Here is a 57314-nt window from a genome sequence, read left to right as displayed (position 1 = left end):
TTATTTTAGCTCTCGTGGCTATCATTGTAACGAAATTCATGCTTTTTCTATCGCGTCTTATAAAAAAACAGTATTGCAGCGCAATAAGACCGACAAAGTAGATGCGAAGGAAATTAGTGATTACGCACACCGTTACAAAGATAAATTAGTTCGTCCCTATGTGGCTCGAACTGCTAACCTTATTGAGTTGGGTTTGCTTATCCGAACAAAAAAACAACTTGAAAAAAGAGATAGAGCCTTAAATAATATTTTAGAGGCTTATGGTTTTGTGCAGGATAAATTAGAAAATATAACCTTTGAATATGCCGACAAGGGTTTGCGTTCTCTCATTTCTAATAATCAAGCCTACAAAAAGAATTTTGATAAGGGAATTTCTCAATATTGCAAAGAAAATTTTGCAGCAACATACGAAGCCTTAAACAGTATTTCGGGTGTTGGTGAGAATACTATTCCTTATCTTATCTATTATACAAACAACTTTACAAGGTTCAATAATCCTCGTGATTTTACTTCTTATATCGGCGTTGTACCAAATTTCTATGAAAGTGGTAGCTCTGTCAAGTATAAAACAAGAATTGCACACAAATCAGTTTGTAATTCTCAATTGAGGGCAGCACTAAGCCAAGCCGCTAATATTGCCATGCGACACAATCCGCAAATTAAAGAGTTAGTTTCAAGGTTAGACCATCTAACTTTTAAACAAAGACTTATCGCAGCCACCAGAAAATTAGCAATACAAGTTTATTTCTGTGGAAAAAATAAAGTTATGTATGACAAAAATCGTCCATAGCAGACAAGCTAAAAGGCTGCAAATCAGGGGATAAATGCGTATTTACTTTGTTAGCAATCTAAGGATTTTATCCGATATGCTGTAAAAGACAGTGCAACCCCTTTTTATTTATTTGGACAATCTGATAATAAGTTCGAGCAATGGATTGAATTTAGCAAGGTTCAGACTATATGCCGCACATGACGATACGAAAGTAAGAACCAAATAACTTGCAGCCTTTTTTTATTATACCCTTTAACTTTTGTCTTATGAAAATCCTTTTTTTACTTGTTTTTGATAACCCTTTCTTTACTTTAACATTCAAAATTTATGAGCAGGAAAAAAAAACGTACCCATAAGCCTTTGACTTCTTTTATTGAAGGCTTAGTAAAATCTTCAAATAGTACAAATTTTGATATTTTACTTTCTTTTGAAGGTAAAATATACACTTTGCCTTCTGATTTGTCTGAAATTTTATTTTACCACCTTCAAAACGAACTAAAAACATGGCAAGTTTAGCAAAAGTAACAATTATCGGCTATATTGGCTCTGCCAAAGCCAAAGAAATCACAGTTAAAAGTACAGGAGAAGTTAAAAAAGTTATTAACTTTTCAGTAGCAATTAACTATAAAAAGCAAGATACAGAATTTGTCGATTGGTATTCTTGCGAACTCTACGCAAATTCTTTTGATGTTGCATGGTTTCAAAGAGGGAAACAAATATACGTTGAGGGTATTTTACGCATTGAAACCTTTGTAAATCAGGAAAATGTAGAGATGACAAAACCAAAAATCTATGTAGATAAATTGCTTTTTATGGGCAAAAAAGAAGATTGAGGCAATTATTTTCTACAAATCTCACTAAAAAAACTAGAGTTTATGAATAATTATAGCCGTATGACTTTTCTTTTTAGGGCAAAAGTTTTCCTGAAATTGTATAGTTCTACGGCTATGGTGAATACGGTTTCTTTTGTTTTGTCTATGTAAGTTCTGATTCGTTCATAAACTCTACTACACCTTTCAAGTGTGGTTTTTTTTTTCTGTTCTATCTAAATAGCTATCAGGATAGCCCCAAGCGTCGAAAATGATTTTGATTTGTGCAGGTGTAAAAAGTGATTTTCCCTTTTCATACATGCCTATTTTCTTAAGCCAAACATTTAAAGTCGGGCGTGAAATACCGTAAAGTTCTGCTAATTGTTTTTTACAAAGCATTTTACAAAAGATTTAGAGAAGTGAAAAAGTGTTTTTTTCAGTGTAGAGCCTATTGTAAAGGCAGAATGAAATAGAATGAAGTTTGTTAGAAAACATTGAAATATACAAAAAAATTAGCAAACGCACAAAAAAAATTCCTTTAATTTTGGCTTTTGAGATTTGCGCTATCTTTTTTTTTCACTCAAATTTATTACAGTTATGTCCTTTATCAATCCAGAACTCGACATTGTGGCACTTTATACCACAGTAGAAGAATGTGATGCGGGCGAAGCTGCGATTGTTGAAGCCTTAAACGAAGCAAATTTTCAATTACTTAGCCTTGCTCGACGCTCGGCTCGTGCGATTGAAATTTCTACGCAAGTAGAAGCTGACTTAGAGGCTGCCCAAACAACTGCCGATAGCTACAATAGCATCATTCCAACCCTACCCGTTGGCTCACCTGTTCGCAAGCAACTCGAAGACGAACTTGTAAAATTGAATTTTAAAGTTTTCAACCTCAACAAACGTGCGGAAAGCATTGGTAGTACTGTGTTGATGATTTTTTCAATTCGCAAGCAAGCCCTCGATACTGAAATTGCACGCTACACAGCAGTACAGGCTGCCATTGTTGCAAAAAGAGCGACCATTTAGGCTTGCTTATCTTTGATATTATTTAGCAGGGGAATGTTATTCCCTTGCTATTTAAACACTCAAATTATGATGGAAATAGTACGCTTTGAAATTGCAGTCTTGATAATGTTGTTTGTTTTGATTATGAGTATTGGTTTGTTATTGTACTTAGTTTGGATTTTTCTTTCTGAATATAAGAGAGATAACGAACATCTCATCAAACGATTAGTAAGGATTGAAACTATTGTAGATACTTTACTTTACAAAGGAGATTTACCTCATGACAGAAAAAACAACAATCGCAAAATTGATAGAGCATGAAAAGGTCGACGACTTTTCTGGTTTGCTCAAAATCAAAAAAAACGGCAATAATGTCCTAATTTTCATCAAAACAAAAGATAAAACTATTTTGATTGCAAAAAATAAAGACTTAGAGCCTTTTTATTCCTGTTTTACAAATGATGGCGAGGAATACGCCGAAGATGTAAATTTGGAATTCAATTTAATTTCCACTTTCTAAACCTTGTTTTATGTTCGGTATTACAATCATCAAACACCGTTACGAACACGACTATTTCGTTTTTGGCATCTATTTGAATGGCTTTCTCTTGTTCGAGGTTAGTTGGGAAGCTGGCGGAGATGCAGTCTTGTATCAAAAAGTAGTAACAAAAGGAAATGTAAAATATCTTGTTCTTTCTTTGGACAAAGAGCCGTTAGTTCCCGAAACTGTTACGCCAAACGAAAAAGCCCCAAGAATTGAACTCACAAAAGAAACTGCACTTTTGTACGAGTTGCCCGCTGATATGGTCGTTGGAAAACAGCAGCAGCCCACTGACGCAGAAAACAAACCTCAAACAATAAAATAGTATGAGGGTTTTAGTTTTAAAAGTTTTGGACGGCGACACTTTCGTCGTCCAATACCATAATTTGCCGATTACGATTCGACTTGCTAATATTGATGTACCTGAACTAAGAACCGATTTCGGTAAAAAAGTGCAGCGTTATCTTTCTGACTTGATACTTTCGCAAGAAGTTGAAATACAAGTATTTAAGAAAGATACTTACGGACGTTATTTAGCAGAAGTACATTTTAAAAATGAAAGTTTAGATGAAAAATTAGTTAGTGAAGGTTTGGCATGGCATTGGGAAAAGTACAGTTTGAAACCAGAACTAACAAATTTAGAACGCTTCGCACAAGACCAAAAAATGGGTATCTGGAGTGAAGAATTTAAAGAAGTCCATTATACCTTACGACACCCACAATCAAAAGAACATTTAGACTTATGAACGAATACAAAAAACCAAATTTTGAACTATCATACGATAAGCTCATGCGAAAAATTATCGTATTTAGTTTATTATTTACAGCTTCTACGCTTTGCATCTCTTTTCTCTTGGTCTTGCTTTATGGCATCAAAATTGCATTCTTCCAATAATCGCACCTTGTCAAAAAAAGCCCAAAATCTTACATCAGAAAATGGGCTTTTTAGTAATAAGTGTCTTTTTTCATGTCATAGATAATTTCCAAGCCCTCTATGGGCTTGTTTTTCTTATCGCCTGTGCATTTTTCGCAAAGCGGATTGGGTTTGTCGGGGTCAATGACTTTGATAATTTTACCAACAATTTTACCATTTTTTTCATAAATTTCTACAATAGAACGCGCCTTGCCTGTATTGTCGTCTATTGTTTTCCATTTTCCAATAGGGCTAAGGCTTTCATTTTGAGCCAAAAGAGGGGCAGAAAAAGCAAAGGTAGAGAGCAGCACAAAGCCAAGTTGAAGGCAGAAGTGCCTCATAGCAGAAGGCAAAGGCAGGATAAAAAGACAAGATAAGTTCATAAGTTTGAATGAAATAGTGAAAATATTTTTCATAAAATAAAAACCTACCTTCTTTTTTCTGATAGGCTTTCTCTACTCAAAACGCTTATCACGTGCGAATATTTTTTTCTTTGTCGGTAGAAAATTGCCTAACTTTGAAAGCGCAAAAATAGCCTTCTCTTTTTCTACCCTGCAAAATACCAAGTCTATGTCTTTTTTTATGCCCCGTTTTTACGATATACTATTCGTTTTTTTTGCTTTTTTGTTTTTACAATCTGAAATTTTGCTTGCACAAAAAAAAGAAAATATCAAACAAGATACCCTTTCTTTGGTCTTTGTAGGCGATTTGATGGGACACTCCTCCCAATTTTTATACGCACGCCAAGCAGAAGGGGGGTACAATTTTGAACCCTACTTCGAAATGGTCAAGCCCTACCTTTCCGAAGCCGACTTTGCCATCGGCAATCTCGAAACGGTTTTGGCGGGCAAAACGCAAAACTATTCAGGCTACCCCCAATTCAACACGCCCAACGCCTATGCAGACGCGCTAAAAACGGCAGGTTTTGATTTGATAGTTACGACGAATAACCATTCCTACGACCAACTCGAAGCGGGCATTTTGCGCACCTTAGACGAATTAGAAAAGCGAAACCTTACCCCCATAGGCACATATCGCAATGAAAAGGCACAAGACTCGCTCGTTATTTGTACCAAAAAAGGAATTAGCTTTGCACTTTTAGCCTATACACAATTTTCTAATTTGCCTGTGCCTACCTCAAAAAAATATTTGGTCAATCATATAGAAATTGAAAAAATAGAACAAGATATAAAAAAAGCAAGAAAAAAAGGGGCTGAAATTGTTATCATACACCTACATTGGGGGCAAGAGTATCAGACCCTACCCAATGACTACCAAAAAGAAACCACACAGGCAATAATTGCCGCAGGTGCAGATATTATCATTGGCGGACACCCTCACGTTTTACAGCCGATAGAAAAATTTAAGACACAAAATGGCGCAACGCTCGATTCGGGACTTGTGGCGTACTCTTTGGGCAATTTTATTTCGGCGCAATATTGGCGTTATTCTACGGCAGGGGTAATGTTACGACTCGAACTAAGCAAAAAAGAGGGTAAAATTTCACTTTCACGCCTTGCCTGCGTGCCTACTTGGGTTTTGGGTGGGCAAAAGTACGCACCCTTAAAAACTTACAAAGTCTATCCTGCGGGTCTGGAAGCGCGTTTTTCTCAAAATCGTCCGTTGGCACATTGGCTCACTGTTCCTTTTTCTGCAAATTTAGACCTGCTCACGCCTGCGCTTGTGCGCGATATGAAGGAGGCTTATCAGGACAGTCAGCAGATTTTGGCTTTGTATCTAAAAAATCAGGTGCAATGGGATAATTGGCTTGTCAATCCTTTTTTCCAACTCGAACCCAGAAAGCCTACTTTTAATCGCCTTACCACCAAACAAAGTTTGACCTTCACAGAAATAAAACCTCAAAAACAGCCTGTTTTTCAGGCTTTTGCAGGAAAGAAGGCTTCTAAAAAATCTAAAAAAGAAAAAGGAAAGCAATAAAAATTTTTACTATACAAATTAAAAAAAATCGCTTATTTTCCAATCATTACTTTTAGTGTTGCATAAAATTGTCTATGCAATACGCTGCTATTTTGGGGCGAAAGATTCAGAAAACCTTGCTCATACCCAAACGAAGGCTCGAAAGTACCCATCGAAGCACTAAATCCCAAGCGTGCGCCTGCGTCCCATTTTTGCAACGCTTCAAGAGAAAAAGGGGCATTTTCGGCATTTTGCAACTTATCGGCAAAAGAATAACCACCATAAAGGGCAAAATTAAACCAAAAAGGCGACTTACAAGCACCACCATAAACAAAAAGTGGGTGATTGTATTGTACATCAAGCGTTGCAAAATTTCTATTTAAAATATAATTTTCATCAAATTTTAAATTTCTTCGTTGGTATAAAAAGTGAATAGAAAATGTCTTGTTCGCTCGCCAATGATAATTGAGCAACAAACCTGCCTGAAAAGAGGAAGTCCATTGCGGCTGCCAATGGCTTGGCGTTTGCGCCTGCGTTAGTGCATAACCCACTAAAACGCCCTTAAACCACTGATAATCAAGCACATTTTTATAGATGCGTACAGTTTCTTGCTCCTTGTGGTAGTCTTTTTCTAAAAACGAAACCGCCTGCGAAGGGGTGAGATAGCCATTGTGCAGAGCCAATATTTTGTCTTCTTCATAAATCAGCAAAACGGGAATGCCGCCTCCTTTTAAATTGAAGTGTCTGATGAGTTTGTCTCCAAAGGGCGTGTCGATGTCGGCTTCTATCCAAAGGTAACGCGCCTCGACGATTGCTTCTACTGCTGGCTCTTCGAAAGTGCCTTTTTTAAGTTTGAGGCAGGGCGCACACCATTTGGCAGTAAAAAAGATAAGCAATTTTTTGTTTTCTTCTTTTGCTTTTTTTTGATAGACTTCCAAACTATCCTTAACCGCAGGGAAAGCCTCCTGTGCCAAAAGTGGCTTAAAAAATCCTATTAGCAAGAAAACTAACAAGAGAAGTAGCTTTTTTTGCATCTTACTATATTTTTGATACGAAACAAAGATAAACAGAAAAAGACAAAAAAGCGCATTTTGCCTAAAAATAATTCAAAATATCATCTCCTTTTTGCACCTGCAACCAAAAAGCCTGCAAGCCTGCCTGCTGCGCACCTGCTATGTGTTGAGGCGAATCGTCTATAAAAAGGGTTTTGGCAGGGTCAAGTTGGTGTAAATCTATTAGGTGTTGAAAGGTTGCGACTTCGGGTTTTCGCTTCCCCAAAAGGTGGGAATAGTGCGCCTGCACAAAAAAATGGTCTAAATTAGGATACAGTGAGCCGTATTGCGCTTGAAAAATTTTATCGAAACGTGCCTTATGAATGGCATTTGTGTTGCTAAGTAAATAAATCTTTTTCTTTTTGCTTATTTCTTTTAAAAGTTCTATTCTTTGAACGGGAAAAGTTTGTAACATGGCGTTCCAAGCGTCATCGATGCGCTCATCTGTGATGGGTTCTTTCTGAATAGCCTGCGTTTGTGCCATTTGGCGGATATGCTCGCGAAAAGTTTGCGGCGAAATAGCCCCAATTTCGAAGGCATCAAAAAGGGTAGTTTGTTTGGTTTGGGTATAAAAATAATCAAAGTCGAGATGCAGCAGTTGTTCGAAGGCACGATTGGTAGCTTTGTAATCCAAATCGAGCAAGACACCACCTAAGTCGAAGATAATTACTTCGAGCCTGTCAAGAGAAGGGAAAGAAGTCATAGCGTTATTTTTGTATAAAATCTTGCCTTTTGGCTAAATAATATTCCAAGCGACGGTAGTCAAAAATGACTAATTCAGGCGAAACGCTCTCTTGTTTTCGCTCGATGATGCCATAGATGTTGCCTTTTTCAGGTACATAGATGCTCACCTTTCCTGAATAGGTAGGATTTAGGTCGGCAAGGGTAAAGCTAACAAAGGGGGTAAGTTGGGACACCGAATCCCTTAGTAAATCGTTGTAAAGGTACTCTTCGGCTTCAAAATTTCCAAAAAGAGGCAAATATTGAAACAAAAAAGCCGTATCGAGCATTGCCACGCCTTCTACCTGATAGCCAAAATCGGTATAATTGATTTTAAAACTCTCCTCGGGTTTCTGAAAATACTGCACCTCTAAGGATTGAAAGGTGTTGGCAGAGGTTTTGAGCAGGCTTCGGTCGCGCCATTCGTAATCTTTGCGCTTGAAGATGTCGTGCAAAGGCACGTAGTAGCCGGGCAGATGGACGATATACATGTCGCCCCCCTCAAACATGGCATAGGCTTCACCTTCATACTCCCAAATAGCAAAACTTTTGAGAAGTTTGTCTTGGGTAAAATAGCGCACCGTAACGCCATTTTTGAGATACGCATTGGCGGCAGCATCACTGACCGAAGCCGAAACGCCCCGCTTGATTTCCATCTTTTGCAATACCTTCAAAAGCGATTGAAACATCTCCTCGTCTGCCCAATAGTGGTTATTGACCTGCCAAAGCCCCTCCGCCTTTTTGTCAAAAAAAAGCTCTTCTCCGAAAGCGATTCGCGTCAGCGCGGTAGTGTCCGATAGGGCAAAAGCATCAGGGGTGAGGCTCTGTTCGTCTTTTGAAGCCGAAGAGGAATCGGTTTGCCAAAGCAATACTATCGCAACCAAAAGCAAGACCGCCACCAGCGAGAGAAGTTTAATTTTTGTCATGGGTAGGATAAAAGATTATTGAGCAGGGCTTTTTTTATAGAGTGGCACAGAGCTGCACGCCTCTCCAAACATCAATAGTTTGGCAATCGGGGCAAGGCGGCGCATTGCCTCCACATAAACCGCCGTCGGAACTTGTTTTTCAGAACAACCCTTGATAACGACTTTTTTATCTCTAAAATCTTCCCAGACCACTGTTTCAAGTTTTTTGAGGTACAAATGCGTTTCTAAGGCTTGCATATCGCCAAAGATAACCGTTTGCGCCACCTTTTGCAAGTGTGCTGTCAGGATAAGATATGCCCAAGTGGGAATAATGGCATCTGCACTACAAAAAAGGGCAACGTGCTTGCCGCGATAGGCTTCCCAATCGTGTGTCTTGACAAATTCGCGAAGGTCTTTTTCTCTCAAAATCAAACCCTGAAAGAGATTTTGCGCCAAATCGTAAGTCGTGCGCTCGCCTATTGGATAATACTGTTCTAAATCAAAGGTAATAATAGAACTTTCTTGCAAACGATTTTGTAAAGGAGTAGGAGTTTCCATGTTTGATTCGGAAAAAGGTTTAGAATAGAGCCAAGCCCTTTGTAGAAGAAATATTACTTTTTTCGCTCCACCACTGCCATGGTTAGGCGGCTGATGCAAATTAGATTTTGCTGTTCGTCCGTAATTCTAATTTCCCAGACCTGTGTAGTGCGTCCAACATGAATGGGCGTAGCCTTTCCATAGACCCAATTTCCTTCGCCTACCCCGCGCAAATGGTTTGCATTGATATCCAGACCTACACAGGCGAACCGTTCCAAATCCACTTTGAGCTGTGCGCCCAAACTGCCCAGCGTTTCTGCCAAAACCACTGAAGCCCCTCCATGCAAAATGCGCATGGGCTGCACAGTACGCGCATCTACGGGCATTTTGCCTACGATATAATCCTCCCCCAATTCCACAATTTCGATACCCAGATGCGAAACCATCGTATTTTGCCCTACTTTATTGAGCAGGTCGGGCGTATAAACAATTTCTGACATAGCTTGCTACTTTTTTTGAGTTGAAATCAAAACCCTATCAGTGTTTTTAACGGCTAATAGGGCTTCTTTTGTTTCTTAAAAGGTCATTTTCAGACCATAAAAACCGTCTGTTGTGTCTTTTTGGGAAGTAAAACCGCCTTTTCAGGCTTCTTTCCCAAAGCTGCCAAAAAGATGGGCTTACGCTCGATGCGCTCGCGTTTGGCTATCAAATCTTCTAAACAGACCGTTCCGATAACATATCCATACGAACGCCCTTCGTATCTTTCGCGAATTTCTATAAAATCAAACACTTCTAAGTCTGATTTATGCACATAACGCACATAGACCTCTAAAAAAACCTCCTGCGTAACCTGCAAGGCTTTTTCTCTGCGACTCTTGCGATACTCATAGCGATAATTATAGCGGCAGGCAGAAATGTCGGACAACACTGCCGAACCTGTTGGATGTCCGCCTGCTCCTTTGCCCACAAAAAGTTGCTTGTCGGAAAAGGCAGCCTCTACAATCACACCATTGTACTCGTAATTGACATCATAGAGATAGTGCTTTTCATCTACGAATTGCGGCATTACAAAGATGCAAATTTCATCTTCGCTCACCTTTCCTACATAGTTGATGAGTTTGATTTTTAAGCCTTTTTCTTTTGCAAACTGCATATCTTCCGCTCCCAAAGCCGTAATGCCATATCGAAAAACGCTAGCAGGCTCGATTGCCACGCCATAGGCTTGCATCGCGATAAGACACAACTTGTAAAGGGCATCAAAACCTGCCACATCAAGCGTCGGGTCGGTTTCGGCAAAGCCCAAATCTTGTGCCTCCTTCAAGGCTACTTCATAGCTCAATTTTTCGTCTATGACTTTGGTCAGGATATAATTTGAAGAACCATTAAAGATACCCGATACAGAATAAAGCAATTCATTATCGTAATATTCGGCTAAATTTCTAATGATAGGAATACTACCACAGGCAGCCGCCTCATACAGCAAAGCCGTACCTGTTTGCTCTTGTAAGGCGATAAGTTCGGGTAAGTGCAAAGCCAACATCTTTTTATTTGCCGTAACAACGTCTTTGCCTGCCAACATTGCGCGTTTGACAATCTGATAAGCCGCCTCTGCGTCGTCGATTAGCTCGACAATCAAATTGATGTCTGTATTTTCGAGCAGTTCTTGCCCCTCGAAGGTAAAATAAGAAGCAGGTAGGCTGCGCTTTTTGTCGGGATTCTTGACACAAATCTTGACAATTTCGGCAGAAAGGTCAGTTTTAGTGAAAATATCGTACAAGCCTTGTCCGACACAGCCAAAGCCAAAAAGCCCGATTTTGAGGTGCTTCTGCCACGTAGAGTGGAGTGTCAAAGACTTTTCTTGTGTAGGGGAGGAAGCTGATGGTGTCATCAGAAGAGGGGTTGGGGTGAAAAAAAGAGAATCGCCCTTTAAAAAGTTGCAGCTTTTTAAAAGGCAGGGCAATTTATGAAAAAAAACGCATTTTTAAGCCCTTCTCCGAAAGAAAGCGCATAAAAAAAGGTTTTCAGACTTGCATCTGAAAACCTTTTCTTGTTCAATTTATACCAGCAATAAACTGCTTGGTCTTTCCGATTACGACAATACTTCTGTAACCTGACCTGCACCGATAGTACGACCACCTTCACGGATAGCGAAGCGCAAGCCTTTTTCCATTGCGATAGGCTTCTGTAATTGTACTTCGAAAGTAAGGTTATCACCAGGCATAACCATTTCTACGCCTTCAGGAAGCGAAATAGTACCTGTTACGTCAGTAGTACGGAAGAAGAATTGTGGGTTGTAACCTTTGAAGAATGGCGTGTGACGACCACCTTCTTCTTTCTTCAATACGTAAACTTCGGCTTTGAAGTGTGTGTGCGTTGTAACAGTACCGGGTTTTGCGATAACCATACCACGACGGATGTCTTCTTTGGCAATACCACGCAAAAGGATACCTGCATTGTCACCAGCTTCCGCTTGGTCTAAAAGTTTGCGGAACATTTCTACACCTGTAACGGTAGATTTCAAAGGCTCGTCGCCAAGACCTAAGATTTCAACAGGGTCACCTACTTTAATCATACCACGCTCTACACGACCCGTAGCAACTGTACCACGACCAGTGATAGAGAATACGTCCTCGATAGGCATCAAGAAAGGCTTGTCGGTGATACGAGGAGGAAGTGGAATGTAGCTATCTACTGAAGCCATCAAATCCATAACGGTTTTTACCCAAGTAGGCTCGCCGTTCAAAGCACCAAGAGCAGAACCACGTGTGATTGGAATGTTATCGCCATCAAATTCGTAGAAGCTCAAAAGGTCGCGGATTTCCATTTCAACGAGGTCGAGAAGTTCAGGGTCATCTACCAAGTCTACTTTGTTCATAAATACGACAAGAGCAGGAACACCTACCTGACGTGCTAAAAGGATATGCTCGCGCGTTTGAGGCATAGGACCGTCCGTAGCCGCAACCACTAAGATAGCACCGTCCATTTGCGCTGCACCCGTAACCATGTTCTTTACATAGTCAGCGTGTCCAGGGCAATCCACGTGTGCGTAGTGACGGTTTTGCGTTTCGTATTCTACGTGAGCGGTATTGATGGTGATACCACGCTCTTTTTCTTCAGGCGCGTTATCGATAGAATCAAAGCTTCTCGCTTGTGAAAGACCTGCGTCTGCCAAAACTTTGGTGATAGCAGCCGTCAAGGTAGTTTTACCGTGGTCTACGTGACCGATAGTACCGATATTAACGTGTGGTTTGGAGCGGTTAAAGGTTTCCTTAGCCATCTTTTTGCAGATTATTTAACGAGTGTGAAAATTGAAAGATTGTAAGTTGCGCTATTGATAAAAAAAGATATGATTAACAGCACCTGTCCGTAGAGCCAACGATGGGAATTGAACCCACGACCTCTTCCTTACCAAGGAAACGCTCTACCCCTGAGCTACGTCGGCTTTTTCTCAAATTTAGGTGGTTAATCATACATCATTGGAGCGGAAGACGAGGCTCGAACCCGCGACCTACAGCTTGGAAGGCTGTCGCTCTACCAACTGAGCTACTTCCGCAGTAAAATAATAAGATTGTGGGGAGAGAAGGATTCGAACCTTCGAAGTCGTAAGACAACGGATTTACAGTCCGTCCCATTTGGCCGCTCTGGAATCTCCCCAAATGGTTTGAAATTGGTTGGCAAAGTTCTGTTTATTAAACCGCAAGGATTTAGCAATCGTTCCTTTACTATGTCGTAATTTCGTGCTGTGCTATATTTTCAGACCTTGCAAGCAATTAAAGTATCAGGGCTTTAAGTGTTGCGAAGGGACACGCGCCTGCTTTTAGGTTTGTGTTTGAAAGATGACTTGCATCTTTACTATTTTCTTGCTTTTTCTGTTTCTTATCTTTTGTTTTGAATTGGCGTTTAGTACGTCCTTCAAAGCGAGTGCAAAGTTATAGCATCTTTTTCAAACCTCCAAACTTTTGCCCAACTTTTTTCAAACTTTTTTGCATCTTTTTCGACAAAAGCCTGAAAACAAGCCATTTAACAAAGAAAAAAGATAGACGGGCAGCCGCCCTTTTAGACAAAGGTGCGAAAATATCGCCCTTCTTGTTTAAGTTTGAAAAGCCCTGCGCCCTTAGAAATAAGCGGCAACAAGGCTTTTTGAAGTGTCTATTCCAATAGGTTTGTCAAGGATTAGCGCGGCATTTGTCCGATAGTGAAATGGAATTGGGGTCCTCGCGAAGTGGGGAAGCCGTCAATTCTATCAAAACCATACGCCCAGTCGATGCCCAAAAGTCCGAAGGCAGGCATAAAGATACGCGCCCCTACCCCTGCGGAACGCTTCAAGTCGAAGGGCTGAAAGGTGCGCGGACTGCTCCAATTGTTACCCGCCTCTACAAAAGCCTGCAAGTAAATGGAAGCGGTTTGGTTGAGTGTTACGGGGTGTCGCAATTCTAATACAAACTTTTCATAAATTACGCCGCCTTCGTCGCGCAAATCATACGGCACAACGGTATTATCTTCATATCCGCGCAAAGCGACAATATCAGACCCTAAAAGGAAGTTGCCGAAGGTTAGCCCTGCGCCACCCAAAATAAACCTATCAAAGGGGCTAATAGAGCGATTTTTATTGTATGAGCCAATGTAACCGAAGTGGGTACGCGCACTCAATACAAAATTGCCTGCTAAGGTAAAATACCAACTGTTATCAAACATCCACTTGTGGTATTCTATGAATTTGTACTGCTGCTCTGCCGTTAGCTCGGAGATATTGCGCTTATCGAAGAGCGAATAGGGTGGGGTAAGTCCAATATTGAGCGAAAGCGTAGAGCCAGAGCGCGGATAAATGGGGCTATCTACACTGCTTCGCGAAATGGTGGTGCTAAAAAGGATTTTATTGAAAACGCCATTGCTGATATTGCGAAAACGCGCATTGTAGTCATCTAAAAGGTAGCGCGTGTAGCTAATGGAGTTTAGCATCTGAAAATAGTTGTCGGGAAATTTGAGCCTACGCCCTATACTAAGTGTAACGCCCGAAAGTAGGAGCGTGCCTTGTGTGTCGCGCGTAAGCGGATTCAAGATGCGATTAACCGAGTGTTGGAGGCTAAAACTAAGGGTATTTGGCTTTTTACCCCCAAACCAAGGCTCTGTAAAAGAGAAAGAGTAGGTTTGAAACTGCCTGCCGTTGGCTTGAATCCGAAGAGAAAGTTGCTGTCCGTCGCCTTGTGGCAAGGGTTTCCACGACTTTATATTGGGGACTTTTCGCAAAGAGAAGTTATTAAACTGCAAACCTACCGTTCCGACGAAGCCTAAGAAGCCCCCCCAACCACCAGAAAGCTCGATTTGGTCGCTTGGCTTTTCTGCCACAGAGTAGTGGATATCCACAGTGCCTTCGTTGATGTTGGGATTGTAGTCGATGCCGATTTGTTCGGGGTCAAAATAGCCCATTTGCGCCAACTGCTGTTGGGTACGGATAAGATTTGTACGGCTAAATTTCTGACCCGGAACGGTGTAAAGCTCACGCAAAATTACATGGTCGGAAGTTCGGGTATTTCCCTTGATAGTTACGCGGTTGATAATCGCCTGTTCGCCTTCAAAGACGCGCATTTCTATATCGATGGAGTCGTTTTCAATCTTAACCTCTACGGGTTGTATGTTGAAGAACAAATAGCCGTCGTCCATATAAAGGGCGGTGATGTCCAGCCCTGCGGGGTTGAAGTTGAGGCGTTTTTGTAGGTCTTCGGGGTTGTAAATATCGCCCTTCGAGATGCCCAAAACCGAACTAAGAAGCGTGTCGGAATAAATTGTATTACCAAGCCACTTGATATTGCGATAATAATGCGGCTTGCCTTCGCGTATGGTAAGTTTGATGCCTACATTTTCAGCATCTATGTCATAGAGGCTATCAGAAACGATTTGTGCGTCGCGGTAGCCGTTTTTATTGTAAAAAGCGATAATGTTATCTTTATCGTTTTTGTATTCTTTTGCGATAAATTTAGACGGTGTAAAAATATTAAAGCCGCCTTTTTGTTTGGTCTTTTTCATTTTGCGGCGCAATTTTTTCTCTTCCATTTGAGAAACGCCTTCAAATACAATTTCGCCAATACGCACCTTTTCACCTTTCTCCACCTTAATATTCAACATTACGCTATTGGAAAGCAGGGTGTCTTTTTGTTGTACGATACGCACCTTTACATTTTTGTAGGCTTTTTCTTGATAAAACTGTCGGACGGCATTTTCGGTATTTTTCAGTGTTACGTCTGTTACGATTTTGCCACGTATCAGGCTAATTTTATCGGTAAGGGTCTGTTTATGGCTTTTAGAAATGCCCTCGAAGTCGAAGCGCGAGAGGCGCGGGCGTTCGGTCAGTGCCACGACAAGGGACACATTTTCGCCTTCTATTTTTTCGATACGAATGGCGACATCGCCCATCAGTCCTTGTTTCCAGAGTTTTCTGATGGCAAAGCCTATATCTTCACCGGGTAGTTGGATTTTGTCGCCTACCTTCAAACCGCTCATTGCAATAAGAGCTTGGTGGTCTAAATAATTTGCCCCTTCTACGCGAATGGCGGCAATGACGTAATCTCGCGGACTTGCATAATCTAAGGTAGGGGCGGCAGAGGTACTACTTTTTCCGCCCTGATAGCCAATCTTTATCTGTGCGTGAGCGGGCAGGTATAAAAGGCAGCCTAAAATCATTTGCAGGCACAATAGCACTATTTTTTTTTGCATCTCTTTGTTCATCTTTCTAATAAAAAAACGTCTGGAAGACTTTTAGGAGGGTTTCTGCTAAGAGGAAATCTGTTCGCTTGTCTTTCCGAATCGTCGCTCTCTGTCTTGAAAAGAGCGAATGGCATCAAAAAGATGCGCCTTTCGGAAATCAGGCCAAAGGACAGGGGTGAAATAAAATTCGGCATACGCCATTTGCCAAAGCAAGAAGTTGCTCAATCGCATCTCACCGCTGGTACGGATAAGCAATTCAGGGTCGGGCAGTTGTGAGGTGAAAAGGTGGCGTTCTATCATGTCGGCATGAATATCGGTAGGCTCTAATTTGCCTTCTTTCACCTGCTGCGCCAAATTTTGTACGGCATTGACAATTTCGGCACGTCCGCTATAACTAAGTGCTAAGGTTACGGTCAGGCGTGTATTGCCTTGCGTCTTTTCTATCGACTCCTTTAATTGGGCTTGGCACTTCGAAGGCAGGGCAGCCAAATCTCCAATAGCACGCAAACGCACGCCTTTCTGCTGCAAATCCTGCAATTCATCGCGCAAAGTTTTGACTAAAAGCTCCATCAGCGCATTGATTTCATATTGAGGACGACTCCAATTTTCGGTAGAAAAGGCGTATAAAGTCAGATAAGGAACTCCTGCTTCGGCGCAACCTTCGAGCGTATCGCGCACAGCTTGTATAGCATTTCGATGCCCCCAGATGCGCTCCAGCCCCTTTCCTTTCGCCCACCTACCATTTCCGTCCATGATGACAGCAATATGACGCGGCAGACGTGTAGGGTCGAGAGGGGGTATGATAGCACTTGAGGCTTGTTCTTCTTTCATGCGAAGTAGGCAAATAAAGACCGATAAACTTAAAAATAGAAGTGTAAATATCTTGCCCTTAGCACAAGGGAAGGACTGAAGGGCAAAATTACACTTTTTTAGCACCAAACTGAAATTTTGGCTTTTTTGTAGTAAAATTAAACCCTACTCCAACGCCTCATAAAAATAAAGGCTATCCTTTTGGGGCAAAAGTTGAGGCTGCAAAATATGGATTAGGTCTTCTAAAATAAGGTCGGGACGCAAAACGCCTTGCTCAAATATGTCATTGCCACTATTGGCGTGCTGACGGCGTGTGGCATTGAAAACGCGCCCTTTTGCAAAGGCAGGAAGCTGCGTAAAACGCTTATCCGCTTGCGCCAAAGCCACCAAACTGCGTAAATTAGACGGATTAAGCCACAAATCGGCTTGTAAGCCCCTTGCATAGACTTTTTCTATCGAAAGCGGTATGCTGCCACTACCTTCTAAATCGGAAAAAAGATAATCGCCTCCAGCGTCGGCAATAAATTGCGCCGAAAAATGCGCCCCAGCAGGCATATACCAAACCTCCTGATATGGCACATTAAGCAACACTTTTGGGCGATACTGTACTGTTTTTACTTTCTCTTTCAAAGCACTATATTTTTTTTCAATTTGTTGGAAAATGCTATCCGCTTGTTTTTCTTTTCCCAGAAAATAGGCAAAAAATTTGAGCCATTCTGCCTGCCCCAAAGGGTGTGCCTCTGTGGTTTCTTGTGCCAAGATGACCCTCTGCCCAAGTTGTACCAATTTTTGATGGGTATCGTTGGCTTGTCCTTCGAGTGTGGCGTATGAAAAAATGACTTCACTTTGTAGGGCTACTACCTTTTCAAGGTCGAGCATCAAGCCGTCGGGCGAACCAATTTCGCTTATTTTTTGGTTCTGAATCGCATTTTGGGCATTTTGGCTATGCACAAACTGCGTTCCTGCCAAACCTACCACATTTTCTAACGCGCCTAAGGCTTCGAAGAACGCCAAATATTTGGTAGTGCGCAAAATGGCGCGTTCTATCGGAATAGCCACACAAATTGCTTGGGGTTGTAATTTTTGTAGGCTATCCAAAAGGGCAGGTTTTCTTTTATCATACAAAAGATAAGTAGTCGTTTCTCTTTCAGAAACAAGTCTAATTTGTGTGTGAGTGGCAAAACGGCTCACCTCAAAGCCCCTTGCCCAGTAGAGCGGTATAGAATCGCCTAAGGGAAGGGCGGCAATTTGTGCAGCCTCCACACGATTGGCTGCCTCATTTTCTTTTTTTTGGCAGCAAAAAAATACGGCGCAGCAAGAAAGAAATAAAAGAAAGATGCTACCTTTGCAAATTGACTTGTAATCAAACATACGGAATGGGAAAAGAATCGTGAATATGTCGCGAATATCGTACAATCTCAACCGTTTGCCAAAAAAATCACTACTCAAAACCGTATTATGGACTTATTGCGCGGACTCGTCGGCATCGCACTCCTAATAGGCGTGGCATTTCTTTTCTCACGCGATAGAAGCAAAATCGATTGGCAATTAGTAGGCATCGGGATTGTTCTACAAATCATCTTTGGCATTTTAGTAACCCAAGTAGAAGCGGTCAAGATGGGCTTCCAAGCCGTTAGCGAAGGTTTTGTACGCTTCCTTAGCTTTGCAGACAAGGGCGCGGAGTTTGTCTTTGGCGGACTGATAGATAATAGCAAGTTTGGCTTTATCTTCGCCTTCAAAGTATTGCCTACGGTGGTGTTCTTTTCTACTGTTTCCGCAGGACTCTACTATTTGGGCATCTTACAAAAAATCGTCTATGGCATTGCTTGGGTCATGGCAAAAACAATGCGCCTTTCGGGAGCAGAAAGCCTTTCAGCAGCAGGCAACATTTTTTTAGGGCAGACCGAAGCCCCCCTTTTAGTGCGCCCTTTCATACCCAAGATGACCGAATCGGAACTTATGTGCCTGATGACGGGCGGCATGGCGACGATTGCAGGGGGCGTGATGGCGGCGTATGTCGCTTTTTTGGGAGGTGATAGTGATGCCGAGCGTGCGCGTTTTGCGGCGCATTTGCTTAGTGCCTCTATTATGAACGCGCCTGCGGGTATTGTGATGGCGAAAATATTGCTGCCCGAAGCGAACAAGGAACTAACTGATAGCGAATTGAAAGTAAATAAAGAAAGTTTGGGCGCAAACTTGATAGATGCGATGTCGAATGGAGCGGCAGATGGGCTAAAATTAGCCCTCAATATAGGGGGCATGTTGTTGGCTTTTATCGGGGTGATTGCCCTTCTAAACTATCTTTTTCAGATGATAGGCGATTGGTTTAGCCTCAACGCGCTTATCGCCGAAAGCACCAACGGCATTTTTCAAAATCTTTCGTTTGAGTACATTTTAGGACAACTTTTCCGCCCTGCCGCCTTTGCCATGGGCGTAGAGTGGCAAGATACCCTGCAAGTAGGCAGCCTTTTGGGGCAAAAAACTGCCATCAACGAATTTATCGCCTATAATAGCTTAGGTGAAATGAAAACCGCCAGCACCATCTCACCCAAATCGATTATCATTGCCACATACGCCCTTTGTGGTTTTTCTAATTTTAGCTCGATTGCTATTCAAATTGGGGGCATTGGCGGCATGGCACCCAACCAGCAAGCAACTCTCTCGCGTTTGGGATTCAAAGCCCTTTTAGCCGCTACCTTAGCCTGTATGATGACAGCCACGATTGCAGGCGCAATTTTGTCTTTCAGTTTGTAGAAAAAGGCATTTTTGTTTGTGTCTTGTAAGCATTTTTTCATAAAAACAGCCTTGTCTGTGTATTTTTCGGATTCTCTTTCTTATCTTTGCCTTGACCCTTTTTGTGGCAGGCTGCATTTCTGATAAGAAAACCTTTTTACTATGATTTTTTCTACCCCTTTCTTTTGGCGCGTTTTCTATGTTTCGATTTTTTTTCTCTGTCTGAAAGGCAGTGTTTCTCTTTTTGCCCAGCCGCAGTTTTTTACCGCTGACGGGCAAAAACTAACCGTAGAGATGTGTTTGGAAGCTGCCGCCAAAAGACAACAAGAAGGCGATTTTAGAGGAGCAAGCGATTTTCTCAATAAAGCCGCCCTGATTCATTGGGAAAAAAAGGAATATGCCCCTGCCATTCAGCACTTCAAAAAATCGCTCGATTTAAACCAAAAAGTAGATAACCAAACAGGCATTGCAGGCATTTATAGCAACATGGGAACTATCTACGCCGATTTGGAAAAATACGACTCTGCCCATTTTTATTTCGATAAAAGCCTCAAAATCAGACGAAAAGGAGCTGCCAAGCAAACCCTTATTTCCTCGCTTATCAATTCTTCGGTCGTTTTGAACAACCTCAAACGCCACAATGAAGCTGCCGCCCTTCTAACCGAAGCCTTAGATTTGGCAAAGGAAACCAATGATGTAGAGCAAATGAAAAGCTGTTATGGCATGCTTGCCGAAACCTACGAAAAGGCGGGCGATTCGGAAAAAACACGCTACTACTTCGATATGTATCGCGGTTTTCACGAACTTTCACAGCGCAAAAAAATAGAAAGCGTAAAAGAACAAGCCGAACAAGAACGCCTACGAGCCGCCCTTTTAGAAGCCGAAAAAGAGAAAGCCGATTTGATGGTAATTTTAAAAGAAGCCGAAATCAAGAAGGAAAAACAAAAAGTAGCCGCCAAAGATGATGCCCTTTCGCGTTTAGAGGCAAATTATTCGAAACAAGAGCTTGCCATGCGCGTTTTAGAACAAGAAACCGAACTCAAAGATGCCAAATTTGCAAAACAGCAGGCTGAAAATGAGCAACAAATTGCCCGACAAAGGCTATGGATTTTGGGAACAAGTGCCGTTTTGATTTTGGTAGTGATAGCCTCCTTTTTTGTCTATCGCAGCAAACAGCAAAAGAAAGCCGCCAACTTCGTTTTGAAACAAAAGAATCAAGAAATTAGCCTTCAACAGCGTGAAATTCTCTCCCAAAATCGCAAATTGGCGATAGCCTTAGATGAAATTGAGCATAAAAATCGCGACATTACCGCCAGCATCACCTATGCCAAGCGCATACAAGAAGCCATGCTACCGACGGTAGCCGACATTCGCGCCGTTCTGCCCGAAAGTTTTGTGTTTTTCCGCCCACGCGACCTTGTTTCGGGCGATTTCTATTTTTTCCACCATTTACAGGACAAGGAAGGAAACGAAAAGACCATCTTAGCCGCCGTCGACTGCACAGGGCATGGCGTGCCGGGGGCGTTTATGTCTATGATAGGAAATGAAATTTTGAGTAGGGTTGTAAAGGAGCGCAAGATTGTAGAGCCTGCCAAAATCCTGACTCAACTCAATAAGGGGATTCAAAATGCTTTGCACCAGAATCAGACCCAAAATAGAGATGGCATGGACTTGGCGTTGGTCGTCCTCGACAAAAAAGCCCAAACCCTAACCTTTGCAGGTGCGAAAAATCCGCTCTACTACTTTCAAAACGGCAACTTAGAAGTCTTGAAGGGCGATAAAATGCCTATCGGGGGCGACGCACGTGAGCATCAAAGCGAATTTAGCCAGACCCAAATTTCTATCGCAAGCCCCACTACTTTTTACCTCTTTTCAGATGGTTTTCAAGACCAATTTGGTGGCGAATTGGGCAAAAAATATATGACAGGCAATTTTAAAAAGCTCCTCACCAAAATTCACACCGAAGATTTTGACACCCAAGCCCGTATTTTAGAAACCGAACTCCAAAATTGGCGCGGTCTGAAACACAACCAAGTTGATGATATTTTAGTTATGGGAGTAAAAGTTTAGCTCTGTGAAAAAGGAAGATTTGGACACTACTACCGAAAAAAAAGCGCGATGGACTGCGCTCGCCCCCCTTTTTAGTGCGTATTTGCAAAGTTGGTTTGCAAAAAATAAGCGCGATTTGCCTTGGCGCAAGACGCAAGACCCCTATAAAATTTGGCTTTCCGAAATCATTTTACAGCAGACGCGCGTAGTGCAGGGGCTGCCTTATTATGAAAAATTTGTCGCCGCCTTTCCCACTGTTTCCGATTTAGCCGCCGCCGAAGAGCAGCAAGTTTTGCGCCTTTGGCAGGGTTTGGGCTATTACTCGCGTGCGCGAAATTTACACCAAACGGCAAAGTTTATCGCCCAAGAACTTGGTGGCATTTTCCCCCAAAACTACGAATCGCTTTTGGCACTCAAAGGTGTGGGTACTTATACGGCGGCTGCCATTGCTTCCTTTGCCTTCGATGAAAAAGTAGCCGTCTTAGATGGGAATGTTTTTCGTGTGGTGTCGCGTTTTTTGGGAATTGAGGAGGATATTGCCAGCCCCAAAGCGAAAAAAATCTTTACCCTTGCCGCCCAAACGCTACTCGAAGGAGCGGTTTTTGAAAAAAAAGGGAGCTATTCGGTTCATAATCAGGCGATTATGGAGTTTGGCGCACTGCACTGCACGCCGCTTTCGCCCGCTTGTCAAAATTGCGGCTTGCAGACAAATTGTTATGCCTTTCAAGAAAAAAAACAGCACTTGCTACCCCTAAAAATCAAGAAAACAAAAATCAAGACACAGTATTTCCACTATTTGGTGTTTAAATGTCAGAGCCAAATGCTTTGCAAATTGCGCCAAGAAAACGACATTTGGCAGGGCTTACACGATTTTGTGCTAATTGAAAGCCAAGACGATTTCATCAATTCGGATAATTTTACCGCGCAAATCGTACAAAGACTACCCGAATCTCTACAAACTGCCTGCTCTGCCCTTTTGAATACGGCGCAAATACGCTATCCTACCCAAACTTACAAGCATCAACTTACACATCGTACCCTTTGGGTTCGCTTTTACGAAATAGAAATTGAGGCAGAAATAAATACAGAAGCTCCTTATTTTTGGGCTTCGCTCGAAGTGTTGGAAAGATTGCCCAAACCAATTTTGATAGAAAACTATTTAAAAACGCGAAGTCATAAACTTTTCTAATCCGTTCTCACACAAAAAGCTGCCCTTTGGGGGCAGCCTTTCCTTTATATCGTGAAAAAGAGGTAAAGGACAAACTTTTCTTTCTACCTACTTTTAGGATACTTTTTTCGCGCTTATCTGCGGAAGCCTAAGACGGCTGCTCCACAGTAGCTCTGCGAATCTTGGAAAGTGAAGCTAAGGTAGTAGATACCTGTTGCGTTGCACTTGTAAGTCCAGCCATCATAAAATTTGTTGTTGTAATAGCTTGACGTAAGTTGAGCGCGTTTCGCATCATAAAGGGTTGCGACTAAGCCACGTGCGCCGCCATCTTTGCCCGCCATGCGGAGCATATAGTTGGTATCCTTGCTAAACACGCAAGTATATTCAATTTTCTTGCGCTGCCCATCTTTTCCGTCTATGCGGTAGCTTTTGACGAAAGTATAGCCGGGCGCGAGCTGGCGGAGGGCTAAGTTGGTATACAACTCGGCATTACATTGGGCTTGCGCATTTTGCGAAGCAAAAGCTACCAAAAAGAGGGCGCAGAATAAGACAAACAAATGTTTCATATAACGAATATTTTTCTGACGATTAGAAAAGAAATAGGAATTAGGATTTTATAGAAAAGTCTGTTGAAATCAACAAAAGAAAAGCTCTATTCAACCGTTCGTTACTTAATGAGCTTATCGCGGATAGATTGTACCAAGCTGGCAATTTTATCTACATCTTGGTCTGTAATCGTAACCACCGTTTCATTCGTATCAGTCATTACAATTTCATTGCCAATTAGTTCCATTTTGGGCTGTCCCACCTTAATATTGATGGTAACATTATCGTAGGCACGTTTCAATTCTTCCATATCGGCGATAAAACCGCTGAAATTTTGTTTGCTACGATACACTTTCAATACCTGCAAAATCTTGTCCAAAACGATTTTTTGCTCTCCAATTTTTTCTTTGAGCTTCTCATTTTTGCTTTCCTTATAGACCAAAGTGGTGAGGTAGTTAGCTTCCAACCAGCCACCTGTCAGGATAAGAATACTCAAATACTCGCGTTTCTGACGGTTTAGTTCGTTGTTAATTTTCTCGAAATTGCTTGTAGTTTGTTGTAGGAGCGAATCTAAGTTGCCGTTGTTTTGCATCAATTTTCTGATGGTGCTATAATCAAAAAATTCACCGATACGCAAGCCATCTGCCAATTTTTTAACAGCATTGAGGTAGTTGAGTGCATCTTGGTTTTTGTCGTAGATGTTGGCATAGCCCAAATCTGTACTATAAATGCCCAAGTTCAACGCCATTTTATAGTTGTTGGTGTATTGGTCTACCGATTCGGAATTGTTCAAAGCGTCGCGGTGGTAGCTGGTGCCAATTTCTTTGATAAGATAAGAAACCTCCAAAGGCGAAGGAATAGACTGAATGATGTCGGTGATAACTTCGGGACGCATCTCTGCACCTGCCATATCGGTAGAATCACCTGTTTGCGTTTCGGCATTGGCATCAGGATTTGTATTTTCGCTGCCCTGATTGTTGTTGGGGCTTGAGCCGTCGCACGCCCATAAACCCAAAGCGAGTAACAATACAAGCCCGTGCTTGTATAACTTTGCACTTAGTTGGTAAAATTTCATACAATTCATAGTATAGTTAGGATATAAAATTAGGAAGCGGTTGAGGAAAAGCCCCGTAAAGGCAAAAAGAAAGAAGCACAAACTTACACTTTTTTTATGAGGTTTGAAAAAAGTTTTGCCCCCCTTAGCATATCGAGAGGCAGGGCATTACTTCTTTTTCTTTTTGAAAAAGGAAGGCAGCGCACCTAATAGGGAAAAAGCTTTCTTCAAGACTTCAAAATAGAGCGTAAGATACAACAAAAACGACATAAGCCAAATCACCGAAAGATTGAACGCTAAGGTATTGTATAAGTTGCCTGCAAAATGCTTTCTGGGTGCAAAGAAATGGGTACGGTAGTCCCACCAACCGCGCACGTGAGCGGGCAGGTAGAAAATAGGGTCTGTTTGTTGTACTAAGGCATCTACCCCTTCAACATAACGGTCTTTAATCATCTCATTTTTCACCTGTGAAGCCAATGCGTCGTTGTGGAAACTATTTTGCATGGCATTGACATCGAGCTTATTATCGGGATTTTGCTCCAAAACATTGACGATACTATCCTTCGTTTCGGTAGCACGCACAAAAGCCGAATTGTAGTCTTGTTTTCGGATTTGCTCCAAAACGGCTTTGAAAAGTTCGCCTGTTTTTTCATCAATATCCACTTCCGACAAGGCTTTTTCGAGGTCTAATTTGCCTTCGGAATATTCTTTAATCAGGTTAGAAACGCCCTCACTCTTGACTTCATACGCAATCAGAGCTAAATCCTTTTGGATAAGTGCCGTAATAGAGTCGTTCTGCGGATTTTTCTTGTGCGTAATCACGCGGTCGATGATTTCTTGTAACTTGGGTATCCAAAAATTCATACGGTGGCTATTCCTACTAATTTCCATCTCTACTTCAAAGAAATGTTTTTCGTAAGGATTGCTCTTAAATTGTTCTACCGCAATGGCTTCATACGCCCAGCGCGAAGCCATGATATCAGCAATAACGGGGACGCGCCCTTTTTCTACGATAGAATTATTGAGCTGGTCGAAACGGAAAATTGCACCGCTTAAAATCATCTGTGGAATAAGCAAGAGCGGAATGATGATATAAACCGTAACGGCAGAATTGAAGGAAGCCGAAATATTAAGCCCCAACATATTGGCAAAGCAAGAAACCGTAAATAAGACGACCCAATAGACAAAATACATACCCTGCACTTCCAAGATAAAATTGCCGATAAGGGCAAAAGAAAGCGTTTGGATAGCAGAAAGCGAAAAAAGTATCGTGATTTTAGAAAAAAGATAACTGCCCCTACTCAAATTGAGGAAAGACTCTCTTTTCTGAATCTTTCTATCGCGTATAATTTCTTCGGCACTGACGGTAAGCCCCATAAAGAGCGCGACAATGATAGCGATAAGAATGTAGGCAGGCACGTTGTCATTGTAGCGGAAAATGTATTCGTCTATGCCTTTTGCATTTTTGAAGCGCACCACTAAGGCAAGCAAAAGTGCCAAAAGCGGAGCTTCCAATAAGTTGATTGCCAAATATTGCCTATTGCTGATTTTAGACAAGAAATCGCGAATCGTAAAAATAACCGTCTGCTGTAGCTTTGAAGGAATATTCAAGCTATTAGGTGGCGTTTCTTTTACCGTTTCTATGGGTTCGATTTTATGCGTTTGCTTGTATAAATCGTTCCATTCGGGCGGCGTAATTTTGCGTTTGTTGGTGTATTCGCCATATTCATTCACTACTCGCGCCTCTATGATATTGAAAAGCAGTTCTGGCTGCACCGTACCACAGGTAGGACACTGCCCCTCGTCGCTTCCCACTTGGTTGGTGGCGCGTTTGAAATAAGTGATTGCATCTACAGGGTTGCCGTAAAAAATGGGGTAGCCTCCCGTATCGAGCAAAATCATTTTGTCAAACATCTTATAGATGTCGGAAGAAGGCTGATGTATGACAACAAAGATGAGTTTGCCTTTCAAAGACAATTCTTTTAGCAAGTCGATGACATTTTCCGAGTCGCGCGAAGAAAGCCCCGAAGTAGGCTCATCTACAAACATAATCGCAGGCTCACGAATTAGTTCGAGGGCAATATTGAGGCGTTTGCGCTGCCCCCCACTAATCATCTTATTGAGAACGTTGCCTACCTGAATGTGTGAAATTCTATCCAGACCCAAACTCGCTAATACGTCCATGACGCGCTCATGCAGTTCCTTTTCGGGCATGTCTTTGAAGCAGAGTTTGGCATTGTAATAGAGGTTTTGATAAACTGTTAGTTCTTCTATAAGTAAGTCGTCTTGGGCAATATAGCCGATAACGCCTTCTATTTTATCTTTTTCTTTGTGAATATTGAAGCCATTGATAAGCACTTCGCCCTTGTAGGGTTCTTCCAAACCCGCCAAGACGTTGAGCAGGGTAGTCTTTCCTGCCCCACTTGCCCCCATGATGCTGATGAGCTTGCCCGGTCCTTCGGCAAAGTTGATATCGCGCAGACCGATTGTGCCGTCTGGAAAGCGAAATTCTAAGTGATTGACCGCAAAAGAGATGCGATTTTTAATTTCGGTATCATTGAAGCGCGTAACCAAATCGCTGTAATAAAGGGGCGCACCCTTTGGCGTTTTGATGACACTGCCATGCGAAAAAAGTAAGATGCCGTTGCGCTTAACAAGCTGCCCATTGAGATAAATATCATCATTGCCCAAGTAGCGCATGAAATAAAGTTCCACACTCTTGACGCGAATAAAGATAATCTCTCCATCTAAATACCCTGAATCGAGGTAGCGTTTTTTGCTCCCTTCGGGCGGACGCTCTTCGTCAAAGACGAGGTAGAGTTCGGAATCCTCCATTTCTGCCGAAGTCTTGCTCTTGACAAAACTCTCTATCAGGGGATACTCTTCTTTGGGAATGTTGAAGACTTTGGAAACAGTATCGATTATCTCCATGCGCTGCTTGCTGAAATTGCCGTCAGTAACAAGCATTTCAAGCAACTTGAAAAGGATAATGACCTTTTGTTTCTGGTCTAAAGTCTTATTGATTTCTTTACAAATCTTGAGCGTCTTGACCGACTCTAAGACATTGACATTCCGACTCTTTTTCTCTTTTTCGCCCTCCTTATCTTTTTTAGAAGCGACCTCGACCCCATACTTAGCATAATGGTCATAGAGTTGCACGTATTCGGAAACGGTCTGCTTATCGAGTTCTTTTTCAAAAAAACCGATTACAAATTCACGTTCTGCTTCCGATACGCCCACATCTTGTTTCGAAATAATGGCAAATAGCTGGGTAAGGGCTTTGAGTATGTCTTCACTCATAGTTTAGGGCAGCTTAAAAAGATGTTGATTGAGCAAACAAAAGAAAAAGAATAGGCGGGGCTTAGGCAAGCCCACACCCCATTGCTGGTACAAATGATTTGATAGACCGTTTTCTATAAAAACTATCACAGAAAGCCGTACAAGGTTTGGAAAGCGAAAAGCCAAAAAAAGCAATCTTTCTTTGTGCCTACGACTTTCATATCCAAAACAAGCAAGGGTAAAGATAAGAGTTGAGGCTTTACTTTTCGGATTTTTTCGATAAAAAACCGCTATTGGCGCATCAAACCCTTTCTATGTACTATCAAAAAACTTAGACCTACCGACCTATTTGTTCGAAACGGGCTTAATAAGTTTCAAACTTGAAAGGGATTTCTACAAGTTCGGAAAACTCCTCCCCTGCTTCTTCCATATCCTCGTCGTCTTCGTGGAAGTACCAAATCACCGACGTACCCTCGATGCTTTCGAGCTTGGAGAGAATGTCCAAAATCAGTTTAGAAGAAGCCGTATTGAAGTACTCGAGCTTGAACATAAAAGGTGTTTCAGGCTTAGGGTCTTTTTCATACTCGGCTAACCATTCCAAAAGTGGTGCGTAAAACTCAGCTGCATCTTCGGGCAGCGAGCGTCCCGACACTTCAAAGAGGCTGCGTTCTTTGTCTAATACTACTTTTGGGGTATCTTCAGTGCCGTCGATAGTAAGTGGCTGCATATCAGTTTGGAGTTAGAGTTGTTGTATGTTATGATAAAACAAACGATACGAAGTAAATCGTGATGCTGCAAAAGGCAAAGATAGGGCAAAGATACGGCAAAGCGCGTAAGTAAGGGTAGTTTTTCGCGCTTTTTTGCCTTCTTCGAGTCTTAAAACTTGAAAAGAGGGCGTTCTTTACTTATTAACCGTAATGCGTAGGGAAAAGAAAGAGAGTTCTTGGTTGATGGTTTCAAAATCGAAGCGCAATTTGTTGCCCGACTTTCGCGCCATATCCACAAAGCCCAACCCTGCGCCGCCTTTTTCGGTTAGCTCACCCGGATTGGTCTTGATGATGCGCTTGTATTCTTCTTTGAGTTGCCCTTCGTCCATGGCATTGATGCGCTCGATGCGGTCTTGCAAGTTTGCGACCTCACGTGTAAAGAGCGGATTGCCCGAAGTGATGTAGTAGGCATGTTCGGCTTTCCCAAGCATGAAAATCGCGCTATTCTTACCATAGATTTCCTCTTGGTAACTTTGTGAGTGCTTGCAAATATTTTGCAGTGCCTCTACCATAATATTAAAAACTTTGCGCTTAATGCTTGAACTTTCTCCGTAAGAATCCATGTTTCGCTCCGCCATTGCCAAGATAGATTTGGTAATCTCTTGGTTGAACTCCCCTTCATAGACCAGAAGGATATTCTGCTTGAGCATGATTCTATGGAGGTCATAGATGTACTTCATACGCTTAGGAATTTATCGTGCTTACTGTTTTGGGCAATTTGAAAGAGTGGCATCAGGGTTTGAAATTAAGTTTTTTTTTGGAAAGTCCCAACTTTTAGACTTAAAATTTGATACCGATGAGCAAAATATCGTCTATTTGTTTCCTACTACCACGCCACTGCTGGAATTTAAGGTCTATCAGACGCTCCATTTCGGGCATTTCTACGTGATAATTTTGGCGCAAGACCTCTCGCAGACGACTGGGCGAAAACTTGCGTCCGTCTGTGCCGCCAAATTGGTCGGTGAGTCCGTCGGAAAAGAGGTATATAGAATCGCCCTCTTCGATGCGGAAGCGGTGATTGGCAAAGTAGGTGCGCGTTTTGTATAAACTGCCGCCACCGATTGGGAACTTATCGCCTTTGATTTCATTTAGCTCGCCTGTGGCTTGCAAGTGGAAAAGTGGGCGGTGCGCTCCTGCATATTCTACAAAACGGTTTTCGGTATTGATGCGACAAAGGGCGATGTCCATACCATCTTTGGTATTGCCTTCTACGTCTTGTCGCAATGTTTTGGTTACGCCGTCATTTAGCAAATCTAATACCTTACCTGCCTCCAAATGATTTTCCTTAGCGGCATTAAGAATCCCATTGAGGATAAAATATCCGACCAAAGAAATTAAGGCACCGGGTACGCCATGCCCTGTACAATCGACGGCGGCGATATAAATATCGTTGCCCTTTTGTAGATACCAAGGGAAGTCGCCACTGACGACATCGCGCGGTTTGTAATAAATGAACGAATTGGGGAAGATGCTCTGAATATGGCGGCTTTCGGGCAAAATTGCACCCTGAATACGACGCGCATAGTTGATACTTTCCGAAATTTTCTTGTTGGTATCCCGAATTTCAAGTTCGGCTTTTTTGCGTTCTGTGATGTCGTGCGCCACTAAAAGCACCGATTCGAGTTCTTTTTGGTCGTTAAATTCGGGAATGGCGTTCATTTGCATAATCCTATCGCCTACCGAAGAAGATAGCTCTATTTCGCGGCTGATTTTGGTGCGACGTTTGGTTACGCTAATCATAATTTCGCGCCATTTTTCTACAATATCTTCCTGAATATCAAGCTCTTGTAGCGGCTGATTGATAATACCTTCGGGTTCTAAACCTGTGAGCATCTTGATGGTAGGATTGACGTAAAAAACCGTACCTTCGGGCGTGAGGCGCATAATTAAGTCAGGCGAATTTTCAGATAACGACTGCATCTGACCACGCATACGGGCTTCTTTTTCGGCACGCCTGCGCTCGGTGATGTCGCGCGTATTGACGACAAGCCCACGCACAGCTTGGTCGCTCAAACGGTTTGTGCCTGTGGCTTCGAGCCAAACAGTTTCGCCGTCCTTTTTGCGATATTCGAGCTGTATAGTAGCCGTTTCGTCTGGATTTTCCAACAATTTTTCAAACATATCCGAAAATACCTCGCGGCTTTCAGGCAATACGTTTTCTATGTCGCTGATACCGATAATTTCCGACTGCTCGTATCCTAAGATGGTTTCTACCGAAGGACTGATGTAGCGAACTTTGCCGTTCTTTTCGTAGATGGTAATAACCTCCGAAGCGTTTTCGAGCAAGACCTGCATACGCTTTTGTGTGCGATTTACCTCCTGAATCTGCTCTTCCAAACGGGTATTGGTGCGTTTTAGCTCCTCTTGGGTCGCCTCCATTTCTTCCGCATTTTGTCGCAATACCTCTTGTTGTAATTGCAACTCCTCGCCCATCTGCTGGGATTCTTGCAGCAAAAGGCGCGTTCTTTCGTTAATTTTGATATTGAAAATGGTGCGGGCAATGATAAGACTTGTTTCCTCTACAAAGCGCACTTGGGTAGGCGAAAAAGGCTCGAAGGCGGCAAATTCTAACACGCCATAGACTTTGTCTTCGGTAATCAGTGGCACAAGCAAAAGGCACTTGGGTTTTTTGTCGCCTAAAAGCCCTGATGTAATAGAAAAATAATCGTCTGGAATTTCGGTGCGAAGTATGGTGTCCTGCTCTATGGCTGCCTGCCCTACCAGCCCCTGCCCAAACCTAAATTTTTTCTGCAAATACTTGCGCTTGTGATAGGCGTAGCTCGCCATAAGGACGATTTCTTTGTCAAATTCGTCTTCTTCCACGACATAAAACGCGCCTTGTATCGCATTGATTTTTTCGCAAATAAAAGCGACCACCTTTTCACTCAAAAGCTCAATAGACTGCGAATCGCGCAAAACCTGTCCAATTTCGGCGATACCTGACACAATCCAAGTGCGCTCTTTTTCGCGCTTGTCGGATTCTTGAATGTTGTCGCGCATCGAAATAAGGGCAGTCCCTAAGATGTCGTTTTGGCTCATGGGGGTAAATTGCGCATCATATTTTCCCTCCCCAATGGTATAGGCAAATTCGGCGGTACGTTTGAGTGCTTGCACCAAATTATTCACTGCCACAGCCATTTCGCCAATTTCGTCGTTCGTAACCTTTTCTACCCTACGCGGAAGCTCTCCTTTGGCAATGATATTGAGGATATTTTTTAGCTTATTGAGCGGTTCGGTGAGGTAATAGGAAAAAATACGCGCCAAGCCGCCTGCAATCAGTACGATAATCGCACCAATGATAGAGAAATTGACAAGTAAGCCGCCTAAATCAGCATTAAGTTCGTCTTCGTCTATTTTCGTTTCTACCGCCCATTCGAGCGCGTCTAAATACGTCCAAGCGGAAAGAACCGACTTCCCTTTGTAGTCTAAGACCAAATCCAAGCCTTCTTGTTTGGTTTGAATAGCTCGCTGCACCCCTTCGGAATTAGCAGAACCCAAGACTCGCGCCGCCACCAAAGGCTGCACTGCCCCTTTGCTATGACGGGGTTCGTTGAGAAAGACAAAGGACTGTCCTGTCGCTACACGCCTTGCCAAAACAATCTCACCTGTCTGCCCTAAGCCAATGTTTTCATTCGTTAGGGCGTAGATATTTTGCATATCATATTCTATCAAAAGATAGCCTATCAAGCGGTGTTCGGCATTTTTGATGGGCATTAGTACATCGAGGAGTGCCACTTCATTGCGTTTGAAGGGTTCGCCGTAAGCAATTTTTTCGTTGGCATTTTGAATCAGGATTTGATAAGGGTCATGATTTTTGCCAAAGGAAAGCAAATCGTTGGTAGGATTCGATTGGTATAAAAACTTGCCTGCATTGTCTAAAAGTACAATATTGGGGTAGCCGTAGGAGCGTGCAAAAAGTGGGAGCGATTCGCCTAAAAGGTCTTGCATCTGCCCTTTGAGGGAGTCTAAGGTGGTATTTTGTTGTGTCAGCAGGAGTGCCTTTGTGATGGCGGGCGATTGGCTAATAAGCCCTAAGTTGGTTTCTACCTGCCTGAAAAGGTCTTGAATTTGGTCGGCTTTCAGGCGATTGATAATCTGCAAATTTTCACGATAGCGTTCTTCTACGGCATATTTTCCGCTATTATAAGAAACCAAACTCATGGCAATAGCAGCCAAGACCACAACTAAGAGCAGCAGCGTCGTGATTTTTGTACTAATCCCTATTTTGAAATCATTTTCTATCATAATCGCTTCGATTCAGGCGTACCTAAAAAAGAAAGAGGTACTTGTAGGAAGTAGGGTAAGCAGTAGAGCAGCGCAAGTGAAAAGACGAAGCCCAAATTACGAAAAACTTTTGAATGCACAATTTTTTTTGTGAAGGAATGTAAAAAAAAGCGGATTCGAAAAGACCAAAGCCACTTCTCTGCCGATTTAAGGCTCATTTCCTTCTATAAGCATCGCACAGACCGACTGCACCAAGCTAAGTTGGGTAGGCGAAAAGGCATTGAAAGCTGCAATTTCTACTACCCCTTTAAGGGCATTTTGTCTGTTTTTAAAAGGCACTAAGAGCAACTGCGAAGGCGTGCTTGCGCCTAAACCCGATACAATTTGGATATAGCCCTGCGGAATATCCTTGATTTGCCAAATCTTGCCCTCTTTGGCTGCCTGCCCTGCCAAACCTTCGCCGTATTCATAGACAAGAGTCTGACTATCAGGAAGATGATAGGCGTAGCTGGCGACCATTTCTATAAACCTACGTTCTTGCTCCTGCCGTGCTAAAAACAAAGCCCCTGCGGAGGCTTGCAGGTAACTGCAAATGCGCCCTAAGGCTAATTCGTATTTTTCCGTCTGCGTTTCTATTTGGGCAAGCATCTCTTGGGTTTGTTTGAGAAAACGCTCGTCGCGCTCCTCTTCCTGACTTTGTACTACTTGCGCTTCATTTTTTTTAGCATCAATGTACCTATCTACATAGATGACTTCGGCTTTCTGTTCGCGCTTCTGCCATTGTAGAAAAAGCACAATCATCACAATCAGACCCAAAAAAAGGGTAGCCAAGATGATAAGCACCAGACGGAAGACACTTTCGGTAGGAAGATTGCCTTCTACCAACTTAAAGAGTGGGAAGGCGATAAAAAGTGTGGCTGCTACATAGAGCAACATTGCCAGACCAGACCAAATGCGGAGTTGTAGGAGTTGTTTTATCATGAGCGGTAGGCTTTATCTAATTGAAGTATAAAGTCTATGATTTCGTCGGAGGTAAGCACGTAGTCGATTTTTGTGGCGGCTAAGGCAGAAGTGGGCATTGCATTAATCATGCTATCTTCGGGGTCTTGTACGATAGTGAGTCCGTTGCGCTCTTTGATTTTGCGCATACCCAAAGCACCGTCTTTGTTTGCACCTGAATAGAGAATCCCGATAAGTTTGTCGCGATAAGTATAGGCGGCAGAATCGAAGGTAATATCAATGGAGGGGCGTGAATTATTGACCAAATCTTCGGTACTAAGCGAGATGGAGTTGCCGAGTTCTATTGCCATGTGGTAGTTGGCAGGTGCCAGATAAACTGCGCCACGCTTGATACTTTCCTTATCGTGCGGCTCTGAAATTTCTTTCTGACTCTTAATCGCTAAGGCTTCTACAAAGCCATGACGGACGTGTTTGAGGCGATGCAGAGCTAAAAAAATCGGCAGGGGAAAGTCTTTCGGAATAGCTGCCAAGAGCTGCGTGATAGGTTGGAAACTACCCGCAGAGCCGCCAATGACGATTGCTCGATACTGTTTGCCTATGTCATATTTTTTGGTCATGGGTAGGAAATTAGTTTGCTTTGAGGAGAAAAGAGAAAGAAAAAAATGGTAGCAATCGTCTGATTTCTAATCTTTAATCTTTTTGTAGATTTTCTCTTCATTATTGACCACGATGAATTTATGCGCAATATCACACCAAATCAAAGACTCCTTCGAGCCAATGGCTAAGTAGCCATATTTGAACAAAGACTCGTGAATTTTGTGTAGCACCTGATTTTGTAGGGTCTGATTGAAATAAATCATGACGTTGCGGCACAAGACCAAATCAAATTTGGAGAAGACACTACCCAAGACTAAGTCGTGCTTGCGGAAGGATACATTTTGCAACAAACGGCTGTGCATGACGGCTTCGCCACCGATTTCGTCGTAGTAGTTTTCTAAGGCGTGTTTGCCCTGATAGCGTTGGTAGTTTTTGCGATGCACTTCTATATTTTTCATAGAATAACGCGCCTCTTTTGCCTTAGCGATGATGCTTCTATCGATGTCGGTCGCGACGATTTTAGCCTTATCCAGAATCCCCATTTCGTCTAACACTATCGCCATCGAAACGACTTCTTCGCCCGAAGAGCAGCCCGCATGCCAGATGCTAATCTTGTCGTGATTGAGCATGATGTTGGGTATGATGTGTTCTTTGAGGACGCGCCAAAAGGTGGGGTCGCGAAACATCTCGGTTACATTGACGGTGAGTTCAGATACAAACTCTTCGTAGAAGCCCTCGCGCGAATCGAGCAGGGCAATAAGTTCATCTACCGATTTGAGCTTGTAGAGGTCTAAGATACGCTTAATACGACGGCGAAAAGACGACATGGCGTAGTCTTTGAAATCGTAGCTAAAACGCTCGCTGATAAATTGGGTCAGTTTCCGAAGTTCGGCAATTTCTATATCCGACATATAACTATCTGGAAGAAGCAAGATGAGCAAAAGATTTTAAAGCAAAGAAAGCACAAAAGAGAGGCAGAGCCGCAAAAGTGTTCCCAAAATAAGGCGAAGTTTTCAATTCTGCAAATCCTTTTCGCACTCGAAGGCGATTTGGGACAAGAATTAGCCCAAAAGTAAGATAAAAATTTCGTTTTTCGATAAAAACCAAAGGTAGGGGGGTGAATAAAACCAACGATTGAAGCCCCTACCCCACCATAATATGCGCATTGGGGTAGCGATAGGAATTGCTCACTACCGAATTGCTAAGGGCAAAGGCTAAGGTCAGCGTCCCGACGCGCCCCAGATACATCGAGCAAATGATAATTACTTTCCCCATAGCAGAGAGTTCGCCCGTCAGGTTCATGCTCAAACCCACTGTGGCAAAGGCAGAAACCTGCTCGAAGAAAATTTTGAGCATAAACTTCGTATCCTGCGGATTCGAGGGCGTTTCGGTGAGCATCAGCAGCAAAATAGAAACGAAATTGTAGGCTACCGCAAAGATAAAAATGGCAAAGGCTTTTCTGACCAGTTCCTCCGAAATGGTGCGCTTGCCAATGACTAAGTTTTCTTGGCGGCGGATAGTAGAAATAGCGGCGACAAACAAAATCACGCCTGTTGCTAATTTAATGCCCCCAGCGGTAGAGCCTGACGCGCCTCCCACAAACATTAGAAAGATAAAAATGAGCAAGGTAGAAGGTTCTAAGACTTCAAAATCTACGGAATTGAAACCCGCAGTACGGGTAACTGCCGACTGAAACAGTGCCGTTACAAAGGCTTCAATCACTGTCCTATCCGTTAGTTTATCAAATTCTAAAAGCATAAATGCTACTGTCCCGATGGCTAATAGCCCCATTTGGGAATATAGGTTTATTTTAGAACTAATCCCCAATTTTTTCCAAGGGTTCTTCAAGCGGTCTTTGATGTTTTTGATAGAAAAAATCTCCTCGATGGAAGTATAGCCCAGTCCGCCAAAAAGAATTATCACAACCAAGACAAAGTGCAGCAAATACATGCGATGGGTCTGAAAAACAGTGTCATTCATACCCCCTGAAAAAAGGCTAAAACCAGCATTACAAAAGGCAGAAATGGAGTGAAAAATAGAAAAATAGACCTTTTCGCCCCAAGTTTTGAAGGCGTACTCTGCCATTAACTCTTCGTCCCAACTAAAATAAATCAGCACCGCCCCGATAGCCTCTATGCCCAAAGTGATAAAGATAATTTTGCGCAAAAGCGAAGTAGTAGAAACCAGTGTTTCGCTATTGAGGTAGTCTTGTATGATAAGTTGGTGCTTCAAACCTACCCCCTTAGAAAGAAAAGTGGCGAAGAAAGTGGCAAAAGAAACCAAGCCAATACCGCCTAATTGTATCAAAAAAAGTATCACTAATTGCCCTTTGAAGGTGAAATCTGTGGGCGTATCTAACACAATAAGCCCCGTAACGCAGGAAGCACTCGTAGAGGTAAAGAGCGCGTCTAAAAAGCTAATGCCCCCCTCTACATTCGTCATGGTAGGCAGCATAAGCAAGCCCGCTCCCCCCAGAATTAGAAAGATAAAACTAAGTAAAAAAGTAGTAGAAGGCTTGAAATTGATTTCCGAAAGGCGCGTCGTTCCCTTTGTAATGACTGTTCCGATAAGCAGCAGGGCAACCAAACTAACGGCATGTTGGTAGGATAGCGCAGGGCGTTTTACCGCCAGCCATTCCAAAAATAAGAACAAGAGTTTGGTATCAAAGAGCAAATTTATGATGCCATGCCCCAAGATACCTCCCATCAGTAGCCCTTCTAAGGGAGTACGTCGCAAATAAGCCCGCCAATTACGGTCGTAAAAGACGTTGATGCCATAGATGACCACAAAAAGGGCGAAAATGGCATCAAAAGCGCGAAAAATAAACGCCTCTTCACTCACCGAAAGGTGAAACCCATAGCGAAAAAAAAGCAAAACCGTAGCCAAACCTGCACCCAAAATCGCCACCATTTCGGTTAGGAATTGTACTCGATGGCGGCTATTGAAGATATAATTTTTGAGGCGTTCGCGCCCAAGGTAAAAGCGTTTTGGTAGCATGGGAAGGGAATAGCAGGGTGAAGCAGCCCGAACAGAGGTAAAAAACGCAAATATATGGTTTGCTTTCTCTAAAAGGCAAACTTAGTAAGATTTTTTTAGAAATGCAGCCAAAATTGGCTTTCCCAACCAAAAAATCATACAATCGCCCTGCCTTAGCGCGTGGCAAGGTGCAGTTCTAAAAATTAGATGCCAATGTAGGGATAGGGCATTGCCTTGTCAGCCGTAAGATTGACATAAAAAGCTAATACTTCATCACAATTTCAATCAAATCTTGTTCCCTTTGCAGGCACATCTTTTTGCGCAGGCGATAACGCGCCTTATGCGCACTTTCGTTCGAGACACTAAGCATTTGGGCAATCTCTTTTGTAGAAAAATTCAGGCGCAGGAAGGCGCACATGCGCAGGTCGGCGGAAGAAAGGGCAGGAAAGTCCGCTTTGAGGCGTTTGAAAAAATCGGGGTTTAGCTGTTGGAAGTATTGGTCGAAACTTTCTTGTTGCTCTTGGTGGCGTTGCAAGGCAATTTCTTTTTTGAGCAACAAAATCTGTTCCTGCAAAACGCGCACATTTGGCTCTTGGGTATCGATGGCTTGTATCAGTTGCTTGATGCGCTCACAGTTGCGGTGTTCTTGTTGCGCCCTGATGTGTTGCGCCACAAGTTGTTGATTGCTTTTTTTGAGTGCCTCATTTTGCTGCTTCAAAAGCAATTCGAAGTCTTTTTGCTTCGACATATCTATCACCTGCCCCAAAAGAAAAAGCGGCTCGCCCTTCTTATCGTCTTTGATAAGTGAAATTTGCACCAAACAGTAGAAGTTGCGTCCCGTTTTGTGCAGACAAAGCAATTCCTGACGGTACTTCTTGCGAAAACCTCCTCCCTGTGCAATGTGCGCTTTTAGCTCACACTCCAACTCTTGTGGCGACATCAAATCTAAAAAATTCCGCTCCAAGAGTTCGGCTGCTTGGTAGCCAAAGGTCGTTGCCATAGCCTCATTGACCGCCAAGAACCGCCCACTTAGGTCGATCTTTGCCAGCCCAATGGGTGCTTGCTCGAAGATGGCTTGCCAGATATTGCCTTGCTCCAACACTTCGCGATTGTTCATTTTCATAATAAAATTTGGGGCTTTTCACCCAAGACGCAATAAGTGTGCAATTTGTAGCTTTTTTTCAAAAAAAAAGCAAAGATAACGCGCTAATTCTTAGCTACATACAAGAAAAACCAGAATAAAACAATTTTGCTCTTTTTTAGGCTTTTTATGATTTTTTCTTACATCAGCGCAAAGCAGCCTACGCCTTTTATTTTTTGTCTGAAAAGGCGGCGAAGTGGCGTTTTGTTAAGTTTTATGAAAAATGCTACTTTTCAAATTTTCTTTCAATCTCACCCTGCAAAAGTAATGCGAAGCTCCAGCTTCGCAAGGCTAACTTACCACGAATAAAGTTAGTATTTCGTGCTACTTTTCAAATTTTCTTTCAATCTCACCCTGCAAAAGGCAGTGTCCCTACAAAAAACCTCAATCAGATTCGAACCCTACCCAAATCGATTTGAATTTCGTACTTTTGCGTTTTCTTTTTTCCCTGCTATCCCCCTCTTTTTGGTATGAAGTATAATATCAAGTTGTTTTTTGTTTTGTTGTTAGGATTTGCGCTGCTTCTCAAAGGACAAGTATATGCGCAAAATGGGGTATATTTTGCCGAACCCCAAAAAGATTGGGGCGAAGTCTTGTGGCAAGATACCCTTGTGCATACTTTTGTCGGCGTTTATGCCAAAGATGCCGCCGCTACTTCGTTGCACATTAGCCAAATAGAAACCGACTGCGCCTGCACGTTGGCACAATTTGAAAATCGCCCATACGCGGCAGGCGATTCTATCAAAATCACCGTTTTGTTTTTGCCTTACCAGCTACAACCTTTCATCAAGGTCTTTGAAGTAAAATTTAGCAATGGCACAAGCCAAAAACTCCTACTCAAAGGCAATCTTACACAAGAAAAAGCCACCGCCGACTACTTCCCCTACACAAAAGGCTTGCTCAAAAGCCGCACCAAGCTCTTCAATTTTGGACTTATCAATACCAAACAGCCCCTAACCAAGCGTTTCGAACTCTACAATCCTACCGACCAAGACCTCATCTTTACCGACCAAATAGACGCGCCTAAACATATTCAGGTTCAATTCGATTCTACCCACATCATCAAAGCAGGGCAAGTAGGGGGCATTTACCTGACATACGACGCTGCCGCCAAAAACGACTTTGCATACGTAGAAGATTACATCACTTTGCAAATTATCAAGAAAGACCCCAACGCAAGCCCCCTGATTTTACCCAAAAATAAAAAAGAACTGCCCAACGCCGAAAGCCTCAAACTTCTTATCGTCGCGACCATAGAAGAATATTTCCCTCCTATCATAGAAGAAATGCAACTTTCCTATCCACAGCTCGAAATCAAGGAAGGAGAAAAAGTAAATATCGGCTCTTTTTCATACAGAAAAGCCCTCAATGATACCCTTATCGCTACCTTCACCCTCAAAAATATAGGACAAAAACCGCTGCTTATTCGCAAAATCCTACCTGCATACGGCGCGGAAATCCTGACCCCAGCCGCCCAACTTAAAAAAATTGCACCCCAAAAAGAAGTGCTACTCCAAATCAGATTCCTGCCTTTGGAGGGAACAGGCAAACAGACGCGCACCCTCACGCTCATTTGTAACGACCCCAGACAGCCTAAGATAATTCTAAAAGTAGAGGCGAATTTTTATTAAATCATTTGTAAGATAGAAACAACAAAAAACTTTTATTCATTCACCACCAAACGCAAACAAGCAGGGATAATTTCGGCTTCTACCTCCTCTACCTTTCCAATAAGTTCGCCATCAATTTGCAACCAAATCGGCTTTTTGAGACGCACACGCGCTTTTTTGCAGCGGATAATGGTGATATAACGCGAGCGATTGAGCGTGCCACTAAAACCGCGAATCACAGTGGAAAGGAAGGCATAAAGCGGAATCGGGCGCACGATACAAAGCTCGAAAGCCCCATCATAAAAACTACCTTCGGGGTTGAGATTTGCCCCTGTGCCATAGCGCGAGCCATTGGCAAAGGCTACCATAATGGCGCGTTGGTGTAGCTCTACGCGCGATTGGTCGGTGGTGATAAGAAACTTGCGTCCGCGTCCGCGCTTGGAAAAATATTGTCGGAAAAACTGTTTGGCATAACTGCGCATGCCGCGTTTTTTTTCCTCTAAATAACCTTTGATAATTTTAGCATTAAAACCCAAATCGGAAAGGTGCAGGCAGTAGTAAGTGCCATTGATACGCACTAAATCGGCATCCACTACTTTGGAAGTCAGAGAAATTTCCAAAGCAGCCGCTACTTCTACGGGCAGGTTTAAATCCCTTGCCATGCCATTTGCCGAACCCAACGGCACTACTCCCACTACCAAAGGCGTGTGTCGCGCTAATTCGGCAACCAAATAAAGTGTGCCGTCGCCTCCTGCGGAAAGCAGCCTTTCGGGGGCAAAACTTTCGATTCGCGCCTTAATCTGACTAAGGTCGTCGTCGCCTGTGGTCTGATAAAGTTCGTATTCAAAATTATATTTCTGTGCCATTTTTTCTAATAAAGGCAAGAAAAAACGGTTGTCGCGCCCCCCTGCAATGGGATTGAAGACGACTAAGGTACGCGCCGAAGGCGAAAGAGAAGCAGCATTTTGCATCACATGCGTCATGGTAGTGCCGAGTTGAGGTCGAAGATGAGGAGTTGAGATTCAGAATCTGGAAAAGTAGGCAAAAAAGCAAAGCAAGGCAGCTTCTATTTTGCAATTCTTTCCCTAAGACGTATTTTTTTTGGCAAAATACATTTTTTTCAGGTCAAAAATTTGGAAAATCCGTTTTTTTTCAGTAACTTTTGCCTTACACCTATAAACACACAAAAGCCATGGTCAATAAACACGTACAAAACTATCTCAAAGGGTTAGCCGAAGAAATCAACGGCAAATATACCGAGTATTCGGGCGATACCGTTATCGTAACCCTGCCCTTAGAAGACGGACGCTATCAAAACGTCAAGGGCTATATCACGCCGCGTGGTGATGGTATTATGTTGGAATTCAGGTCAAAAATCTGCAAACTAAGCGAAATTCCCGATGTCAATCCGCTGGAATTTTTAGAGATGAATCGCGAATTTTGCTATGCCAAGATTATGTGCGAAGAAGGCTATTTGGAAGTGGCAGCCTCTACCAAATACGAACTTTGCACCTACGACCAAGTGCGTTATATGATTTTTGAAGTCGCGCAAACTGCGGACAATTTAGAGAAAAAACTTACAGGTGTAGATGTCTATTAGTTTTTTCACCGTTTTGAGCGGTTTTATCTGTTGTTGGTTCTAAATGTTACGTCGAGATATGTTCCTTTCTTGTTTCCCCTGTGTTATTTTTTTTCCCAAAGCCCGCCTGTGTGCAGCAAAACGATAGTAGAATGGCGCGGAAATGGATTTTGCCCCCCAACGATTTGGTCATAGAAGGCAAAAAAGAGTTTCCCCGAATAAGTAGGCTCAAGCGATAAGCCCATTTGCGTTTCCATTTTTGCTATAAACTGCATCAAGGCAGGCTTTTTTTGTGCATAACCGCCAAAGTGGTAGTCCAACCAAAGGCTAAAATCGCGCTCAAAAGAGGCTTCTTCGAATTGGAAAGTCGCATATTTTTTCTCAAAGGCTTCTAAGAGTTGTCGCGCATCTTGGTACAAAAACGCCCCTCCTTTCAGAGCAGATACGCCAATAATTTTGGTCTGCGGCTCTTTTCCTACAAAAAGCCCTGCCGCCGTTCCTGCCGTTCCGACAGGTGTTAGGATAAAATCGGGCGCAGTTATTTGAAAGTCGGCTTGCAATTTTTCTTTAATAAGATTCGGTATCTGCGCACAACCTTTGAGTGCAGCGGCATTCGAACCACCTTCGGGCAGAAGAAAAAAATCGGAAAAAGATTGCCCCCACTGTTCTGCAACCTCTTTTTTCAGGTTTGCTATCCAATCTTCCTGCTTTTTTTGGCGATAAGCCTGCCTTTCTACAAAGTGTAATTTCATACCTGCCTGCACACAAAAATCCAAGACGCTATTAAGTGGCTTTTCGGCTAACTCTCTGCCACGCACTACGCCAACGGTCTGAAAATCAAAGACTTGACCTGCCGCTGCCGTTGCCCGCAAATGGTTTGAATACGCCCCCCCAAAGGTTAGGAGCGTTTTTTTTCCTGCCTGTTTTGCTTCTTCAAGATTGTATAAAAGTTTGAAATACTTGTTCCCCCCAAGGTGAGGGTCTATTAAATCGAGCCGAAAAATAAAAACTTTGAGCCTGTGCGCCTCAAAAAGGGAATCCTGCCAAGCAACGAGCATCAGAATTATAGCTAAGGTAAATTTTTAAAATAATTAAAACTAATTAAAAAAAATTAAAACTAATTTTCTAGCAACTCCTCCATCTTCCAATCCGAAACCTCTTTGGTTTGCGCCGAAAAGCCGATACCGAGCAGGTAGATTTTTTTGTCCTGATTTTGATAGCGTTTGTAATAGCCCTTTTGATGAATCTGTTTCAACGCATTTTCGGCTGAATCATTCAACTTAAATTCAAAAATATAAACCCGATTTTGATGGCTCAAAACCGCATCAAGACGACCCGTAGACACGCTTACTTCCGATTCGATATGAAAACCGCAGAGTTTGAGTGCCAAAAACAAAACGGCATGAAAATATTTCTCCTGATGCTGATTGAAAAGTTGATAGGGGATAGTGGCATAAAGCGCGTTCACTGTTTCTATCAATAGTTCAATATTATGCTCTAATATCGCAATCGTAATATCCAAAGCAATAGACGATTTAGGCGTATGTGCAAAACCTTGTAGGATATGCTCGGTCATTGATTGTTCTACTTCTTTATTGGGATAGTCTAATATCAATCGCTGAACTACATCATATCCTTTAATGGTGAGATAACCTGTTTGGAAAAGTAACGTTTCGATGTTCAAATTATCGAGGTTGAAATTTTCCGTTTCCGATTGCGAAGCCGTAGTACGACCTACTTTATATATCATTCTTTCAGTCAATATTTTTACCAAAAATTTAGGCGTGCCACTTTCAAACCAAAAATTTTGAAACACACGCGCATCTAAAAAACGAAGTATCGAATAAGGATTATACACGCGCGACCTGCCATTCCAAGAGTAACCATTATACCATTCTTTCACCTGCAAAAGCAAATCTTCCTTGCTTATGCCCTGTTCGTCGCTAATTGCTTGCAAATGAGACGCAAAATAGGTTTCCAATTCCTGCTGTGTATAGCCCAACAGGTTGTGAAAATCATTGTGCAACGTTAAATCTGTTAGATTGTTCAAATCTGAAAAAATAGATACACGCGAAAAACGGCTTATTCCTGTCATAAAAAATAGGCGAATATGCTCCGAATTGCCTTTCACTACGCTATACAGTTGGCGCAAAGTTTCCCTATGTTCGTGTGCTTTTTCATTTTTGCCCACCTCCAAAACGTCCGTTATCGGTTTGTCATATTCATCTATTAAAATTACAACTTGTCTACCTGTTTTTTGATGTAGTTTTTCCATCAACTCACTAAATTTTAACCCAATGCCTGCATTTTTCAGTTCCAAACCATTTGATTCAGCCACTTCAAGCAAACCTTTTTCGATAGATGCAAACAGACCTATGTCTTTAAAACCCATCTTGCTAAAATCCAAATGAATTATCGGATAGGGCTGCCACTCTATTTTATCGTGAATATACAAACCCTCGAAAAGCTCCTGCCTGCCCTCAAACAAAGACTTTAATGTACTGATAAGCAACGACTTACCAAAACGGCGCGGGCGGGAAAGAAAAAAGAAAGAGGTTTTAGTCTGCAAAATATTGTATAAAAATTCCGTCTTATCAACGTAAAGCATATCATGACGGCGCAATTCCTCAAAATTTTGAAGACCCAAGGGAAGTAAAGGTAGATTTTGCATAAACTTATCTTTTAAGGTATGATACGCAAAAATAGACTGTAAAAGTTTTTTATCACATCAAGACTTCAACAAAAATGACAAAGTGCGCCATTTTTGTTGAAGTATTTGTACTATGCTTTTTTTCTCAAACTTGCAAACTCTTTGGCAAAGTAACTCAAAATGACCTTCGCACCTGCTCTTTTGATAGAAAGCAAAATTTCGAGCATGACCTTTTCGCCATCAATCCAACCCTTCTGTGCCGCCGCCTTTACCATTGCATACTCACCGCTGACGTTGTAGGCAGCAATAGGAAGGTTAAAATTTTGATTAAGGTCGGAAATGATGTCTAAATAAGAAAGCGCAGGTTTTACCATAAGCATATCGGCACTTTCTTCGAAGTCTAATTGCGCCTCTAAAAGTGCTTCCTTTCTATTGGCGGGGTTCATTTGGTAGGTTTTCTTGTCGCCAAAACGGGGTGCAGAATCGAGCGCATCACGAAAGGGACCATAAAAGGCACTTGCATACTTGGCGGTATAGGCTAAAATGCCTGTTTGGGTGTATCCTGCGGCATCTAAGGCTTGTCGTAGGTAGCCCACTCTGCCGTCCATCATATCCGAAGGCGCGACAAAATCAGCACCAGCCTGCGCCTGTGCTACTGCCATCTTGCCCAAAATAGGCAGCGTTTCGTCGTTTAAAATGATGCCATTTTCCACAACGCCGTCATGCCCGTCGCTACTGTATGGGTCTAAGGCTACATCTGTGAAAAGTACAATGTCGGGAAAATTTTTTTTCAGCGCAGCAATGGCTTCCAAATATAGGCTTCCCTTGCGATAACTTTCTGTGCCGTACTTGTCTTTTTTGTCGTCGGAAAGGCTTGGGAAAGGGGCAAAGGCTTTGATACCCAACTCTACACATTGTGCCACTTCTTCTAAGAGTTTGTCTAAGGAGAGGCGATAGATATTAGGCATAGAATTTATTTCAATCGCCTTATTTTGTCCTTCTATCAAAAAGAGCGGATAGATAAAATCGGCGGTTTGTAGGCTTGTTTCGGCAAGCATCTGACGGAGGGTTTCCGCCTGACGGTTGCGGCGTGGGCGATGTAAAAGCATCATAAGGTATTGTTTTTTTAAATATGTTGCGTATCTTAGTGTAAAATTTGAGTGGTGCAGTTTTGAAACGATAAGATAGGTCATCTTTTTCAGAAACGCGCCCTCGTTTTGGCTACTTGTGCCGCCTCTAAGCGCGAAGGCTTGGGCAGAAGAAAAGGAAAGGATTTGCCAAAAGGATTTGTAAAGATAACCCAAATTGTGTGAAATTCGTTTTCTTATTCGAGTGATGCCTTGCCGCGCCTCTCACGCTGGTCTTTGCCGTAGGGTAAAGTTTTTAGTTGCTTTTATTTCAAAAACATAAAATATGCTTTCAGAAAATCAAGCCTTCCTCACGCCCCTGCAAATTGTGGCGGAATTAGATAAATACATCATCGGACAACACGACGCAAAGCGCAATGTCGCCATTGCGCTACGCAACCGCTGGCGGCGCATGCATGCACGCGAGGATATGAAGCGCGAAATCATGCCCAACAATATTTTGATGATAGGCGCGACAGGGGTAGGCAAGACCGAAATTGCACGTCGTTTGGCAAAGATTGCAGCCGCGCCCTTTGTGAAAGTAGAAGCCTCGAAATTCACCGAAGTAGGGTATGTGGGTAGAGATGTAGAGAGCATGGTGCGCGATTTGGTGGAGCAATCGGTTAAGTTGGTAAAATTAGAGCGCAAAGAAGCCGCCAAGGAAAAAATCGAGCAGTTGGTAGAAGACCAAATTTTAGATGCCCTGATTCCGCCCCTACGCGCTGGCTCTGATTCAGACGTGCAGCTCAATCAAGAAACAAGGGAAAGATTCCGACAAAAACTAAAAGCAGGCGAACTCGAAGAGCGCAAAATTGACATCACCGTAGAAAGCAGCAACATGTCGGGCGTGGGTATGATTAGCAATGCGATGGACGACGTACCCGTCAATTTCCAAGAAATGTTGAGCGATATGCTACCCAAACGCTCGAAGAAGCGCAAAGTCAGTATCACAGACGCGCGTCGGATTCTTTTCGAAGAGGAGGCAAATCGCGTTATTGATATGGACGAAGTAAAAGAAGAAGCCATTGCACGCGCCGAAAATGCAGGGATTATTTTCATAGATGAAATTGATAAAATCGCTTCCAGCAGCAGAGGCGGCGGCGGCAGCCCCGATGTCAGCAGGGAGGGTGTGCAGCGCGATTTATTGCCTATCGTAGAAGGCTCGGCGGTGAGTACCAAATATGGCATTATCAATACCGACCACGTGCTTTTTATCGCCGCAGGTGCTTTTCACGTATCGAAACCTTCCGACCTAATTCCCGAATTGCAGGGGCGTTTTCCTATCCGCGTAGAACTCAATTCGCTTACCAAAGACGACTTCTATCGCATCTTGAAAGACCCCAAAAATGCCCTTACCAAGCAGTACGAAGCCCTTTTAGAGGCAGAACAAGTAGAATTGCGCTTCAATGATGACGCGCTTTCCGAAATTGCCGATATTGCTTTTTATATCAATAGCGAAGTAGAAAACATTGGGGCAAGGCGTTTGCATACCGTCATGAGTCAGCTTCTCAATGAGTTCCTTTTTGATGTTCCCGATAAGATAGGCTCGAATGCTAAAATATTGATAACCAAAGATTTAGTATTAGAAAAATTGCAAAAACTCGTCAAGAACCGCGATTTGAGCAAGTATATCTTGTAAATTTAAATATTTTTAGGGATAAAATAAAATTAGGCAACAAAAGTTGCCTAATTTTATTTTACAATTTATTTTTCTGACTTTAATAAATTTATTATTTCTTTTTGATATAAAATTTCTTTTTCTAAAAATTCAATTTTTTGGTCTTTACTTTGAATAGCCAAACGTAGTTTTTCTATTTCTTCTGAATGTTCTGATGGATTATTTACAAAATAATTGTTGTTGTTATTGTTGCCAGATAAAAAGAAAAAGCGATACTCTCCATTATTGACAAGTTCCAAAAAAGTAAGATTAAATAATTTAGCAATTTGTTCTATGCGCGAAAGCGTCAAATCTGTTTCTCCACGCTCAATATTTGCATAGCCATTAACGGACATATTGAGCATTTCCGCCATGTTCTCTTGTGTATACCCATGCAAGGTTCGCAAATGTCGAATTTTTTCTGTTATTTTCATGATGAGATAAAGGTTACTGTGTAAAAAACAAAGTTCTAATAGGTGGACAAAGCTAATATATTTTTAGTTCTTTGCAAAATCAATTCAACATTTTTGTCTTGATTGTCGAAGCCGAAAAACATGAGAGTAGGCATCTTTTAACACTTATTAAAATGTTAAAAAAAATAAATTATCTATTACTAATCATCACGCTATTAGTGGGAATATCTTCTTGTGCAAAAGAAGAAACTGACCCGAATGGCACTTTAGTAGTCTTAGTTCGTTTAGCTGGGCAAAGCGGCAACTATGCGGGTGCAGAAGTTGGGATTGCTACTTCCATAGAAAATTTGCAAAATCAAGTTTTCTTAGACATAAAAGAAACAACTGCCTCTGGTGCAAGATTCACTTTGCTTCCTGGAACTTATTATTTTGCTGCCGCTGCTGATGTGGCAGGAAGTATATTTTACGGAGAAGGGCAAGTACAAGTCACTGCGGGAAAAACAACAGAATTACCTTTAATTATACAATAAAATGAAAAAAATAGTTTTTACTTTTTTAGCAATAACTACAATGCTTTCTTTTGGTTCTTGCACAGTGGCAAGAATTAGTGGAAAGGGTGCAGTCCCAATATTGCTTAATCAGCCCGCCGAAAAAATGGAGTTGGTCGAACACATCAAAATCAAGAAAAATAGTAACTTCGATTACACCTCATCCTTTGATGCTTCACAGCTCTTGGCAACAGAAATAGCCGCAAAAAAGCCTGATGCTGTAGCCAATGTAACAGTGGTGGTAAAGTCTGGATTTGACAATTTTTTAATAAATCTTTTTACCCTAACCTTAGCTCAATCGAGAAAGGTAGTGATTGAAGCTGATTTATTAAAAGAAAAAGAAAAATAAAAAAGTAAGCCGTTTTATAAAATCTATAAAACGGCTTATATAAAATATTTTACATTTATTTTTTACGCAAATCATTTGAAACAAGAGAGAAGCGGTAAAGGAACTTATTAGGAAAAAATAAACTTTTAGACAACAAGGCGCAGCCTTTTTTATCTTCTCTTTCACTTTTTTGTCTTTCAAATGAAAAAAAATACACGCATTGCCCTCGCAGAGGAAACCCTCGACATCATTGCAAAAGGTTATTACTACAATTCCCAACAAAAGCGCGTAGAAATGCGCTCGGCAATCGCAGAGGCGATTGAAAAAAGCAGTTTTTTTTCGGAAAATAGCCTTTCGCCAGCGGCTCTCGATGCGCTTCAAAAGCCAAGCGAAGTGTTGCAAATCAGCCTTTCACACGAAAGCACCCTACAAGCAGCCCAACGCCTTTATCAGGAAAGAGAAAATCCGCAGGAAGCTATCTTTGTGCTTAATTTTGCCTCTGCCAAAAATGCAGGTGGCGGATTTCTCAAAGGCGCACAGGCGCAGGAGGAAAGTTTGGCACGCGCTTCGGCACTCTATCCTTGTCAGATGAAGTTTGAAAACGACTATTATCAGGCGCACCGTCAGATAAAAACCTGCCTCTATTCCGACAAAATGATTTATTCGCCCAATGTACCCATCTTTCGCGATGACGAGGGCAACCTACTCGACGATTTTTACACTGCCACAATCCTGACCTCGCCCGCTGTCAATGCTGGCGTTGTAAGGCGGCAGGAGCAGGAAAAAGCCGACCTTATCGTACCGACCCTTCGCAAGCGCATGGAAAAGTTCTTGCTTTTGGCAAAGCGCAAAGGGCATCGCGACTTGGTCTTGGGGGCTTGGGGCTGTGGCGTTTTCCAAAATTCGCCTACCCAAGTGGCGGCACTCTTTTATGAGGCTCTTTTAGAAACTCCTCGCTTTGAAGGTGCTTTCCGCAAAGTAGTCTTTGCTTTTTACAACCCCGACCCCACTTCTGCCAACTTTGCCGCCTTTGCCGAGCGTTTTGGCAGTAATGTTAAGTTCTATAAAAAGCCTTGTTTTGTCAAATTAGAAACGAAATAAAATTTGGGCAGAAGCCTTTTTTTAGGTCTGAAAATCCCTTTTTATTTCAATCTCACTGCGGACAAGGCAATGCCTTGTCCCTACTATTGGTAAATTTTTTTAGGGCTTAAAGGGCTGACTTAGAAGGCACTTCAAATCCATTTTTTAGCCTTTTCCATTTCTCTTCCAATTTAGAGGCTTATTTTTCCCATTTGCTCTTCTTTTATCTACCAGAGTTTTGTAATATAGACAAGCGAGTTGTAATTTTATAGCAGGTTCAAGATAAAGAAAATCTTTTGAGGAATCTAAGTTAGTTTTCACCTATAATCCACTTAAAACTATGAAAAAAATCATACTGCTATTGTTTGTATTTGTGTATTCTTTTGCTTTTGTTCAGGCTCAAAAAATAGAAGGCACTATTACGGAGTTTGAATACAACTACGACACAGAAAAACTTTCCTCTACTCAAGAAAAATTTTCTTACAACAAAATTTCTGTTGAAAAGGTAAAGGACAACACCGTTACCAAAATCAAGACAGAGGGAAAGATGGTCGAATATGAAGAGGTAGAGGGATTGTCTCTGATGCTTAGTTCAACAAAAGTAGGCAAATACGCTCTCTATTCACCCTACTATCTTTTAGATGACCCAGAATTTACTGAACCATCTGCTGCGGCAGCACAATTCTCTTATTTCGTTTCTACGCAGATAAATGTAGAAGATGAAGATACCAAGAAGCAATGTATTGAAAACAAAATTCCTCTGACATCTTTCATCGAAATTACCAAATCTGAAAACAACACAATTTCTGGAAATTTCACGATTGTCTTACAAGGAATGGACTGTAGTGGCTTTATGCTAGAATGCCTGATAATTTTTAGAGGCTCTTTTACTGATTTGAAAATTGACTAATTCCCTTCCTATCTAAATAATCAAATATAGCTTTTTGTCTTTAAAAAAGCTATATACAACTTTCTTTTATTATGAAAAAAAGACTCTTCTTAGCTTATATTTTTTGTTTGATAGTATATTCGTTTTCCTTTACAAAGTCAGACGAACGAGAGCCTTTCTTAGGCTTGTGGAAAGCAAAGTGCCTAAACCCTCAAGTTCAATCATTCAATATTACCAAACATCCAAAAAATAAAAAGATGTTGGTCATTACTTTTGGTTGGTATGGCAATTTTACAGCAAAAGTAAATGGAGAAAAGTTCACAATAGAGGAACAAAGTTTTTCTGCTGCATCTCATATCAGAATATCAGGTAATGGAAAACTTAAAGGTAAAGAACTTACTGTTTACTATGAATCTCACAGCACACAATCTGGAGGTGGTGGTTCTAATCTCTGTGACTTGAAACGTTATTAAACAACCTTTTCAATCTTACAAAATTAATCTCATGAAAACCAAATTCTTTTTAGTGCTATGCTGGATATGTTGGGCAACTGCTTCTGCATTGGCTCAAGAAGACCCAGCAAGTTTAGATGGAAAATACATAAACCTAATTCAAGAAGTGGAAATAGGGGGTAAAACTTTTAAAGATTTTCGCGCCAAGTTTGGAGAACAGTCGGATTGGGGACTACAAGAAGAGCAAACAGTTAATGGTATTGTGATTCCCAAAGGGTATTGGGTTTATATGAAGCACGCTCTTCCTAAGGTAGCCGAAGAAACTCAAAACGGTGTGCGTGTGCGTATAGGTTTGAAAACTATTACTCAGACGGCAAAAGCCATTGTAGGTACACCTAAACTCTATGTTTGGAAGGAGGAAAATCCAAATCCTCCTCAGATGAATGTTATTGCTCAAAACTCTTCAAATCGCTCTTCTTCAAACTCCTCTTCTCCGTTTTTTAAATATGAAATTTGGTTTCCTTCTAATGGCTATTACGACGTATCAAAAATAGCAGGGACTAGTCCTAAAATAGATGGAACTGTTAAAATTTCAACAAACGCTTATCTGTTCCAAGAGGTAAAAATTACTATCAACTATCCTAGCTTACAAAGAGATGTAACCATTGAAATAGACGGGTTAAATAGAAATGACATGCCCATGCGATTTCCGTTAGGCGCGAGTGCTAGAGCCGATATAGGGGCTTTTAGCGTGAAAGAAGGCAATACACAAATTATTCCTATTTCTTCCGTTCCTTCTTATGCAGGTACAGAATCCACAGGTATGCTAGTAATAGATGCTTACAACAAAGAGAAAAAAATCATTTCTGGATATTTCGAATTCTCTTGTGTTACCCATAGTGGAACGCATAAAGTCAGAGGAGTATTCAAAAATATACCATTGAAACACGTGCAATGGTAGTTTCAACTTAATTGCGGTTGCCGAAAAGCATATAGAGTAGGCTCAAATAAACTAAATTCTAAACATTATGAAATCTATATCATTTGTTATTATTAGTTCTTTATTATTTTGCTTTTTGGTAGGTTTTTCTACTAAAAAAGCATTACAAAATATACCAAAACTACAAATGACTTTCAGCAATGGAAAAAAGGTGGTTTTAGCTAATGATTTTCCTCTTATTGCCAAAGCAAGCAATGGATACGCGCCTACGATGAAAATTGAAACGCATAGATATCCCTATAACTTCGTACTTCAATTTAAACCTAGTTCGGTAAATGTTTCAGGAGACACTTACCGTGGAACAAATGTAGTAGTAACTCCCAAAATAGGGACTTTTGAGGGAAGTTTGCAGTACTATGGTTCTTCTATAGAGAATACGATGAGCTTTGACCCTCCTTCGGGCTGGCCTTGCACAATAGAAATCATCAAATACGAAGCTCCTTATATTTGGTTCAAGTTTTCTTCTTCCAATAGACATGGCACTTTCCAAGGGGTTGGAGAAAAAATTGAATTTGTGGGTAAATACTAACCTTAGCAATTCTATCTGTGTTCTGCATCATCACAGAACACAGATGAATTTATGAAAAGTAGCAGTATCACAACTTTTATCATCAAAAAACAATATTTTATGAAAAAAATACTACTAATGCTGCTATTTTGCATTGTCTTGTTTAAAGCAAAAGCACAGCAACACGATTATAGTTCGTACTCAAGCGAATTCTATGTGGGGTATTCACTTGTACACTTTCTAAATCCTACTTTTTCAGAAAGCCGTAATAATGACAATCTAAATTATGGTTCTTTGAATATAGAAGCTGGAATGAAGTTTACAAATCGTTTTGCACAATTTAACTTGTCTTACATTCGGAATGAATACATACTAAGTAGTGGAAATCCTCTATTGACAGAAAATGATGTTGCTTTCAATGGATTTGAAGCTGGTTTTTCGTTGTTCCTTTCTCCTATAACATCTAAAAATTTCTCGCCTTATTTGGGCGTAGGTTATTTGGGAGGAAGTTTGAGCGTAACAGAACCTGACGATACCTCTACCACAAATACCAATGGTCAAAATAATAATGGAAGTAATGCAGCACTTGCTTCTGCACGTATCAGTACGCCTTTATGGAAGTTTGGGATTATGGCTGCCTACAAAAGAGTAAGCCTAAATCTTGAATATCGTCAGACTTTCCTTACTCCAGAAAGGGCATTTCACCAAGCCTCACTCTCTTTGGGTTATCGTTTTATTAGAGAAGACTAACCTTCAAAAAACTAAAAATATGAATAAGATTATGACCGCCTTACTGTTTGTCTTGTTAGGTTTTAGTTCCTGCATGACACAAAAGCCTAACCACATGGGCTTAAAAGATTACAACAAAAACAATGTAAAGATTGTCCAAAGCCCTCATTACAAGAAAAAACTTACCCTTGTTGGAAAAGGAACACAAGCTGGTGCAGCAGCAGGTGGCATATTAGGAGCTATGACCATCAAGCCCACCATTGCTTATGATGGAAGCAATGAAAAAACAACCAATGGTACAGCAAACGTAATCATTGGTGCATCCGTAGGATATGGTATTACTAGTTTGTATTACACACTGAAAGGACAAGGTAAGAAAACCTTTATCCATTCAGAAAGCGAGTTTCAAACGTGGTTAGCAAAATACAACAAACAGAAGATAGGTGCTGAATACGTTTATACAGGTTTTACGGCTGATTATGGTTATTTAGTTTTGCCTAATAATTATATAACTGAACAAAATTATGTAGTAAATTCCGTTCAAGATGCAATTATGTTCAAGAATGCTTTTCCCTACAGTAAAAGAATGTCAGAAGTTGAATACCAAGCATATATATCTATTAAAAGTTATGATGAAGCAATATTATTTATCAATAGCTTTCCTAAAAGTGTATATGCGATTAATTTAAAAAAGCGTATAGAAGATGCAAAGGCTGCTTGTGCAAGAAATAAAACAGACCCTTCATCTATTAGTGTAGATAAACTCATTTTAGGTGGAGCTGCTCTTTGTATGTTTATCAAAGATGAATACCCCAATCTTTGCAAGGTTGTTAGCTGTCTTGCACAATATAGAATTGCTAAGGCAGATGAGAAATCTATTTTTAATAATCCTATTGTAGCTGCAGCAGCTATAGAGTTCGTTGTTATTCCGTATGTAGAGAAGAAAAAAAATAATGAAAAAGCTGAATTTGATACTTTTTATGGTAAACTAAAAAAATTTAGTACCGAACAAACTGCATCTGCTTTTAAAGATTTAGCTCAAGAAAAGGTACTAAAAGAGCTAAGAAGTGAGCTAGATGAAAAAGGATATACCAAAGTATCTAAAGCTTTATCTGACAATAATGTATCAGATTTTAAAGCATTTTTTTCTTTAATTACTTGTATTATTTCAGACTAATAAATATGAAAAAACTACTATTGATTCTTTTCTTGGCAACTACTCTTTTTTCTTGTGGCACAGACCAAGACGAAGATGTCTTTAATGGGACTTTCTTTGGGAATATTGGTAGTAGCAATGCCGCCCCTGATATAGAGCGTGGCTTGATGCTAAACCTATCTTTCGATGAAGGAAGCACAAAGGATTTTAGCGGTAACGATAATTCTGCTAATGTTCGTGGCACAGTCAAGCTCACAACAGACCGAAAAGGACGTGGTGATAGAGCTGCTTATTTTGAAGGAAATGGCTCGCTTGAAGTTCCGCACACTAATACTTTGGTGTTGGGTAATAACTTTAGTGTATCATTTTTTTTCAAAACGCAAACTTTTGCAGAAGGTTATCTCCTGATAAAAGGCGATGATAGGGATATAAATGTAGATAAGTCTACATTTCGTATTATGACACTGCAAAGTTTTAACAACATCTTTGCAGACGCTTTCTATCCAGAAAGAGTAGGTTATTTTGTCCCTTTTCAAAATAATACAAATTGGCAACATTTTGTACTTACATCTAATAATCAGAGATTAGATGCTTACATCAATGGTGTCTTAGTAGCAACCTCTCCTGTAAGCGGTTCGCTTCGGCGTAATACAGACCCTATAAGAATAGGCTGTAGAATGTTCAATGGGCAATTACAAAATTATTACATAGGAGCATTAGACGAAGTTCGCATCTACAACCGAACGCTGAATCAAGCAGAAATACTCTTGTTGTATCAACAAGACTAAAACAATGTAATATTATAGCGAGGTATTTCTATATTAAAATGGCGCATACCGAAAAGCCAAAATAGAGTAGGTATAACTTTTTATTCAGTATAACAATGGGAAAAGGAAAAACTTGTCCTGATTGCGGACACTACATGGTCGCTATCAAACACGAAGACCAACCCAAAGGCACTTGGGTAACCTATGATTGTAGAAACACCAAAACCAAGTGTGGGAAAGTCAGAGTGTTTGAGGAAAAATAGCCCTTTCTAACTAAGTAATCATCCAAAATAATTCAGAGGGAGTGGGCAACTATCTCGATAGCTCGCCTGTCCACTCTGATTTTCCCTTTCCAAACAAAAAATAAAAGTGCGATTTTGGCGTTCTTTCCAAAAAATCGTATCTTTGTAGCTAACTAAACTTAAAAAAAGGAGGTTCAAATCGCAAGACCAGACAGAACTCAGCAGGGCAGAGGTGCCCAAAATACCGACGAGCATAAAATCAACAGACGCATTCGCGCCAAAGAGGTGCGTCTGGTAGGTGATAACATAGAAAATCCGGGGGTCTATTCCACCCAAAAAGCCTTAGAAATGGCAGAGGCGCAGGGGCTTGACTTAGTCGAGATTGCGCCTAACGGTGTGCCGCCCGTGTGTAAGATTATAGACTATTCCAAATTCAAGTACGAACAGAAGAAAAAGCAAAAAGAGCTAAAAGCCAATGCCCATAAAGTAATCGTCAAAGAAGTGCGCTTTAGCCCCAATACCGACGAGCATGATTTTGAGTTCAAGGTGCGTCACGCCCAAAAATTCTTAGAAGAAGGCAATAAGGTCAAGGCGTATGTGCATTTCGTAGGACGCGCGATAGTCTTTAAAGAGCGTGGTGCAGAAATTTTAAGCCGTTTTGCAGAAATCTTACAAGAGTATGGCAAAATAGACCAGCCCCCCAAAATGGAAGGCAAACGTATGATAGTAATGTTCTCACCTATCAAAAGCGCGAGCGCAGCTCCGAAAAAAGGCAAATCTGACCAAGAAATAGAGAAAGAAAATGCCAAAAATCCGACTGCCTCAACGCCCGTAGCAGCTCCGAAAAAAGCCAAAAAGCGCAAAAACGAAGCTGCCGCCGAAGAAGAAGAATAAAAAGCGCGAAAACGCCCTACCCTTTACAGCTACTTTTCAACGATGCACCTCAAAAGTGGGCATCGTTTTTTTGTGCCACAAGTTTTGTTTTTGCCAAAAAAGACGTACCTTTGCAGTTCCCTACACAGCAGTAGGGCTTTGTACTCTCTAAAACCTTATCATTATGCCCAAGCAAAAAACCAATTCGGGGGCGAAAAAGCGTTTCAAAATCACAGGTACAGGGAAAATTAAGCGCAAATCTGCGTTTAAAAACCACATCCTTACCAAGAAAGAAACCAAACGCAAACGCCATTTGAGCAAAATGAGCATCGTTCATACTACAGACGAAAAGCGCATCAAAGAATTGCTTTTGGTATAAAGTACGCTTGCTTTTTGCTTTTTTGTTTTATTCGGTTCTTTAATTTATTCACCCGAGGCTCTGGCTCTACAAGTGTGGGCGCGTAGCTCGCCGCCGCTCCTCAAAAATTGATTTCTATGCCACGTTCAGTCAATCACGTCGCTTCGAGAGAACGCCGTCGTAAAGTCCTCAAACACGCAAAAGGATATTTCGGCGCAAGAAAAAATGTTTGGACAGTTGCTAAAAATGCTGTCGAAAAAGCCCTGAAATATGCCTACACAGGCAGAAAACTCAAAAAGCGCGACTTCCGCAGCCTTTGGATTCAGCGTATCAACGCAGGCGCACGTCAGCACGGGCTTTCTTACTCACAACTCATGGGCAAGCTCACAGCCGCCGACATCACCATCAACCGCAAGGTATTGGCTGATTTGGCACTCAATCACCCCGAAGCCTTCAAAGCAATCGTAGAGAAGGTGAAATAAAAAGACCCTAATTCTTCTACTCCTGATATATAAGCCCATAAAGTGAAAACTTTATGGGTTTTTTAATTCATTCTTCAAAAATTTCAGACAAATCAATTTGCAAGTTGGGAAAAATATGAGCGTTGAAAATTTCATCTTCTACAAAACTACTTTTTAGCTCATATTTTTCGTTTTCATTCAAAACATATTGCTGCAAAACGTGTTCAGAAGGAAACACTACCCAATATTCTTTTACCCCACTTTCTTCATAAAGGGCGTATTTGGTTCGCATTTCCTTTTTCGAATTGCCGGGCGAAAGGATTTCGATAATCAAATCGGGCGCACCGATACAACCGCGCTCATCTAATTTACTTTTATCGCAAATTATACAAATATCAGGTTGCACAACGGTATAAATGTCTTTGTTTGCTTTCAAAGATTTTTTCTTATCCCAAAGACGCACATCGAAAGGGGCAGAAAAGAGGTCGCAAGCATGTTTTTTAAAAAAATAACCTATTTCAGTATGCAATCTACTTGATATACGTTGATGTCTTACGCTCGGCGCAGGCGACATTTTAAAAATCTTCCCTTTGATAAGCTCCACACTTTGCTCGAAACGCCATGTAAGATAATCGGCATAAGTGTAAGTGCCATTTAGGTCTAATTCGTTGATGTCGGTGATATATTTCATGATTTTACAGTTTTTT

58 protein-coding genes and 3 tRNA genes (1 of these 61 running past the window's edge) are annotated in these 57314 nt (G+C 41.7%); 29 read left to right on the top strand and 32 right to left on the bottom strand.

Features of this window, described 5'->3' with window-relative positions:
- A protein-coding gene (locus G500_RS0120645; RefSeq protein ID WP_027003918.1) for an IS110 family transposase crosses the window boundary here: on the top strand, positions 1-790 show its 3' portion. 206 nt of this gene lie to the left of the window's left edge; 790 of the gene's 996 nt are visible here — the last part of the coding sequence; its start codon lies off the left edge, out of view; the stop codon is at positions 788-790.
- Positions 791-1275: 485 nt separating this feature from the next.
- Positions 1276-1605, top strand: a complete 330-nt coding sequence (locus G500_RS0120635; protein WP_027003916.1) for a single-stranded DNA-binding protein — start codon at positions 1276-1278, stop codon at positions 1603-1605.
- A gap of 183 nt (positions 1606-1788) precedes the next feature.
- On the opposite strand, the gene G500_RS0120630 is transcribed toward G500_RS0120635, so the two are convergent.
- Complete coding sequence (locus G500_RS0120630) at positions 1789-1980, bottom strand: hypothetical protein (protein WP_027003915.1); 192 nt, start codon at positions 1978-1980, stop codon at positions 1789-1791.
- Positions 1981-2178: 198 nt separating this feature from the next.
- On the opposite strand from G500_RS0120630, the gene G500_RS0120625 reads away from it, so the two are divergent.
- The 6 genes from G500_RS0120625 (at position 2179) to G500_RS25845 (ending at position 4025) form a co-directional block, all read left to right on the top strand.
- Entirely contained in the window at positions 2179-2610 is a 432-nt protein-coding gene (locus tag G500_RS0120625; protein ID WP_154657261.1) for a hypothetical protein, read from the top strand.
- 66 nt (positions 2611-2676) lie between these two features.
- Positions 2677-2910, top strand: a complete 234-nt coding sequence (locus G500_RS26110) for a hypothetical protein (RefSeq protein ID WP_027003913.1) — start codon at positions 2677-2679, stop codon at positions 2908-2910.
- Positions 2870-3109: a hypothetical protein gene (locus G500_RS0120615; RefSeq protein ID WP_154657260.1), complete on the top strand. Its 240-nt coding sequence runs from the start codon at positions 2870-2872 to the stop codon at positions 3107-3109. The genes G500_RS26110 and G500_RS0120615 overlap by 41 nt, the downstream gene beginning before the upstream one ends.
- Positions 3110-3119: 10 nt before the next feature.
- A complete protein-coding gene (locus G500_RS0120610; protein ID WP_027003911.1) occupies positions 3120-3455 on the top strand; it encodes a hypothetical protein in 336 nt (111 codons plus the stop codon).
- A gap of 1 nt (position 3456) precedes the next feature.
- Positions 3457-3876 (top strand): thermonuclease family protein, encoded by a 420-nt coding sequence (locus G500_RS24480; RefSeq protein WP_051203981.1) that lies wholly within the window; start codon positions 3457-3459, stop codon positions 3874-3876.
- Entirely contained in the window at positions 3873-4025 is a 153-nt protein-coding gene (locus tag G500_RS25845) for a hypothetical protein (protein ID WP_154657259.1), read from the top strand. The genes G500_RS24480 and G500_RS25845 overlap by 4 nt, the downstream gene beginning before the upstream one ends.
- A gap of 50 nt (positions 4026-4075) precedes the next feature.
- Here G500_RS25845 and G500_RS24475 read toward each other — a convergent pair whose 3' ends face one another.
- Entirely contained in the window at positions 4076-4426 is a 351-nt protein-coding gene (locus G500_RS24475) for a DUF2147 domain-containing protein (RefSeq protein WP_211220185.1), read from the bottom strand.
- Positions 4427-4688: 262 nt separating this feature from the next.
- Here G500_RS24475 and G500_RS24470 point away from each other — a divergent pair, with 262 nt between their 5' ends.
- Positions 4689-5981: a CapA family protein gene (locus G500_RS24470; RefSeq protein WP_161626174.1), complete on the top strand. Its 1293-nt coding sequence runs from the start codon at positions 4689-4691 to the stop codon at positions 5979-5981.
- Between the two features lie 32 nt (positions 5982-6013).
- Here G500_RS24470 and G500_RS25380 read toward each other — a convergent pair whose 3' ends face one another.
- The 13 genes from G500_RS25380 to G500_RS24455 form a co-directional block, all read right to left on the bottom strand.
- Complete coding sequence (locus tag G500_RS25380; protein ID WP_051203976.1) at positions 6014-6994, bottom strand: thioredoxin family protein; 981 nt, start codon at positions 6992-6994, stop codon at positions 6014-6016.
- 61 nt (positions 6995-7055) lie between these two features.
- A complete protein-coding gene (locus tag G500_RS0120575; RefSeq protein WP_027003910.1) occupies positions 7056-7715 on the bottom strand; it encodes an HAD family hydrolase in 660 nt (219 codons plus the stop codon).
- A 4-nt stretch (positions 7716-7719) separates the two neighbouring features.
- Positions 7720-8658 carry a DUF4340 domain-containing protein gene (locus tag G500_RS0120570; protein ID WP_027003909.1) on the bottom strand — a complete coding sequence of 313 codons (939 nt, stop codon included), beginning with the start codon at positions 8656-8658 and terminating at the stop codon, positions 7720-7722.
- Positions 8659-8673: 15 nt separating this feature from the next.
- On the bottom strand, positions 8674-9195 hold the full coding sequence (locus tag G500_RS0120565) for a DUF2480 family protein (RefSeq protein WP_027003908.1): 522 nt from the start codon (positions 9193-9195) through the stop codon (positions 8674-8676).
- A 53-nt stretch (positions 9196-9248) separates the two neighbouring features.
- Positions 9249-9674, bottom strand: a complete 426-nt coding sequence (locus G500_RS0120560; RefSeq protein WP_027003907.1) for a PaaI family thioesterase — start codon at positions 9672-9674, stop codon at positions 9249-9251.
- Between the two features lie 89 nt (positions 9675-9763).
- Positions 9764-11062: a homoserine dehydrogenase gene (locus G500_RS24460; protein ID WP_086047992.1), complete on the bottom strand. Its 1299-nt coding sequence runs from the start codon at positions 11060-11062 to the stop codon at positions 9764-9766.
- Positions 11063-11263: 201 nt separating this feature from the next.
- Positions 11264-12451: an elongation factor Tu gene (gene tuf, locus G500_RS0120550; protein ID WP_027003906.1), complete on the bottom strand. Its 1188-nt coding sequence runs from the start codon at positions 12449-12451 to the stop codon at positions 11264-11266.
- Between the two features lie 93 nt (positions 12452-12544).
- Positions 12545-12616: transfer RNA gene (locus G500_RS0120545), tRNA-Thr, on the bottom strand.
- A 35-nt stretch (positions 12617-12651) separates the two neighbouring features.
- Positions 12652-12727: transfer RNA gene (locus G500_RS0120540), tRNA-Gly, on the bottom strand.
- Positions 12728-12745: 18 nt separating this feature from the next.
- Positions 12746-12828: transfer RNA gene (locus tag G500_RS0120535), tRNA-Tyr, on the bottom strand.
- 519 nt (positions 12829-13347) lie between these two features.
- Positions 13348-15885 (bottom strand): outer membrane protein assembly factor BamA, encoded by a 2538-nt coding sequence (bamA, locus tag G500_RS0120525; RefSeq protein ID WP_035758332.1) that lies wholly within the window; start codon positions 15883-15885, stop codon positions 13348-13350.
- 57 nt (positions 15886-15942) lie between these two features.
- Positions 15943-16707, bottom strand: coding sequence for an undecaprenyl pyrophosphate synthase (locus G500_RS0120520; RefSeq protein WP_051203983.1), 765 nt, complete (start codon positions 16705-16707; stop codon positions 15943-15945).
- A 144-nt stretch (positions 16708-16851) separates the two neighbouring features.
- Entirely contained in the window at positions 16852-18057 is a 1206-nt protein-coding gene (locus G500_RS24455; RefSeq protein ID WP_051203974.1) for an ABC transporter substrate-binding protein, read from the bottom strand.
- Between the two features lie 87 nt (positions 18058-18144).
- On the opposite strand from G500_RS24455, the gene G500_RS0120510 reads away from it, so the two are divergent.
- The 3 genes from G500_RS0120510 to mutY all read left to right on the top strand — a co-directional run bounded on the left by G500_RS0120510 (position 18145) and on the right by mutY (position 22657).
- Complete coding sequence (locus G500_RS0120510; protein ID WP_027003903.1) at positions 18145-19440, top strand: NupC/NupG family nucleoside CNT transporter; 1296 nt, start codon at positions 18145-18147, stop codon at positions 19438-19440.
- 141 nt (positions 19441-19581) lie between these two features.
- Positions 19582-21489: a tetratricopeptide repeat protein gene (locus tag G500_RS0120505; RefSeq protein WP_027003902.1), complete on the top strand. Its 1908-nt coding sequence runs from the start codon at positions 19582-19584 to the stop codon at positions 21487-21489.
- 4 nt (positions 21490-21493) lie between these two features.
- Positions 21494-22657, top strand: a complete 1164-nt coding sequence (gene mutY, locus G500_RS0120500) for an A/G-specific adenine glycosylase (RefSeq protein WP_245574516.1) — start codon at positions 21494-21496, stop codon at positions 22655-22657.
- Between the two features lie 113 nt (positions 22658-22770).
- Here the strand turns inward: mutY and G500_RS0120490 are convergent, their stop codons facing one another.
- The 11 genes from G500_RS0120490 to G500_RS0120420 form a co-directional block, all read right to left on the bottom strand.
- Entirely contained in the window at positions 22771-23202 is a 432-nt protein-coding gene (locus G500_RS0120490; protein WP_027003900.1) for a hypothetical protein, read from the bottom strand.
- A 101-nt stretch (positions 23203-23303) separates the two neighbouring features.
- A complete protein-coding gene (locus tag G500_RS0120485; RefSeq protein ID WP_154657258.1) occupies positions 23304-24257 on the bottom strand; it encodes a hypothetical protein in 954 nt (317 codons plus the stop codon).
- A 147-nt stretch (positions 24258-24404) separates the two neighbouring features.
- Complete coding sequence (locus G500_RS0120480) at positions 24405-27536, bottom strand: ATP-binding cassette domain-containing protein (protein ID WP_027003898.1); 3132 nt, start codon at positions 27534-27536, stop codon at positions 24405-24407.
- A 343-nt stretch (positions 27537-27879) separates the two neighbouring features.
- The gene (locus G500_RS0120470; protein ID WP_027003897.1) at positions 27880-28242 is read right to left on the bottom strand and encodes a DUF1987 domain-containing protein; all 363 of its coding nucleotides are present in this window, start codon (positions 28240-28242) and stop codon (positions 27880-27882) included.
- Between the two features lie 174 nt (positions 28243-28416).
- Complete coding sequence (locus G500_RS0120465; RefSeq protein ID WP_027003896.1) at positions 28417-28962, bottom strand: SiaB family protein kinase; 546 nt, start codon at positions 28960-28962, stop codon at positions 28417-28419.
- Positions 28963-29062: 100 nt separating this feature from the next.
- Positions 29063-32527: a PAS domain S-box protein gene (locus G500_RS0120460; RefSeq protein ID WP_027003895.1), complete on the bottom strand. Its 3465-nt coding sequence runs from the start codon at positions 32525-32527 to the stop codon at positions 29063-29065.
- A 186-nt stretch (positions 32528-32713) separates the two neighbouring features.
- Entirely contained in the window at positions 32714-33487 is a 774-nt protein-coding gene (locus G500_RS0120450) for a GAF domain-containing protein (RefSeq protein WP_027003893.1), read from the bottom strand.
- The gene (locus tag G500_RS0120445) at positions 33484-34083 is read right to left on the bottom strand and encodes a chemotaxis protein CheB (protein WP_027003892.1); all 600 of its coding nucleotides are present in this window, start codon (positions 34081-34083) and stop codon (positions 33484-33486) included. The genes G500_RS0120450 and G500_RS0120445 overlap by 4 nt, the downstream gene beginning before the upstream one ends.
- 66 nt (positions 34084-34149) lie before the next feature.
- Positions 34150-34974, bottom strand: a complete 825-nt coding sequence (locus G500_RS0120440) for a CheR family methyltransferase (RefSeq protein WP_027003891.1) — start codon at positions 34972-34974, stop codon at positions 34150-34152.
- A gap of 232 nt (positions 34975-35206) precedes the next feature.
- Positions 35207-37060 carry a TrkH family potassium uptake protein gene (locus tag G500_RS0120430; RefSeq protein ID WP_027003889.1) on the bottom strand — a complete coding sequence of 618 codons (1854 nt, stop codon included), beginning with the start codon at positions 37058-37060 and terminating at the stop codon, positions 35207-35209.
- A 241-nt stretch (positions 37061-37301) separates the two neighbouring features.
- Positions 37302-38162 carry a PAS domain S-box protein gene (locus tag G500_RS0120420; protein WP_035758322.1) on the bottom strand — a complete coding sequence of 287 codons (861 nt, stop codon included), beginning with the start codon at positions 38160-38162 and terminating at the stop codon, positions 37302-37304.
- A 488-nt stretch (positions 38163-38650) separates the two neighbouring features.
- Here G500_RS0120420 and G500_RS0120405 point away from each other — a divergent pair, with 488 nt between their 5' ends.
- A complete protein-coding gene (locus tag G500_RS0120405) occupies positions 38651-39811 on the top strand; it encodes a DUF1573 domain-containing protein (RefSeq protein ID WP_035758321.1) in 1161 nt (386 codons plus the stop codon).
- Between the two features lie 32 nt (positions 39812-39843).
- Here G500_RS0120405 and G500_RS0120400 read toward each other — a convergent pair whose 3' ends face one another.
- Positions 39844-40773, bottom strand: coding sequence for a diacylglycerol/lipid kinase family protein (locus tag G500_RS0120400; RefSeq protein WP_027003885.1), 930 nt, complete (start codon positions 40771-40773; stop codon positions 39844-39846).
- A gap of 209 nt (positions 40774-40982) precedes the next feature.
- Between G500_RS0120400 and G500_RS0120395 the strand changes: the two genes are divergently transcribed.
- Positions 40983-41390 (top strand): hypothetical protein, encoded by a 408-nt coding sequence (locus G500_RS0120395; protein WP_154657257.1) that lies wholly within the window; start codon positions 40983-40985, stop codon positions 41388-41390.
- Positions 41391-41473: 83 nt separating this feature from the next.
- Here the strand turns inward: G500_RS0120395 and G500_RS0120390 are convergent, their stop codons facing one another.
- The 3 genes from G500_RS0120390 to hemB all read right to left on the bottom strand — a co-directional run bounded on the left by G500_RS0120390 (position 41474) and on the right by hemB (position 45131).
- The gene (locus G500_RS0120390; RefSeq protein WP_027003883.1) at positions 41474-42427 is read right to left on the bottom strand and encodes a 1-aminocyclopropane-1-carboxylate deaminase/D-cysteine desulfhydrase; all 954 of its coding nucleotides are present in this window, start codon (positions 42425-42427) and stop codon (positions 41474-41476) included.
- 59 nt (positions 42428-42486) lie between these two features.
- Positions 42487-44040: an ATP-binding protein gene (locus G500_RS0120385; protein WP_027003882.1), complete on the bottom strand. Its 1554-nt coding sequence runs from the start codon at positions 44038-44040 to the stop codon at positions 42487-42489.
- Positions 44041-44150: 110 nt separating this feature from the next.
- A complete protein-coding gene (gene hemB, locus G500_RS0120380) occupies positions 44151-45131 on the bottom strand; it encodes a porphobilinogen synthase (protein ID WP_027003881.1) in 981 nt (326 codons plus the stop codon).
- A gap of 301 nt (positions 45132-45432) precedes the next feature.
- Here hemB and hslU point away from each other — a divergent pair, with 301 nt between their 5' ends.
- The gene (gene hslU, locus G500_RS0120375; protein WP_027003880.1) at positions 45433-46785 is read left to right on the top strand and encodes an ATP-dependent protease ATPase subunit HslU; all 1353 of its coding nucleotides are present in this window, start codon (positions 45433-45435) and stop codon (positions 46783-46785) included.
- A 65-nt stretch (positions 46786-46850) separates the two neighbouring features.
- Here hslU and G500_RS0120370 read toward each other — a convergent pair whose 3' ends face one another.
- The gene (locus G500_RS0120370; protein ID WP_027003879.1) at positions 46851-47237 is read right to left on the bottom strand and encodes a helix-turn-helix domain-containing protein; all 387 of its coding nucleotides are present in this window, start codon (positions 47235-47237) and stop codon (positions 46851-46853) included.
- A 71-nt stretch (positions 47238-47308) separates the two neighbouring features.
- Between G500_RS0120370 and G500_RS0120365 the strand changes: the two genes are divergently transcribed.
- The 14 genes from G500_RS0120365 (at position 47309) to rplT (ending at position 56628) form a co-directional block, all read left to right on the top strand.
- Positions 47309-47746, top strand: coding sequence for a hypothetical protein (locus G500_RS0120365; RefSeq protein WP_027003878.1), 438 nt, complete (start codon positions 47309-47311; stop codon positions 47744-47746).
- Position 47747: 1 nt separating this feature from the next.
- A complete protein-coding gene (locus G500_RS0120360) occupies positions 47748-48113 on the top strand; it encodes a hypothetical protein (RefSeq protein WP_027003877.1) in 366 nt (121 codons plus the stop codon).
- Positions 48114-48293: 180 nt separating this feature from the next.
- On the top strand, positions 48294-49193 hold the full coding sequence (locus G500_RS24445) for a TIGR02452 family protein (RefSeq protein ID WP_051203970.1): 900 nt from the start codon (positions 48294-48296) through the stop codon (positions 49191-49193).
- Positions 49194-49512: 319 nt separating this feature from the next.
- On the top strand, positions 49513-50082 hold the full coding sequence (locus tag G500_RS0120345) for a hypothetical protein (RefSeq protein ID WP_027003876.1): 570 nt from the start codon (positions 49513-49515) through the stop codon (positions 50080-50082).
- A gap of 71 nt (positions 50083-50153) precedes the next feature.
- Positions 50154-50534: a hypothetical protein gene (locus G500_RS0120340; protein ID WP_027003875.1), complete on the top strand. Its 381-nt coding sequence runs from the start codon at positions 50154-50156 to the stop codon at positions 50532-50534.
- A 31-nt stretch (positions 50535-50565) separates the two neighbouring features.
- Entirely contained in the window at positions 50566-51474 is a 909-nt protein-coding gene (locus G500_RS0120335) for a hypothetical protein (RefSeq protein WP_027003874.1), read from the top strand.
- A 67-nt stretch (positions 51475-51541) separates the two neighbouring features.
- A complete protein-coding gene (locus G500_RS0120330; protein WP_154657256.1) occupies positions 51542-52042 on the top strand; it encodes a hypothetical protein in 501 nt (166 codons plus the stop codon).
- Between the two features lie 99 nt (positions 52043-52141).
- Entirely contained in the window at positions 52142-52771 is a 630-nt protein-coding gene (locus G500_RS0120325) for an outer membrane beta-barrel protein (RefSeq protein WP_027003872.1), read from the top strand.
- 19 nt (positions 52772-52790) lie between these two features.
- Entirely contained in the window at positions 52791-53927 is a 1137-nt protein-coding gene (locus G500_RS0120320) for a hypothetical protein (RefSeq protein ID WP_027003871.1), read from the top strand.
- A gap of 32 nt (positions 53928-53959) precedes the next feature.
- Positions 53960-54694, top strand: coding sequence for a LamG domain-containing protein (locus G500_RS0120315; RefSeq protein WP_161626173.1), 735 nt, complete (start codon positions 53960-53962; stop codon positions 54692-54694).
- Between the two features lie 95 nt (positions 54695-54789).
- Positions 54790-54936, top strand: a complete 147-nt coding sequence (locus tag G500_RS25840; RefSeq protein WP_154657255.1) for a hypothetical protein — start codon at positions 54790-54792, stop codon at positions 54934-54936.
- A gap of 177 nt (positions 54937-55113) precedes the next feature.
- Positions 55114-55809, top strand: coding sequence for a translation initiation factor IF-3 (infC, locus tag G500_RS24440; protein ID WP_086047989.1), 696 nt, complete (start codon positions 55114-55116; stop codon positions 55807-55809).
- Positions 55810-55972: 163 nt separating this feature from the next.
- Complete coding sequence (rpmI, locus tag G500_RS0120295) at positions 55973-56167, top strand: 50S ribosomal protein L35 (RefSeq protein ID WP_027003868.1); 195 nt, start codon at positions 55973-55975, stop codon at positions 56165-56167.
- A gap of 116 nt (positions 56168-56283) precedes the next feature.
- Complete coding sequence (gene rplT, locus G500_RS0120290; RefSeq protein WP_027003867.1) at positions 56284-56628, top strand: 50S ribosomal protein L20; 345 nt, start codon at positions 56284-56286, stop codon at positions 56626-56628.
- A 67-nt stretch (positions 56629-56695) separates the two neighbouring features.
- Here the strand turns inward: rplT and G500_RS0120285 are convergent.
- Positions 56696-57314, bottom strand: a 619-nt coding sequence (locus tag G500_RS0120285; RefSeq protein WP_425402053.1) for a Uma2 family endonuclease, incomplete at its 5' end; no start/stop codon positions are given.

Origin of the sequence: Hugenholtzia roseola DSM 9546 (assembly GCF_000422585.1) — a bacterium.
GTDB classification, from domain to species: domain Bacteria; phylum Bacteroidota; class Bacteroidia; order Cytophagales; family Bernardetiaceae; genus Hugenholtzia; species Hugenholtzia roseola.
The sequence above is the reverse complement of the archived record's forward strand: the minus strand, read 5'-3'. Positions and strand labels throughout refer to the sequence as shown.

Excerpts from the sequence above, each read along its gene's own strand:
- G500_RS0120460 (WP_027003895.1), bottom strand. The coding sequence starts at position 32,527 with ATGATAGAAAATGATTTCAAAATAGGGATTAGTACAAAAATCACGACG.
- G500_RS0120510 (WP_027003903.1), top strand. The coding sequence starts at position 18,145 with ATGGACTTATTGCGCGGACTCGTCGGCATCGCACTCCTAATAGGCGTG.
- G500_RS25845 (WP_154657259.1), top strand. The coding sequence starts at position 3,873 with ATGAACGAATACAAAAAACCAAATTTTGAACTATCATACGATAAGCTC.
- G500_RS0120575 (WP_027003910.1), bottom strand. The coding sequence starts at position 7,715 with ATGACTTCTTTCCCTTCTCTTGACAGGCTCGAAGTAATTATCTTCGAC.
- G500_RS0120420 (WP_035758322.1), bottom strand. The coding sequence starts at position 38,162 with ATGAAAATGAACAATCGCGAAGTGTTGGAGCAAGGCAATATCTGGCAA.
- G500_RS0120490 (WP_027003900.1), bottom strand. The coding sequence starts at position 23,202 with ATGAAACATTTGTTTGTCTTATTCTGCGCCCTCTTTTTGGTAGCTTTT.
- G500_RS26110 (WP_027003913.1), top strand. The coding sequence starts at position 2,677 with ATGATGGAAATAGTACGCTTTGAAATTGCAGTCTTGATAATGTTGTTT.
- G500_RS0120340 (WP_027003875.1), top strand. The coding sequence starts at position 50,154 with ATGAAAAAAAGACTCTTCTTAGCTTATATTTTTTGTTTGATAGTATAT.
- G500_RS24480 (WP_051203981.1), top strand. The coding sequence starts at position 3,457 with ATGAGGGTTTTAGTTTTAAAAGTTTTGGACGGCGACACTTTCGTCGTC.
- G500_RS0120405 (WP_035758321.1), top strand. The coding sequence starts at position 38,651 with ATGAAGTATAATATCAAGTTGTTTTTTGTTTTGTTGTTAGGATTTGCG.
- G500_RS0120485 (WP_154657258.1), bottom strand. The coding sequence starts at position 24,257 with ATGAAATTTTACCAACTAAGTGCAAAGTTATACAAGCACGGGCTTGTA.
- bamA (WP_035758332.1), bottom strand. The coding sequence starts at position 15,885 with ATGCAAAAAAAAATAGTGCTATTGTGCCTGCAAATGATTTTAGGCTGC.
- G500_RS0120335 (WP_027003874.1), top strand. The coding sequence starts at position 50,566 with ATGAAAACCAAATTCTTTTTAGTGCTATGCTGGATATGTTGGGCAACT.
- G500_RS0120325 (WP_027003872.1), top strand. The coding sequence starts at position 52,142 with ATGAAAAAAATACTACTAATGCTGCTATTTTGCATTGTCTTGTTTAAA.
- G500_RS0120370 (WP_027003879.1), bottom strand. The coding sequence starts at position 47,237 with ATGAAAATAACAGAAAAAATTCGACATTTGCGAACCTTGCATGGGTAT.
- G500_RS0120480 (WP_027003898.1), bottom strand. The coding sequence starts at position 27,536 with ATGAGTGAAGACATACTCAAAGCCCTTACCCAGCTATTTGCCATTATT.
- G500_RS24445 (WP_051203970.1), top strand. The coding sequence starts at position 48,294 with ATGAAAAAAAATACACGCATTGCCCTCGCAGAGGAAACCCTCGACATC.
- G500_RS0120440 (WP_027003891.1), bottom strand. The coding sequence starts at position 34,974 with ATGTCGGATATAGAAATTGCCGAACTTCGGAAACTGACCCAATTTATC.
- G500_RS24460 (WP_086047992.1), bottom strand. The coding sequence starts at position 11,062 with ATGACACCATCAGCTTCCTCCCCTACACAAGAAAAGTCTTTGACACTC.
- G500_RS0120630 (WP_027003915.1), bottom strand. The coding sequence starts at position 1,980 with ATGCTTTGTAAAAAACAATTAGCAGAACTTTACGGTATTTCACGCCCG.
- G500_RS0120345 (WP_027003876.1), top strand. The coding sequence starts at position 49,513 with ATGAAAAAAATCATACTGCTATTGTTTGTATTTGTGTATTCTTTTGCT.
- hslU (WP_027003880.1), top strand. The coding sequence starts at position 45,433 with ATGCTTTCAGAAAATCAAGCCTTCCTCACGCCCCTGCAAATTGTGGCG.
- G500_RS0120470 (WP_027003897.1), bottom strand. The coding sequence starts at position 28,242 with ATGCAGCCACTTACTATCGACGGCACTGAAGATACCCCAAAAGTAGTA.
- G500_RS0120320 (WP_027003871.1), top strand. The coding sequence starts at position 52,791 with ATGAATAAGATTATGACCGCCTTACTGTTTGTCTTGTTAGGTTTTAGT.
- rpmI (WP_027003868.1), top strand. The coding sequence starts at position 55,973 with ATGCCCAAGCAAAAAACCAATTCGGGGGCGAAAAAGCGTTTCAAAATC.
- G500_RS0120615 (WP_154657260.1), top strand. The coding sequence starts at position 2,870 with ATGACAGAAAAAACAACAATCGCAAAATTGATAGAGCATGAAAAGGTC.
- G500_RS0120465 (WP_027003896.1), bottom strand. The coding sequence starts at position 28,962 with ATGAAGTACATCTATGACCTCCATAGAATCATGCTCAAGCAGAATATC.
- G500_RS0120330 (WP_154657256.1), top strand. The coding sequence starts at position 51,542 with ATGAAATCTATATCATTTGTTATTATTAGTTCTTTATTATTTTGCTTT.
- G500_RS0120385 (WP_027003882.1), bottom strand. The coding sequence starts at position 44,040 with ATGCAAAATCTACCTTTACTTCCCTTGGGTCTTCAAAATTTTGAGGAA.
- hemB (WP_027003881.1), bottom strand. The coding sequence starts at position 45,131 with ATGATGCTTTTACATCGCCCACGCCGCAACCGTCAGGCGGAAACCCTC.
- G500_RS24455 (WP_051203974.1), bottom strand. The coding sequence starts at position 18,057 with ATGTTTGATTACAAGTCAATTTGCAAAGGTAGCATCTTTCTTTTATTT.
- tuf (WP_027003906.1), bottom strand. The coding sequence starts at position 12,451 with ATGGCTAAGGAAACCTTTAACCGCTCCAAACCACACGTTAATATCGGT.
- G500_RS0120560 (WP_027003907.1), bottom strand. The coding sequence starts at position 9,674 with ATGTCAGAAATTGTTTATACGCCCGACCTGCTCAATAAAGTAGGGCAA.
- G500_RS0120565 (WP_027003908.1), bottom strand. The coding sequence starts at position 9,195 with ATGGAAACTCCTACTCCTTTACAAAATCGTTTGCAAGAAAGTTCTATT.
- G500_RS0120395 (WP_154657257.1), top strand. The coding sequence starts at position 40,983 with ATGGTCAATAAACACGTACAAAACTATCTCAAAGGGTTAGCCGAAGAA.
- G500_RS0120430 (WP_027003889.1), bottom strand. The coding sequence starts at position 37,060 with ATGCTACCAAAACGCTTTTACCTTGGGCGCGAACGCCTCAAAAATTAT.
- G500_RS0120450 (WP_027003893.1), bottom strand. The coding sequence starts at position 33,487 with ATGATAAAACAACTCCTACAACTCCGCATTTGGTCTGGTCTGGCAATG.
- G500_RS0120635 (WP_027003916.1), top strand. The coding sequence starts at position 1,276 with ATGGCAAGTTTAGCAAAAGTAACAATTATCGGCTATATTGGCTCTGCC.
- G500_RS0120445 (WP_027003892.1), bottom strand. The coding sequence starts at position 34,083 with ATGACCAAAAAATATGACATAGGCAAACAGTATCGAGCAATCGTCATT.
- G500_RS0120505 (WP_027003902.1), top strand. The coding sequence starts at position 19,582 with ATGATTTTTTCTACCCCTTTCTTTTGGCGCGTTTTCTATGTTTCGATT.
- G500_RS0120400 (WP_027003885.1), bottom strand. The coding sequence starts at position 40,773 with ATGACGCATGTGATGCAAAATGCTGCTTCTCTTTCGCCTTCGGCGCGT.
- G500_RS0120520 (WP_051203983.1), bottom strand. The coding sequence starts at position 16,707 with ATGAAAGAAGAACAAGCCTCAAGTGCTATCATACCCCCTCTCGACCCT.
- G500_RS25380 (WP_051203976.1), bottom strand. The coding sequence starts at position 6,994 with ATGCAAAAAAAGCTACTTCTCTTGTTAGTTTTCTTGCTAATAGGATTT.
- G500_RS0120570 (WP_027003909.1), bottom strand. The coding sequence starts at position 8,658 with ATGACAAAAATTAAACTTCTCTCGCTGGTGGCGGTCTTGCTTTTGGTT.
- G500_RS25840 (WP_154657255.1), top strand. The coding sequence starts at position 54,790 with ATGGGAAAAGGAAAAACTTGTCCTGATTGCGGACACTACATGGTCGCT.
- G500_RS24475 (WP_211220185.1), bottom strand. The coding sequence starts at position 4,426 with ATGAACTTATCTTGTCTTTTTATCCTGCCTTTGCCTTCTGCTATGAGG.
- G500_RS0120390 (WP_027003883.1), bottom strand. The coding sequence starts at position 42,427 with ATGCTCGTTGCTTGGCAGGATTCCCTTTTTGAGGCGCACAGGCTCAAA.
- G500_RS0120610 (WP_027003911.1), top strand. The coding sequence starts at position 3,120 with ATGTTCGGTATTACAATCATCAAACACCGTTACGAACACGACTATTTC.
- rplT (WP_027003867.1), top strand. The coding sequence starts at position 56,284 with ATGCCACGTTCAGTCAATCACGTCGCTTCGAGAGAACGCCGTCGTAAA.
- G500_RS0120625 (WP_154657261.1), top strand. The coding sequence starts at position 2,179 with ATGTCCTTTATCAATCCAGAACTCGACATTGTGGCACTTTATACCACA.
- G500_RS0120360 (WP_027003877.1), top strand. The coding sequence starts at position 47,748 with ATGAAAAAAATAGTTTTTACTTTTTTAGCAATAACTACAATGCTTTCT.